Genomic DNA, 57,671 nt, shown 5'->3' with positions numbered 1-57,671 from the left:
TTTGCCCTGCCACATCTGGCGCTCAAATGCAGGAACTTCCCAACCGGCACGAAGGTTTTGAGGTATTGATTCAGTCATAATATTTTCTGCTTACTTAACTTTTAGAGTAATCAAGGCGACGCCCGCCATCACCATAAAAATCCCGGCAATGGTTGACCAGTAAATTGGCTCACGAAACACTAATACTGAGAGTAGCGCCACACAAGCAATGGCACCTGAGGTCAGCACCGGGTGAGCAACATTTAATGGCAGGAAGGCCAGTGCGGCGGCATAAAGAAGGAAAGCCATACCATAAAGAAAAATACCCAGCCACAATGGCCAGTTAGACAATACGGCCAAAGGCTCTGCCAGGCTCGGCAACTTGCGAGGCGGTGTCATCGCCATCTTTATCAGTACGCTTGCGGAAGCATTGGATGCGATTCCAAAAATAAGGATCAACCATTTCATACCGCGGCTCCTGCTGAGTCACGATAGTGTCGGGTCACAAATTCTAAGGCTTCATCAATGGCAGACAAAGGGGATTCGTTCTGTGTCATCAGCATTTCAATGGTGGCAACCCGTTGTGGCAGGGCATGATTGATGGCTGCGGCTACAGTCGTATGATCAACCGCGCTACGACCGAGTGGAATAAGGTTTGCCTCGCTCAGATGAATATGACCGATGATGTCAGCATCTCGCTGCATGATCTCGCTGATGCTTTCCTGATTGATCGCAATAGCGCCGGTATCCAGCTGCATTTTAATTCCGGGATGATTAACCTGACGCACCATGGCTGCGGCTTCAGCCGTTCCGGTCATGAAATTAGCGCCATAGCATTCAGGATTCGGCTCCAGGCAAATCACCACACCTTCGCGTTGAGCGATATCGCCCAGGCGACGGAAGAAATCGCTGGCGATGTCACAGGTGGCTTCATCGCTTAAACCCTGGCGATCGCGATTTTTGGGGGAGCCAAAAACCAGAGCAGGGATACCCAGCCCGGCTGCGATGCGGCTGACAGCCTGCAAATGGTTCAGCATCTTTGCCTGAACAGCGGTGTCAGCAAACAGATTCAGCCCCTGGGTACCGAAAAGCAGCGATTGCATACCTGCCAGTGTAATCCCCTGCTGTTCCCAGCGCTGTCGTACTATGGCGATATCATTATCGCTAGCCTGCAATGGATCGGGAAAATATTTACCGGGCGCAATATCGATAGCATCAACTTGCCAGCGATGTAACAGGCGGCAGACCGCCTCGTCATCGGCCGGGTCCCAGGCAATGTTTGAGATTGAAATTCTCATCCAGCTTTCCCGCCGTTTTCAGATTGTGCATAGGCACGAATAGCCATCAATGATTCACGACGATTGTATTGATAATCTGCATCGCTGGTGAACAGATGGCTATAACGGCTTTTCATACTGTAATTGCCCGGTTTAGCCTGCACATGATTAGTAAATTCGAAGCCAAAGCCGTGTTTTGCCACATCAGCCACACTTACCGGTGCCGCAGTCAAATGCAGCAGCTTTAGTTTATGCTGCAAGGCAATCTCGATGTCATACCACAGGTTGATCATGGGATAGAACTGGAACACCCCGCGGCTTTCGATTTGCGCGACGTTATTTTCATGCAAAAAATCATAAATGATATTTTTTTTCAGGCCCGGTCCAACGAGCCCTGGCAGACGCACAATCAGTGCATCAGGGAAGTGCTGGCTGACAAACTGCTCAAGATAGTAGCGATGTAAACCATACGCGTGTAACCCAGTCGTATCGATCGGGGTCGCCTCATCCACATTTACCGGATCTTTAAATACATCAACAGTGCTTATCAGAATAAACTGACGGCAGGTCACCGTTTTTAATTTTTCGATCAGCGCTTCGATTTTCTGTAAATCGTCAGCGGGATCTTTATTCGCCAGCCACTTTTGCGCCGGTGCGCCAGCACAAACGACGGTATCGAAAGTCTGGCCGACAATCTCATCAATGTTAGTGGAGCGATAGAGCGAGTCGAAATGACGCTGCTTCAACAGCGTGGTGCCAACAAAACCAGAAAATCCAATTAGTGCGTCCATGTTAACCTCTGAGTAAATTAATTGTCGCGGCCAGTCTGTACGTGATTGGCTTCCGGCGCCAGCGATGTATCCATGACATTTACCCGGTTGGTATTCACCATAATTTCGCTGTTACGCTCATAGACCACCGCATATTCAGCCTGGGCGCTACTTTCGTCCAGTAGTCGGCCTAAATATTCGCCAAAAAACGCCATCATCACGAATTGAACGATAAATAATGAGGTCATAAACAGTATAGTGGTCGTCCATCCTTCCGCGACATTGCCATTCAGCAGATGAATAAACACGCTATAACAGGCAAAAACAAAACCCGCCACACTCCCACACATTCCCAGCACGGACATCCAGCGCAACGGGCGAGAGGAGTTAAACACCATTAAACGTAATAAACGTCGCAGAGACTCAACCACGTTAGCGCCTTCAGACTCTTTAAACGGGGTATATTTCAACTCGCCCGCTGGATAGCCTGTTTTTTGAATGCGCAGGTAAAACTGATGGTGAAAACGACCAATTCGCGTCACAGCATTAACCGCCCGACGACTTAAACAACGTAAGCCGGTAGCATTACGGGGAATATCATAATCGATAGTGCGCAGCGCGACATTCATCAAACGACGGATAATACGGTAACGTAGTGTGCGTACATGGCTCGACACCCCAACCACCACATCAGTACCACTACGGCATTGATTCACAATTTCCGGCACGATATGGATCGGATCGGACAATGGATTCCACAGAACGACAAAATCCCCGATAGCACTTTCCAGACCCGCCGCCAGCGCAACATCGTAAAACACCGCGCTGGAAAGTTGAATAATACGCACGCAGGGAATGTGTTTCAGCACACGGTCTTCAACTTCAGCATGTGTTGTGTTTAATCCGGGGGCGATAACAACTAATTCATAATCGCTGTAGTTCTCATCTAACAGCGATCCAAGTTTTGATAATGGCTCATAAATGTTTTCCAGATGGTTTTGGATAACAATCACCACAGAGACAAATGATTCACTTTTTATCATTATTAATTCAGCTCAATCAGGCGCTCAATTTCATGCAACGCGTCATAAATATTGTCAATTTTGCCACCCATCACGCAGTGCAATCCTCTTAAACCGTGGTTGGCACGGAAAAGAATAGGACGGGAATCGTCGCTGTCACTACGGGGTAAAATTGTTTTTACCTCCCAGATTGAACGCTGGTACTGGCATTCGCTCAAACCGGGAACATAACGTTGTGCATCCCGCAGCATATGACCCCATGCCGACTGACGCGGGCTCTGATCATATTTAATGTGGGGATCTTCATAAGATTTACTGGCGACATCACTCCATTGGTTATGCGGGGTGTAGCGCACATGACTAAACGAATGCAGCTGTGCCGAAGGAAATGGCATGACCGAAAAAAACGGACCGCACATTAGCGTCAGACCCATTTTTTTAAATTCATCAGGAACATCGACCAGACACATTTCCGTCATTTCATGACGTAAAGGAATCAATGCCAGCCCTGAACCATCCAGAAGGTAATTGATACGTGAATAGGTGCAGTTAAACACATGATCGGCATAAACCGTTTCGGGCTGACCGGAGATTGAGGTGAATACCTCAAGCCCATCGCCATACTGCCGGACTTTTTCCACCGTCGCATCTGTAACAATGCGCACATTAGCCGCTGACAGTCGTTCAATCATGAGGTCGCGCAGCTTGTGGGAATCAAATGCATATTCGCGAGTGGTGAACACGGAATCAATCAGCGCCGGGTTCATCAGACGTTTGACTGAAGCTGGCGCTTCGTCACATTCAGCACCAATTCGCTGGCAGAAACGCAGGAATTGATCGCCAGTGACTTTGCTTAGTGACCCGGCCACCAGGTAATACTTAGCAAAATCATCATCTATACAGTCACGAAATTCATTAACGAAACGCGGAAAAGAGAGGCGCGATCGTAAAGCGGTAAGAATACTTCGAGGGTAATGATAGCCATTGTGTACACGCGCCTGATTAACATATGACGCGCGTGACATTAGCTGTTGGCTTTTCTCAAAAATAGTGACCTGACAACCCTTTAACGCTAGCTGTTCCGCCAGATATAAGCCGAAAAAGCCACCGCCAGCGATAACAATATTTTTCGCCGGGCCAGCCTTATTTTTTGAGGCCTGTTGCATATGTGATCCCCAAACCTGACAAACCATTCTTAGGCAATGTCTGATACTTTTTTTGTGTCAGGAATGATACTGACTTTGCAATTAAAAGGAAACGAAAAGGAAAAGTTAAGATTGCGTAAGATCAGGTTCCAGGAGGAAAAAGATGTTTCTCGTGCCACATACTGAAGATTAGGCGGTGAAAGGCAGATAAAGGCAGTGGAAAAAAGTGACTTAACCCAAAGACATAGTCATCGGATCACTCCAGTTATACTCAAAACCTCACTCTCACATATCACACTGCCGTCGATGATTTTTCCGACATTTCCCAGGGGGGTCGGCAACGAATGTCGGCGGTGTCAGGTCAAGCTGATTGCGGAATTGCTACGTGGTCAGGCGGAACGTTTTGATGCCTTCGCCAGATTGCCGCACCTGCCCTTTCCGGGCGGCAGACGCTTTAAAGTCCCCCTGACGGCAATGAGTGCTGCCTGGTATGCGTTAAGAGATCGGCTGGGGGTGTAAAAAAGGGAGCGAAAGCTCCCTCAGGATCATGTAACCCCACTCATCATGATGAAATGATATCCTGCATGAACAATCCCTTGCTTCAGTGGCAGGCAAGTGTAAGGATCTGCACCTCACTTGCTACAGAACATCGCCATTCTGAAACTCTTTGCAAGATACACATCGGTGGGTGTGATCAACACGTTAATCCACTGGATCACCTTCGCCATCTGCGTCGAACGGGGTCTCCATCAATCTTTGTCCAACTTCATTGCATTTCTCGTTGCTGTAACCTTCTCATTTTTCGCTAATGCCAAATGGACGTTCGGCTCAATGCGACCACCATTCGCTACATCATGTATGTGTTCTTCATGGGAATGGTCGCCATGATGATGATGTTGAAATAATCTTTGTCAATGATGGCAGCACCGACAATACCGAGACGTTACTTCAGCAAATTGAAGAGACCGTTCCCCCTCGTTAAACATATCTGCTTTACACGTAATTTTGGTAAAGAACCTGCATTATTTGCCGGACTTGAATCATCAACGGGTGACGTGGTTATTCCTATCGATGTGGATCTGCAGGATCCGATCGATGTCATACCTCGTCTGATCGCAAAGTGGCAAGAAGGAGCTGACGTTGTTCTGGCAAAACGAGTTGATCGTTCGTCCGATAGTCACCTGAAGCGCAAAAGTGCTGAATGCTTTTATAAATTGCACAACATGATCAGCAAGCCGCAGATTGAAGAGAATGTGGGTGACTTCCGCCTTATGTCTCGTGAAATCGTTGATAATATAAAACTGCTGCCTGAGAGGAATTTGTTCATGAAGGGCATTCTTTCATAGGTCGGTGGCCGTACTGCAGTCGTGGAAAATACCCGTGCCGAGCGGATTGCCGGTTTGACAAAGTTTAATGGCTGGAAGCTATGGAATCTGGCGCGTGAAGGGATTACCTCGTTCTCCACCTTCCCTTTACGTGTGTGGACATATATTGGCTTTTTCGTCGCCGGATTATCATTCGATGATTATCGACAAGCTGGTTTGGGGCAACCCTGTGGCGGGTTATCCATCAATCCTCGTGTCGATTTTGTTTCCTGGTGGCGTTCAGTTAATTGGTATCGGGGTACCTGGTGAGTACATCGGAAGAATTTATGTCGAGGCTAAGAAAAGACCGAGATATATTATGAGAAATAAAGATAACAACTCATGAAAATATGTTCACGTGTCACACGCTGAAAAATCGGCGGCGACACGTGAAGGAAGACCGTGAAATAAAGTGACTTAACCCAAAGGCATCGTCATGGGGTCACTCCAGCTATATTCGAAACCCAGCTCATCGCAAATCGCCCTGCCGTCGATGTTTTTTCCGACATTCCCCTGGGTCTCGGCCACAAATGTCGGCGGTGTCAGTCCAAGCTGACGTGCCACTGTGGGGTAAAACTCACTGCGTGTCGGATGTTTTGGCGCGCACAGGTTATAAACGCGCCCGCCTTTCGGCGTCTGCAACAGCAAGACGATGGCTTCCACTACATCATCCAGATGCACCAGATTCACCACATGTGAACCGTCACTTAAATCAGTTTTCCCGGCAAGGAAGCGTCCGGGGTGACGATTTGGCCCCACCAGCCCGGCGAGGCGCACGATATCCACGCTGGTGCCCGGCAAATCATGCAGCCAGTTCTCCAGCGCCACCAGCGTTTTACCGGCCACGGTTTCTGGCCGTAACGGGCTGCGTTCTTTCATCACCCCAGGACCGGGACCATACACCGATGTCGAACTGGTGAAGATAATCCGCGGGACTTTGTAAGCCAGTGCCGTGTCCACCACGTTTTGCACCGCCTGCATATAGTCTTCACCGCCCTGCACCGTACGGCTGGCGGGTAAGGTCACGACCAATGCATCCACCGACAGAAGCGTATTCAGATCGTCGGCTTCACACTCCAGTTCCGGCGTCAACACCAGCTGACACGCCTCAATACCGCAGCGGCGTGCCGCATCTACCCCATCCGGCGAGGTTTTGCTGCCCGTCACCTGCCAGCCGCGTGCCGTTAACGCCATCGCCAGCGGCATGCCCAGCCATCCCAGCCCTACAATCGCGACCTTTTTCATATCGACTCCTGGCTTCGCTGCTCAAAGACATTTCATCTTAGTGCTGTCGTCTGTGTCAGACCAGCGCTAACTGTTTCGGGGAATTCCGGAAACTGACGTTAAAAAATTCTTGCCAGCCGGCGTTATCTTCGTTAGGTTAATCAGCACGCAAATGAATACCCATTCAGCAACGGAATTTTTTATGACACGCGTTCAGTTCAACCACCATCATCACCATCATCCTGACTAGTCTTTCAGGCGATGTGTGCTGGAAGACGTTTAGGATCTTCCAGTGGTGTGAGCGCAAAGAGAGCCCCCGGAAGATCATCTTCCGGGGGTTTTTTTATGGGCTGACGCGACCCAACTGAGTTCAGACAGGATTGAATAAGAGGACAGGAACCATGTTAGATAACACCCGTTTACGCATAGCTATGCAGAAATCAGGCCGTTTAAGTGATGAATCACGCGAACTGCTGGCACGCTGCGGCATCAAAATTAACCTTCAGCAGCAGCGTTTGATTGCGTTTGCGGAGAACATGGCCATCGACATTCTGCGTGTGCGCGATGACGATATCCCGGGCCTGGTGATGGATGGTGTGGTGGATCTCGGTATCGTGGGCGAAAACGTGCTGGAAGAAGAGTTGCTGACGCGCCGCGCCCAGGGAGAAGACCCGCGTTACTTTACTCTGCGCCGCCTCGATTTCGGTGGCTGCCGCCTGTCGCTGGCGATGCCGGTTGATGCCGAGTACACCGGTCCGCAATGCCTCGATAAGTCGCGTATCGCGACCTCCTACCCTCACCTGCTGAAAAAGTACCTCGATAAACAAGGCGTCGCGTTCAAATCCTGTCTGCTGAATGGCTCTGTCGAAGTGGCACCGCGTGCCGGTCTGGCTGATGCGATCTGTGACCTGGTGTCTACCGGTGCCACGCTGGAAGCAAATGGCCTGCGCGAAGTTGAAGTGATTTATCGTTCCAAAGCGGTGCTGATTCAGCGCGATGGCGAACTGAGTGGAGCCAAGCAGGAGCTGGTCGATAAACTGATGACGCGTATTCAGGGTGTGATCAAAGCACGCGAATCTAAGTACATCATGCTGCACGCGCCAAGTGAGCGTCTGGAAGAAGTGATTGCCCTGCTGCCGGGCGCAGAACGTCCTACCGTGCTGCCGCTGGCTGGTGAAGTGAGCCGTGTGGCGATGCACATGGTGAGCAGCGAAACGCTGTTCTGGGAAACCATGGAAAAACTGAAATCCCTGGGTGCCAGCTCAATTCTGGTGCTGCCAATTGAAAAAATGCTGGAGTGACCGAATGAGCACCCTGATGACCCCCATTGAATGGCAGCAATGCAGCAGTGAACAGCAACAGGCGCTGTTGATGCGTCCGGCGATTTCCGCCTCCGATAGCATCAGCCAGGTCGTACGTGATGTGCTGGCGCAGGTAAGGGAAAACGGTGATGACGCATTGCGTGAATTCAGCGCGCGCTTCGATAAAACGCAGGTGGAGAACCTGCGTGTCACCGCAGAACAAATGCAGGCAGCCAGCGCGCGTCTCAGCGACACCCTGAAGCAGGCAATGGCCGTAGCAGTGGGCAATATCGAAACCTTTCACAACGCGCAGCAGTTGCCAGCAGTTGATGTGGAAACGCAACCCGGCGTGCGCTGTCAGCAAATCACGCGCCCGGTGCAATCGGTTGGCCTGTATATTCCAGGCGGTTCCGCACCGTTGTTCTCCACGGTATTAATGCTGGCAACCCCGGCGCGCATCGCCGGTTGTGGCCGCGTGGTGTTGTGTTCTCCACCGCCGATTGCCGATGAAATCCTGTATGCCGCGCAGCTGTGTGGCGTGAAAGAAGTGTTCCAGGTCGGCGGCGCACAAGCCATCGCCGCCCTCGCGTTCGGTACCGCCACCGTGCCGAAAGTGGACAAAATTTTTGGTCCTGGCAACGCATATGTTACCGAAGCCAAACGCCAGGTGAGCCAGCGTCTCGATGGCGCTGCCATTGATATGCCTGCCGGTCCGTCTGAGGTGCTGGTGATTGCCGATGCGGGCGCAACCCCGGCATTTGTCGCTTCCGATTTGTTGTCTCAGGCAGAACACGGCCCGGATTCCCAGGTCATTCTGCTGACGCCCTCGCTGGAACTGGCCAATGGTGTTGCTGCTGCGGTGGAAGAACAACTGGCACGCTTACCTCGTGCGGTCACGGCGCGCCAGGCACTGGCGAGCAGCCGCCTGATTGTGGCTCGCGACCTGGCACAGTGTATTGAAATCTCCAACCAGTACGGCCCGGAGCACCTGATTATTCAGACCCGCACTCCACGCGACCTGGTGGATAGTATCACCAGCGCGGGTTCGGTGTTCCTTGGTGACTGGTCGCCGGAATCAGCAGGCGACTATGCCTCTGGTACTAACCATGTGCTGCCGACCTATGGCTACACCGCCACCTGCTCCAGCCTTGGGCTGGCCGATTTCCAGAAGCGTATGACGGTGCAGGAACTGACACCGCAGGGCTTCCTTGGTCTGGCAGCCACCATCGAAACCCTGGCCGCCGCTGAGCAGCTGGAAGCCCACAAAAATGCCGTTACCCTGCGAGTTGCAGCCCTGAAGGAGCAAGCATGAGCCTGAATGTTGAAGATCTGGCCCGCGCCAATGTGCGCGCGCTGACGCCGTATCAATCAGCCCGTCGTCTGGGTGGCAATGGTGATGTGTGGCTGAATGCCAATGAATTTCCGCTGCCGGTGCCTTTCGAGCTCTCGCAGCAAACGCTGAACCGTTACCCGGAATGCCAGCCAAAGCTGGTTATCGGGCGCTATGCCGCGTATGCCGGTGTGACGCCGGAGCAGGTGCTGGTCAGCCGTGGCGCGGATGAAGGCATTGAACTGGTGATGCGCGCTTTCTGTGAACCGGGTAAAGACGCGATTCTGTTCTGCCCGCCGACCTATGGCATGTATAGCGTCAGCGCGGAAACCATCGGTATCGAATATCGTACTGTTGCGGCGCTGGATAACTGGCAGCTGAATCTGCCAGCGATTGCTGATCAGCTGGACGGGGTGAAAGTGGTGTATATGTGCAGCCCGAATAACCCCACCGGCAACCTGATCAATCCGGACGATATTCGCGCCCTGCTGGATATGACGGCCGGAAAAGCGCTGGTGGTTGCCGATGAAGCCTATATTGAATTCTGCCCACAGGCGACGCTGGCTGGCTGGCTGAAAGATTACCCGCACCTGGTGATCCTGCGCACCCTGTCTAAAGCCTTTGCGCTGGCTGGTCTGCGCTGCGGCTTTACCCTGGCGAACAAGCCGGTGATTGATCTGCTGCTGAAAGTGATTGCCCCCTACCCGCTCGCCACCCCGGTGGCCGACGTGGCCGCCCAGGCACTGAGCGACCAGGGGCTGGCACTGATGCGTGAACACGCACTGCAACTGAATGACAACCGCAGCTGGCTGCTGGAACAGCTGCCACAGATTGCCTGCGTCGAAGCGGTGTTTCCGAGCGAAACCAACTACATTCTGGCGCGCTTTACCGATTCTCCGAAAGTGTTTAAAGCCCTGTGGGATGAAGGCATTATCCTGCGTGACCAAAACAAAAACCCAGGCCTGGCGGGATGTCTGCGCATCTCCATTGGCACCCGTGAAGAATGCGAGCGTCTGATCGCCGCACTGCAAGCCTTACCCGTGGAGCAAGCATGAGCCAGAAGACCCTTTTTATCGACCGCGACGGCACCATCATCTCTGAACCCCCGGTGGATTTTCAGGTGGACCGCATGGAAAAACTGGCTTTTGAGCCGAACGTGATTCCTGCCCTGCTGGCGCTGCAAAGCGCTGGTTACCAGCTGGTGATGATCACCAATCAGGATGGCCTGGGTACCGAGAGCTTCCCGCAGGCCGATTTTGACGGGCCGCATAATCTGATGATGCAAATCCTGACATCGCAGGGAATCCGCTTTAGCGACATTCTGATTTGCCCGCACAAGCCGGAAGATAACTGCGACTGCCGCAAACCGAAAACCAAGATGGTGGAAGCCTGGCTGGCAGAGGGGGCCCTCGATATCGCCAACAGCTATGTGATCGGCGATCGCCACACCGACATTCAGCTGGCGCAGAATATGGGTATCCAGGGTTTGCGCTACGGAGCCGAAGGCGAAGACTGGAATGCTATCCAGCAGCGTCTGACCAAACGTGACCGCTACGCGCTGGTGAATCGCAACACCAAAGAAACGCAGATTAAAGTTGAAGTTTGGCTGGATCGCGAAGGTGGCAGCAAAATCAACACCGGTGTCGGCTTCTTTGACCACATGCTCGACCAGATTGCGGTGCACGGTGGCTTCCGTATGAATATCGATGTCAAAGGCGATTTGTATATCGACGATCACCACACGGTGGAAGATACCGGCCTGGCGCTGGGCGAAGCCTTGCTGAAGGCGCTGGGTGACAAACGCGGCATTGGCCGTTTCGGCTTTGTCCTGCCGATGGATGAATGCCTCGCGCGTTGTGCTCTGGACATCTCAGGCCGCCCGCACCTCGAATATAAAGCCGAATTCAGCTATCAGCGCGTGGGCGATCTCAGCACTGAGATGGTCGAACACTTCTTCGGTTCGCTCTCCTACGCCATGATGAGCACGCTGCACCTGAAAACCAAAGGCCGCAACGATCACCACCGTGTGGAAAGTCTGTTTAAAGCCTTTGGCCGCACGCTGCGCCAGGCGATCCGCGTGGACGGTAACACCCTGCCGAGCTCGAAAGGAGTGCTGTGATGAACGTGGTGATTCTCGACACCGGCTGCGCCAACCTGTCGTCGGTAAAGTGGGCAGTTGAACGCCTCGGCTATACCCCGGAAGTCAGCCGTGACCCTGACGTGGTACTGCGTGCCGATAAACTCTTTCTGCCTGGCGTTGGCACCGCGCAGGCGGCAATGAACCAGCTGGAAGAACGCGATCTCATCGAGCTGATTAAAGCCTGTACCCAGCCGGTACTGGGCATTTGCCTCGGTATGCAGCTGCTGGGACGCGGCAGCGATGAGAATGGCGGCATCACCACACTTGGCATTCTCGATCAGCCCGTGTCCCTGATGGATACCAAAGGCTTACCGCTGCCACATATGGGCTGGAACCAGATCACCTCGCAGGCCGGGAATCACCTGTTCCGCGGCATCGATGATGGTAGCTATTTCTATTTTGTGCACAGCTACGCCATGCCGGTAAATGCTAATACCATCGCCCAGTGCGAATATGGCCAGCCATTCACCGCGGCATTGCAGAAAGATAACTTCTTTGGTGTGCAGTTCCACCCAGAGCGTTCCGGCAAAGCAGGCGCACAGCTGCTGAAAAATTTCCTGGAGATGTGATGATTATTCCGGCTTTAGATTTAATCGACGGCAAAGTGGTGCGCCTGCATCAGGGGGACTACGGGCAGCAACGTGATTACGGTAGCGACCCGTTGCCACGCCTGCAGGACTACGAGCGTCAGGGCGCGCAGGTGCTCCACCTGGTGGATTTGACCGGCGCGAAAGACCCAGCCAAACGCCAGATCCCGCTGTTGCAAACTCTGCTGCGTGGCGTGAGCGTGCCGGTGCAGGTCGGTGGCGGTATCCGCAACCGTGAAGATGTTGCAGCGCTGCTTGCGGCGGGTGCCAGCCGTGTGGTGGTGGGTTCCACCGCGGTGAAGCAACCGGAAGAGGTAAAAAGTTGGTTCCGCGAATTTGGTGCCGATGCCATTGTGCTGGCGCTGGATGTGCGTATCGATGCCGATAATCGCAAAGAAGTGGCGATCAGCGGCTGGCAGGAAGCGGCTGGCGTCACACTGGAAGAAGTGATTGGCTGGTTCCAGCCGGTGGGGCTGAAACACGTACTGTGCACCGATATTTCGCGCGATGGCACTCTGAGCGGCTCCAATGTCGCCCTGTATCAGGAAGTGTCTGCGGCATTCCCGGACATCGCATTTCAGTCTTCCGGCGGTATCGGTTCGCTGGATGATATCGCTGCGCTGCGCGGCAGCGGTGCACAAGGCGTGATCGTCGGTCGTGCACTGCTGGAAGATAAATTTACGGTTTCGGAGGCTATTGCATGCTGGCAAAACGGATAATTCCCTGTCTTGATGTGCGTGATGGACAGGTGGTGAAAGGGGTTCAGTTCCGTAACCATGAAATCATCGGCGACATCGTACCGCTGGCGCAACGTTATGCGCAGGAAGGTGCTGATGAGCTGGTGTTCTACGATATCACCGCCTCTTCGGACGGACGCGTGGTGGACAAAAGCTGGGTGTCACGCGTGGCGGAAGTGATTGATATTCCGTTCTGCGTGGCTGGAGGGATCAAAAGTGCCGAAGATGCCGCGCGCATTTTGCAGTTTGGTGCCGATAAAATCTCCATCAACTCACCGGCGCTGGCCGACCCTTCACTGATTACCCGTCTGGCCGATCGCTTTGGCGTACAGTGTATTGTGGTCGGCATTGACACCTGGTTCGACGAGGCTACCGGCAAATATCACGTCAATCAGTATACTGGCGATGAGTCCCGTACCCGTGTGACCCAGTGGGAAACGCTGGACTGGGTGCAGGAAGTGCAGAAGCTGGGTGCTGGCGAAATCGTCCTGAATATGATGAACCAGGACGGCGTGCGTAACGGTTACGATTTGGTACAGCTGAAGAAAGTGCGGGATGTCTGTAAGGTGCCGTTGATTGCTTCCGGTGGCGCAGGCACCATGGCACACTTCCTCGAAGCCTTTGAACAGGCCAATGTCGATGGCGCGCTGGCGGCTTCGGTGTTTCATAAACAGATTATTAATATTGGTGAGCTGAAAAGCTTCCTGATTGACAACGGTGTGGAGATTCGCGCGTGTTAACTGCAGAACAACTGGCCAACCTGGATTGGGTCAAAACCGCGGGCATGATGCCTGCTATCGTCCAGCATACCGTCTCTGGCGAAGTGCTGATGCACGGTTATATGAATGAGGAAGCATTGCAGAAAACCCTCACGGACGGCAATGTCACCTTTTTCTCGCGCACCAAAAACCGTCTGTGGACCAAAGGCGAAACCTCGGGCCATTTCCTGAAAGTGGTCAGCATTACGCCGGACTGCGACAACGACACCTTACTGGTACTGGTCAACCCGATTGGCCCCACCTGCCATCTCGGCACATCGAGCTGCTTCTCCCCGGCAGCACCAGACTGGACTTTCCTGTATCAGCTGGAGCAACTGCTGGCCGAGCGTAAAAGCGCCGATCCGGCCAGTTCGTATACTGCGAAGCTGTATGCCAGCGGAACCAAGCGCATCGCACAGAAAGTGGGTGAAGAAGGCGTTGAAACCGCCCTCGCCGCCACCGTTAACGATCGCTTTGAACTGACCAATGAAGCGTCAGATTTGATCTACCATCTGCTGGTATTGTTGCAGGATCAGGACCTTGATCTGAGCGCCATCATCAATAACCTGCGTGCACGCCATAAATAACCGATTGTGCACTATGCTGCTCAAAATCGTCACTGTTGGCGAATTTTGAGCAGTATGCTTCTCAATATTCCCTTTAAGGACGCTGTACCATGACCACCCATGAAAAATTGCTGGCCCTGCTCGATCAACACCATGCGCGTTATAACGTGATGACGCATGAAGCCACCGGCAAATGTGAGGCTGTGGCGGCGATTCGCGGAACAGAAGTCGGCCAGGGCGCGAAAGCGCTGGTGTGTCATGTGAAAGGTAACGGCATCAAACAGCATGTCCTGGCGGTGCTGCCCGCCGATCAACAGGCGGATTTAAGCAAAGTGGCAGAAGCTGTAGGCGGACGACGCGCCTCACTCGCCAGCCCGGCCGAGGTCGATGCGCTAACGGGTTGCGTATTTGGTGCCATTCCCCCGTTCAGTTTCCATCCGGATTTGCTGCTGGTGGTTGATCCGCTGCTGTTCGAACGTTATGACGAGATCGCCTTCAATGCTGGCCTGCTGGAAAAATCCGTGGTGTTAAAAACCGCCGACTATCGTGCTATTTGCGGTGGGAATGTGGCGCGTTTAACGGCTTAAGTCGCACGCGCCACGGATATCAGAGGTGGTGAAGCTTTGGCCGTATGGCACACAATGCCAGGGCGCTGACAAACATCATCGATGTCGGTGAGTAGATCAGCACCGAGTCCGTCATTCCCATGATGAAAAGTGTCGCAACTGGCATGGATACCCCCATCAAGGCACTGCGTTTAAACCACACCCATAGAGCAACCGCGTAGAAAAAGACCAGCGCCGCCAGTCCGGCAATGCCCTGCAAAGTGGCAATTTCAAGAAATTCATTGTGCATGTTGTACTGCACGTTCTTGTAACCTTCGGTATTGCCGGGATGAACACGCGCAATAAAGGCTCTGGCTGTCACGGTACGCTCATCAGGAGATGAATAACCCAGATGCTGCGGCAGGAAATGCAGACCGCTGTCCCAGATAGCAACGCGCGCACCGAGCGACGTCGAGCTATCGGAATCGTAGTTCTCAAGATTATTGATGCCCTGGAGCCAGCGCTCACCCGTCAGTGCCGCCAGTGCAACCACAATAACTAACGCGATTAAGCGATTCCGTTTTGGCTGCAATATCTTTAATAAGCCGTAAAACCGGCTGATCTGGCACAACGTTATAAAGAAAAAGGCCAGTTGCGTGACCCGCGTTCCGGTGAGAAGCACCAGGCTCAGCGTGATAGCAATCAAAGCTATATCCAGTATCTGCCACCTGAGGCCCGCCTCTTTAACCGACAGCCACAGGTAAGTGCAATAAAGAAACATCACCATGTAGGAGGAGCTGGACGCCACATTTGCGGTAAGCCTGATACGATCGCCCGTTAGCAGATGCTCATGCACCCCCATCACCATCGCCACAGCGGCACCAACCCACAAAATCGCTTTACACCAGTTAATACTGACTTCAGCAATTTCCTTGTTATAGATGCTGAGCACTAAAACAATAAAAGCACCAAGTATCAACCGCTTACCACCAAGCTGATAGTTACTTATGGTGTTTATCGTGGTGAGAGTAAAATCACCATAGTGTTTATTGATATAGAACGCCCAGCTGATTTGGACCAAACCCAGGGCAAAAACCGCGATAAAAAGCAGCAAGGCGTACTTATTGAGCCTTTTACGATTGACCGGAGTGGCCAGGGTATAAACAACCAGAAACAGCGCCAGGTAGGAGGCAAAATAGAATATTTTTTGCGCATAGCCGTAAGTGGAAAGGCTGCTCGCCAGTGAACCGCATAATAAAAGTGCGATGAGCGTCACAATCATCGCAACCCATTTGGCAGGCGCGACGAAGGTAAGAGAGTTATTCAATGTGGGTGTCCTGAACAATGATACGTTCCAGTCTTTCCATGTAATTTGCCTCGTAAAATACCGCGAGGCTTTGTTTGATTTCCTGCGCATCGGGCAACGCCCTGCCATCCGCAATTCCCTGCAATATTTCAGCCAGTTGCCCAACCTGATTCACCGGATAAAGCAACCCATTGACGTCTGGGTAAATTATCTCCGATGGACCACTGATGCAATCGGAAGAGACGCAAAAAATGCCGCGCGCCATCGCCTCCAACAGTATCAGCGGAAAACCTTCATGATTCGAGGTCAGCACCAGGGTAGTCACTTCTTTAATATGCGTTTCAATATACTTCCAGGCGTTAGGTTGCCAGCCATGCCATTGCAGATTATCAGCAATCCCCAACTGCTGCGCATAGTCTTCACAACGCTCCCGATCGTAGCCATCGCCCACGATATCCAGGGTCCAGTTACCCTGTACCTGCTGCAATGCATCGAACAGATCTTTCAGCTGTTTCTGATCTTCAAAGTGCACCCGTCCAACATACAAAAAGCGCGTATGAGCAGGACGCGCGATCACCAATGGCACCGCTTTTACCGGGTTGAATACCACATGGATATTGTCAGGTTTAGCACCCAGCTCAATCAGCTGCGATTTGATTTCCGCGCTGATGGCCAGATGGGCATCAGCCATTAACAAATAATGGGGACGATAGCGATTTTTCGGCGGCAGGTGCATCCAGGAATACAGCGTCGCCTTACATCCTGAAAGATTCAGTGCTTTACGCGCCAGCATACAAGGGATGGTGTTGAGGGCAATAACCACGTCCGGTTTATGCTGACGAATAAAACGCGCCAGACGGAGAATATGTACAAATCGGGCAATTTTAGGATTACGGGTCACGCTGCTGCTCTGTCCCCAGACCAGCCCGTCTAACCAACTTTCTGAAGCGATTTCCAGCCGGGAGTCCAGCAGGAACAGGCCCGCACTGAACGCGTTATCACTATTGATTAAATTTATGACCTGCCGGGTGACGTTTTCCATTCCGCCATGACCATGCAGCGTTTCGCTTACGAAGAGAATTTTTTTATGGTTTGCGTCATGCATTTTTTATCTCATTGAAGTAGGTCACTAGCGCCGTAGCCCGAAATTCCGCGCATTTCTGACCGCTTTCTTCGCACTATCCCTGGTCATCACAATGAGCATAGATAAAGACTCACTGGAGAGGTGGCCTTTCTACCATTTTTGTACTACCCAGGCAACCTGCCTGACTCCAGGAATTAACTGGATTGATATATGTTAAATTCTGGCCGACACATTTTCTGCAAAATTATAACGATATTAAGGTCTTGCCTCATTTGATTTGCCGCGCACAGCAGAGTAATCTGCTGGGTTCCACATCACGACAAAAGAAGACCGATTTTATGGCAAGTACACGTTTTTCCGTCCGTTTGCGTCAGACGCTGGCGCTGGCAGTATTGGCAGGTTGCGCGTTTGGTGCTCAGGCAAAAATTGATCAGGTGCGTTTCGCCGTTGATCCGACCTACCCTCCTTTCGAATCTAAAACACCGCAGGGTAAACTGGTCGGTTTTGATATCGATCTGGGTAACGCTCTGTGTGAGCAAATGAAAACCAAATGTGTCTGGGTAGAAAGCGAATTCGACGGCATGATCCCAGCGCTGAAAGCACGCAAATTTGATGCCATTTTGTCTGATATGGGCGTGACTGAAGAACGCCTGAAACAGATCGATTTCACCATGCCGCTGTACGATACCAAAACACAGTTGATCGCGCGTAAAGGCTCTGGCCTACTGCCAACGGCTGAATCGCTGAAAGGCAAAACAGTGGGTGTAGAACAGGGTACCGTGCAGGAACGCTATGCACGTGCCAAATGGCAGCCCAATGGTGTAAACGTGGTGCCTTATGGCGATCAGGCTCAGGTTGAGAACGACCTGGTTTCTGGCCGTCTTGATGCGGTGTTTACCGATGCCGCACAGGCCGCCATCGGCTTCCTCAAACAACCGCAAGGCAAAGACTTTGAACTGGCTGGTCCAACGGTACAGGATCCCATCATCGGACCGGGAACGGCTATCGGCCTGCGTAAAGGTGATACCGAGCTGAAGACCGCGCTGGATGACGCCTTCAATGAAATCAAAAAGAACGGCACCTTCGACAAAATCCAGAAGAAATACTTCGCGACAGATATCTCCATTCAGCAGTAAACCCAGGGCGGCGTTTGCCGCCCTTCTTTTCAATCGCACTATAATAATTGCCATTCGGACAACTCTTGCCGGTGTGAGTCAGCCTGCACCGTGGCGAACAACAGGACATCATCAACGTCATGCAACAACAACATCATCCTCTGCTCAGCGCGTCGCTGGGAACACAGCGCGAAATCTATAGCTTCCACTTCAGTGGCGATGGACATAAACGTGTGTATATTCAGGCCGCACTACATGGTGATGAGCTACCCGGCATGGCGGTGGCATGGTATCTGAAGCAGAAGTTGCTGGCGCTGGAGTCTGCCGGACAACTCAAAGCCTCATTCACGCTGGTGCCCGTCGCCAATCCGTTGGCGCTGGGACAACACTGGCATGGTACACATCTGGGACGCTTTCATACCCTCTCAGGCCAGGATTTCAATCGCCGCTTCCCGGCACTGGGGGAAACACTGGTCGATGAACTGGCTGGAACGCTGACCCACAGCGAATATGAAAACAAGCGGCTGATTCGTGATGCTATCGACCGCCACTACCGCGACAAGATCGCCAAAACCGAGCTGGATGCACAACGTTTCACGCTGATGCGCATGGCCAGCCAGGCGGATTTAATGATCGACCTGCACTGTGACTGGGATGCTCTGCCACATTTGTACACCACACCTCACGCCTGGCCTGATATTGAGCCGCTGGCTCGCTGGCTAGGAAGTGAAGTCCAGCTTCTGGCGCAAATTTCCGGTGGTGAACCTTTTGATGAGGCCTGCTGCGAACCCTGGCAGACACTGGCCGAACGCTTTGGTGATGAATATCCCATGCCGCGTGGCTTGCTGCCGGTGACGCTGGAACTTCGTGGTGTAGTGGATGTTGCCGCCGATCAGGCGGAGAAAGATGCCGACGCCATTATCAATGCGTTGATTGAGAGTGATTATATTGCCGGAGAGGTGAAAGCATCCCCTGCCCTGATTAACCCCGCGACACCATTAGCCGGGTGTGAGTATATTTTTGCCCCGCATTCAGGCCTGATTCTTAATCGCTGTGCGCTCGGTGAAAAGATAAAAGCGGGTGAAGTGGTGGCAGAGATTGTTGATCCAATTACTGATCAGGTCACACCGTTGGTGGCGGAATTTGGTGGTGTGCTGTATGCACGTCATCTGATGAAGTTCGCGACAGCGGGCATGCTGGTGGTAAGACTTGCGGGGGAAAGTGCGGGTCGGGAAGGGGATTTGCTGGTGGGTTAAAAAATAAGGCTTCCCGAGGGAAGCCTTATTATGATCAGTCCAGCCACTCAGTGTGGAACACACCGTCTTTATCGATACGCTTGTAAGTATGCGCACCAAAGTAGTCACGCTGAGCCTGAATCAGGTTGGCAGGCAGAACTTCTGAACGATAGCTATCGTAGTAGGCAATCGCTGCAGAGAAAGTCGGAGTCGGGATACCGTTCTGTACCGCATAAGCGACGACATCACGCAGTGCCTGCTGATATTCGTCAGCAATGTTCTTGAAGTACGGAGCCAGCAGCAGGTTGGCAATGTTCGCGTTTTCCGCGTAAGCATCGGTGATTTTCTGCAGGAACTGAGCACGGATGATACAGCCCGCACGGAAGATTTTAGCAATCTCGCCGTACTGCAGATCCCAGTTGTATTGCTCAGATGCAGCGCGCAGCTGAGAGAAGCCCTGTGCGTAAGAAACGATTTTGCCCAGATACAACGCGCGACGTACTTTCTCAACGAATTCAGCTTTGTCGCCGGTGAAGGCTTTCGCCTGCGGACCGCTCAGCACTTTAGATGCCGCAACACGCTGTGTTTTCAGCGAAGACAGGTAGCGGGCAAATACTGATTCGGTGATCAGAGACAGCGGTTCGCCCAAATCCAGCGAGCTTTGGCTGGTCCATTTACCGGTGCCTTTGTTAGCCGCTTCATCCAGAATCACATCAACCAGATATTTTCCGTCTTCATCTTTCTTGGTGAAGATATCTTTGGTGATGTCAATCAGGTAGCTGCTGAGCTCGCCGTTGTTCCAGTCAGTGAAAGTTTTCGCCAGTTCTTCGTTGGTCAGACCCAGCGCACCCTTCAGCAGTGCATACGCTTCTGCGATCAGCTGCATGTCACCGTATTCGATGCCATTGTGCACCATTTTCACGTAGTGACCTGCGCCGTCCGGACCGATATAGGTCACACAGGCTTCGCCATCTTCGGCACGTGCAGCAATTTTGTCCAGAATCGGCGCAACCAGTTCATAAGCTTCTTTCTGGCCGCCAGGCATGATAGACGGCCCCTTCAGAGCGCCCTCTTCACCACCGGAAACGCCAGTACCAATGAAGTTAAAGCCCTGGTCAGACAGTTCTTTATTACGACGGATGGTATCTTTGTAGAAGGTGTTACCGCCATCGATCAGGATATCGCCCTTATCCAGATGCGGGGTCAGCGAAGCAATGGTTTTATCAGTCGCTTCACCAGCCTGTACCATCAGCAGGATACGACGGGGTTTTTCCAGTGAGTCAACAAACTCTTCAATGGTGTAGTAAGGCGCGAGTTTCTTGCCCTGATTCTCAGCAATGACTTCGTCAGTCTTTTCACGAGAACGGTTGAAGATAGATACAGTGTAGCCGCGGCTCTCAATGTTAAGCGCAAGGTTACGGCCCATTACCGCCATACCAACAACACCGATTTGTTGCTTGGACATTTCTTACTCCTGTCTGGATATAAAAGCTCTAACAGCTTTGGCCTTATCTAAGGGAAGTATCGATTACATTATCAATGACCGCACCATCATACATCACCAATGATGCTAAGTGCTCTCCCAAAAAACACGAATCGATAATTTCAAATCACTGATAAAAATGAGGTTTTAATTTGTACAATCTTGACCATCATGAGATTTTATCGTCCGTACAACCTCTTATTATCAGGATGACTTGTCAAACATTTCGTGCCTGAGGAAGCTCTGATAAACAACGCGTGTTCAACGCATCGCGGTCTGTATCCAGGAACCATCCCCACTTATTAAAGTAGCGAACAGCAGAAAAAACGTGGTACATCAGGAACTTGATATCACGATATGAGCGTCGCTGCGATTCATGCACCACGGTTGAACCAGGGCAATATTCAACCGGCAATGCCGATGTACAGACCCGACGGCTGAGATCAACATCTTCGAGATAGAGGAAAAAACGTTCATCGAAACCACCGGTCTTTTGCAGGGCCTGCCGGCTGATCAGCATAAAGCAACCTGACAATGAGGGTGCAAAAAAAGAGCAGCTGTAATCGGCCTGGCGAAGTTCGTAATCCTGATTCATTTTGTCAGCAAGTGACGAACCAAAGCGACGGACAAAAAGCTGCCATGGTGTAGGCAACAGCTTACAACCGTGCTGCAAACTACCATCGGGATAGACAACTTTTGGTATGGAAAGCCCTGTCTGCCGCTGCATGCTGAAGCTATAGAGCTTATCAACCTGCCCGGTAGTAAAAGAGATGTCTGGATTGCACACCAGAATGTAGTCGCAGTCCTGGTTGAACTTTTGGAATACCGCATTGTGACCGCTACCAAACCCACGATTGACCGCTAGCCTGATCACTTCAATTTTAGGGTGGCGTAAACCTTCCAGCCAGCTGCAATGACCACCGTTATCGACGATGCAAATCTTATCGATACTTTGCTCGGAAGATAACGATTCCAGCGTTTTTTCGATATCGGCCTGGCTATGGCGATATAAAACTAAGGAGGCAATAATTTTCACTCAAACACCAGTTGGTTACATACGGTTCAATAGTGTGTAAGACACAGTGGTTAGCGTACCAGCCAACTGTTGGTGATAGACACCAGACTGCCTGAGTAAACATAAACGCTGTATTAATGAGCTATCGCGGATCGCGAGAAAATCATTCAGTCTGCGTTGGTTCTCAGCAGTCATCTGCCCACCTATTAACCCCATCATGGCAATATTAGTATCATTCCAGGCAGCCTTTCGACCATGGTGTGCTTTCCGAAAATTAGCCATACGCGTCATAAGGCCCATGCCATTACCAATAACGTTGTTATCATGCTGACGATATAAAACGGTTGGTTTACGATCAAAGAAAACGCGGCCACCACAGGCTGTCACGACCAGGTACAATGCCCAGTCATGAATCACCATCTCGCCATCAGCTGCCTGTCTCAACAATTCACGTGCTTTATTATTGAACACCATGGTATTACCGCTGGCGATATTTTGCAGTAAAGCATTAGCGAATGAAGGAGGTTTAGCATAATCAGGAGAAAAGCCAATCTTTTCCCCTCCAGTGTTGATAAGTTCTGTCCGACTGCAATAGAGCGCAGGAACCTCTGGATCAACTGCATCAAGCCAGTTTACGGCCCGTTCTAACTTATCATTTATCCAGATATCGTCCTGATCAGAAAAAGCATAATAGGACGCATTAATATTTTCATTATTAATTAATGAAACAAAATTGCGACAAACGCCCTGCCGGGGACCTTCCAGCAGGTTAATAGACTGCGGCACAGACAGGGAAAAATCTTTAATGGCGCCTAAGCCCTGATCTGTGGATCCATCGTCTGAAGCCCATAAAGACCAGTTGCTGTACGTCTGTCGCTTATAGGAGTCCAGTTGCTGATTGATGAAATGGGCACCATTATAGGTGCCCAGCAGAATAGCAACAGAAGATGAAGACTTATTAGTCATAAGTTTTCACGGCTTTTTAAAGTAATCTGCGAATTTCATGGTTTGATTGCGTGAACTGGCCCATGAATCGAAATTCTCGATTTGTCCAAAAAGAGGATCATTGCGCCAGTTGTCATTTGTGACCAAATCAATCATCGGTTGGGCTAATTGCAGTGGTGAAAACCGCACGTTGATCTTCTTAGAGAAGGACAGATAATCTTGTGTAAAAGAGGCCAATCCATGATTAAGGCTTGAAATGATCTCATTGTGATTCTTCGCTTTGGCGCGACCAACGTCCGCAACCGCAATTACACGATTTCTGAGTGGATTATAGCCAATGATGGTTTCATGGGGAGCGGAGAAGAATAACTCGACCGCCATCCGATTTTCATAAATTTTATCAACAATCTGTGGGCTGACAGACTCGGTGTTGACCAACGCTTTCATAACATGTTTGCTTTCACGACGTCTTTTCTCGGGGGTATTTGCCAGGCAAAAGTAATACCCCACAACTTCAACATCCATGAAGCTCTTAACGATCTGTTCGAAGGCTTCCTGTGTTGTTCCACTCCAACCAACATCGACCATACCAATTTTATCGCCCGGTTTAATACCTAACTCACGTAGGTACATGAACAAACCACGGCGATTTAGCTGACAGACTTTGAGTATCTCTGTACGGTAAGCTGTGAGGAACTTACTCACCAACTCATAATTATCTGGGGCAATAATCGTGCTGGCAGGAATTCCTATTGATTGCATCACCTCATCATTCGGAGGTTCAACACCAATTCTTTCTAATAATTCTCCCGGGGAAAGCCCGTCAGAACCTGACATAAGAAAAGGGATGTGACTGATAAAATTTTGCTCAGTTATCAGTGCCAGGTTGAAAGCGATTCTTGAACCCATGAAATAGTCAAAAGATGGCAATTTATCTTTAAAGTACTCCTTCGCAAGCAGTTCAAGCGAATAACCATCACGCGAGACAAAGAGTAACTTAGTGATACCATCGGTAATGCACTGTAATTTTATCCACTTCAAAAAACCCCATGTCGCAGGAGCCTGGAACTTATAGCCCAACTCACTGAAAGTTCCGACAGGAATAATATCCTCAGAGCGGGTGCGATGTAACCCACTCACGATTGAACCAATTAGGGATTGCCCCCTACGCTTATTGGCTAAATGCTCGGGATTATAATGCCAGGTTAGGATACCTTTCTCACCCGGTCGAATAACATCAGCGGTTTGATTATCACCGATGTGCAATATTTCATCGGGTTTAACAGACAGTTCGCGGATTATGTTCTCAAAGATCTCCCCACTATCACGTTTGGTCGCATTCTGATCGGCTGAAATATAGAGAGGTACCTGTTTGATATTGTATTTCTCTAAGGCTTCGCTGAAAAAACCGGCATCAAAATACATATCGGAGGTAATGATCACCTTTTTACCCGCAGCGATCATTTCATTGAAGAAACTCATAATAACCGGGTTGGGCTCTACCAGGTCCAGCTCGAGAGAATATTCAGCCTCTTCTAATTCCAGACGAAGATGGCCGACTTCAGGAAAGTTATTATAAATATTTTTAAGATTAATCTCTTTACGACCTTCCTTAGTCATTTCGCGAAATGCTTCAGTCTGGGCTTTGCGGCGTAGCTTACGGAAATTGGCAAAATTATATTTAATACCAATAATATCAAATGTATCCTCAGGGTCATCAAAGGGTCTTAAGAAGAGCGTGTCAAAAAAATCAAAAGAGATTACCTTCGCATTTTTTGCGAGAAATCTCAGTGTGTAAAGGTCCTGCTCTCCCAGAGACTTATTTGATGTTATCATGTTATATATTTCCATTATTTCATGATCTCAAAATTATAACCATTAGGCGAAAGATTGCGATTAAAATAGGGGTCGAATTGATAGAATTCAGGGTGTTTGATATTTAACCGATTCAGTTCACCTTTGAGGCGTAAGGCTTTTTGCTCATCCATGTGATCAACACCACGTGATATTGATTCATGATGAATTAAGTTAACGCCCTGGCACATCACATTATAATAGCCTTTTGAACTCAGTGACATGCAAAGATCGACATCGTTGTATGCAATCGGAAATGATTCATCAAAGCCAGAAATTGCTTCGAATTTCTTCCGCTCCACCATCAGGCAGGCACCAGTCACAATCAACCAATTATATTCGATCTGATTACGCAGAAAATAACCTGGATAATCTTTATTCTGATGCAGGAAAGCATGGCTTGGGCCATTTTGCAGATTCAATACGCCAGCGTGTTGGATACTCTTGCCATCAGGATAGAGTAGCTTCGCACCAACAGCACCAACGTGTTCCAGTTGCGCATAACCGGCCATACGTTCCAGCCAATCTTCATGAAGAATCTCAGTATCGTCATTCAGGAATAGCAGAATGTCGCCAGCCGCATTAGAAACACCAAAGTTATTCAGCTCAGAGAAATTGAACGGAATATCATGTCGTAAGACAGTGATTTTCTCCTGTTCATTCAGTCTGGTTAATAACTCAAGCGTTCTCTCATCAACAGAACCATTATCAACAATGATTATTTCATAATTTTTGTAACGTGTTTTTTCTGTCAATGACTCCACACAGCGAGCCAGAACATTAACATTGTCGCGCGTCGGAATAATAATTGAAACCAACGGGTTATTAACAGGCTTATAATTTACCCTGAAATAGCCGTGATAGCCGGGTAATTCTTCAACTACCCCTTGTAGCTGACGGCGTTCAAGGGCCTGTTCACGTACGGCTTTTGAAGCTGCAAGGACGTAAGGCTTCGCAGTAATATCAGAGGCAATAGATGCAGGTATAATGCGCCAGTGATATAACACCTTCGCAATATGACTGATTTTATCGGTCATTTCCGAAACGCGTAATACGAAATCCCAATCCTGGCAACCATCAAACTCAGACCGCAAACCACCCAGTTGCTTCGCCAGTGCCGTCCTTACACAGGAAACATGACATGTATACATCGTACTCATCATGGTTTCTGGCGACCAATCAGGTTTGAAATGCGGCTGAGTATAATTTCCGTCTGGCGTTAATTTATCTTCATCGCTATAGATGAAGTCTGGATCTTCCCCATTAATGCATTTCACCAGCTCAAACAAACAGTCATGAGTCAGTTCATCGTCATGATCAAGAAAAACAATATAATCTCCGGTAGCGTTATCTATAGCAGCGTTAGTGGCTCCAGCAATACCCTGATTTTCTCTCAAATGAACGACTTTAATTCTTTCGTCAGATTCAGCGGCTTTTTTAAGCACCGGAACAATTTCAGGACGTGGACTGGCATCGTTAGCCAGAATCAACTCCCAGTTGCCATACCATTGCTCCCTGACCGACGATACCATCAGTTCAAAAAGTTCCAGTGGGGTATTGTAGATTGGAACGATTATCGAAAACTTAGGTTTCAGAGATAATCCAGCAACGATATCATCATAATAGAATGGCTTCTTCGCCGGGATATAGATGTATTCATCTGGCGTTACTGCCAGGCTATATCCAGATTTGCCGTTGTGGTTGATAAATGCGGGATGTGCGTAGGTAGCAAATGAGCCAGCCGTTTGCCCTGTGACAGCATTATATTCAGGATGATGTGTAAATCCACGCGGGTACAGCTTCATCGCAATAGTCAGCGCTTTATGGCGATATTTGAGCGGCAAACGATAGTAGCTTGCGCGCGCCAGACGCCTCGCACTCACCTTCAAGGTGCTAAGCGCTCCATTACGTGCACTATGCTGTTTGAAACTGTTGAACGCTAAACCAACTTTAACCTTCAAAGGCTGTAGCAATCTAAAAGCATACATAAAGACTCGCTTTACCGGCGCACGAAAGCGGACAGGTAAACGGCGTCCAATCACACGTAAAGGAGACGTCAGCCTCCAACTAAATGAATTGAGTATTTGCTGCATATCGGCATGATATTGCCCCAGCAAGCGTTGCTGATGGGTATGTTCTGCAGCATAGGATTGATTAACTCTTTCTAATTCATTTTTAGCATTTTCCAGCTCTGTAATGGTTTCACTGAGCGTGGCGATTTGACGATTTTTGTTATAAATATCCAGTGCTAATTCACCGGAGTAATCTTCTGATCTGGCCAATACCGCATTCAGTTGGTTAATCGCACTGGCCGCTTCAGCCTGAGCCGCTTCAAGTAAATTGATATTAATTAATTTCTTAGCACGAACTACTAAATTCAATGACTTAAGTGTTTCGTAAATTCGACTTTCATCATCATGCTGTACATGCCCAAGAAATTCAGCTTCCTTATGAAGATAAGTGTCATAAACTGTCTTATCAACGCTAAAGCCCATATCATTTATAATAATATAAGTCAGCTCGGAAATATTGACGGTAGGGCAAAGATCACTATGGCTTAATGATGTAATACGCAACAGCGAATGGAAAATACCACGGAAGGCAATATAGCCAAGCGTTGGCATGTTGCTGGTCCACTCAAGATCAAAAAAGTGATATTCACCGGATTTTGGTGAGATGACGTTGAATGGCAATGCATCCTGATAAGAATCAGGCAATATGATGTCTTTATCAAAAGTGACGGGTAGTTCCGCAATGTTTAGTAGTTGTTTTATCCATTCCTGCGCCCACGCTGAAACCTGAGAGAGTTCCCAATTTGGTCGATTCAATAAATGTGTTAATTCAAACCATAATGAATTACCTTGGTAAAAATCAGTGATACTTGTTGCGTCTTCATCACCTGGCACTACTTCAGCAGCATCTTTTTTACGCGTATGTACCCGCAATGCTCCATCATCATGTCGAATAAATTCGATGGTTTTACTAAATTCAGCTAAGCGAACATCAGAATAATGGATGGCAGCAACATCTTCTAAAAGTGTTTCCTGTTCATTTTTAGCCGAGATCATTAAAAATGAATTAGCAAGGTCCACAGCCAGTTTATTATTCCAGACGTTGCGAGTCCCCTGCTCTGCCGAAAAAACATGCTCAAAAGATAATTGTTGATCTTTATGAATACTTTCAACAGCAAGCTGACAGAGTTCAGGAGAATAGTCACGCCAGCCAACTGGCGTCACAATAGAAGTTGGAAGTTTATAGTCGGGAAGTGGCAGGAATTCCTGGGTATTGATGAATCCGGCTGTACACAGCTTCGCAATTAACTCCTGGCGACCAAAAGTTACCACACTTTTGTCAGTGTAAGAATTATTAATACCAAACATCGGCTGGTTTACATGATCTTCATGTGCACCAGAAAAATACTTGATACCAAGTTTATTCTCAATCGCAACAAAGAGTTTACCTTCATCACTCAGGCGGCTATAACACTCAGCCAGTAACTTATCTTCACCGTTAACGCCAACAAAAACGCGTGAGTACTCAAGCACACCAATCAGTAAAACAAAGTCAAACTCACCCAGGTCAGGCAATTTATCGGCTGGATTACAAATAATTTCCACATTATCCAGATCTCGACAACGGGCTCTGGCGATGCTTGCACGTCTGAAGCTGCCTTCAACGGATACTACCTGAGCACCTGATTCCCCAAGAAAGCGGCTAATTGCGCCACAGCCACACCCAATTTCAAGCACTCTCTTGCCATGGAATAAATGACTAAATGGACGTAATAGATTGGCACGACGCGGACTTAAATGATACGTCGATGGCCAATCAATCATTTTTTCCGCAAGTTCATCAGAGGTGACACTTAAATCTAAAGCATTAGACACTACATTTAATATGTAATTTTCTGCTTCGTCGCCGTCATTGTAGCCGAATTCTGCCATTTTCTCTGGAAACCATACACCGCTATCGTCCTTTTGGCGAAATCCAAATTGCTTTAATACTTCGTTGATATCATTTTTCAAAGTTAATTCTCGCATTCAGATCAACTAATCCTGTAAATCTTTTGACAGGTCCTGCTGTAATATGTATAGAATCATAACGACGATCGTGGGGAATGATTTCTCCAGCAGTGTTACTGCTGGCAATACCTACAGAAATGAAATAGTCACCCTCAGACAATTGATTATGCATTTTTAAAGAAACAATAATCTCACTGTCGGCCACACCTTCATCAAGAACTGGCACCGATTGCCACTCCGAATTGGTATTATAAATCGTTACACCTTCTTTGGTTTTAACCGCAAAGCCAAAAATAGGACGAAAAACGGTATGATTAAATCGGACTTTTAAAGCTAAAATACATTCTTTAGCCGGATCCAGGACGGTTGGGTAAGCTATGTCATTCTGTTCAAGATAGAAATCGATAATTTCTGCTGCTTTGTCACCCCAGCGGTACTCGGTAGGGTTATAATTCGCTCGTTCATGGTAAGCACCATTCAACAATGCGTTGAATTCACTTTCTTCTGACTTATTATTTATTTCTCTTGTCAGTCGATCGCGCTCGCCTTTAGCAGCTTCTTCTATCTGCTCATCAACTTTTTGTCTCTCATCATTACCGCCGTTTTTCTTACCAAAAAGAATATCGAGATATTGGTTAACGATATCTTTAGGTTTTCCGACCGCCTGGGCAATGCCGCTATCAAGTAATACCGCACTATCACAATGCGTGACTATCTGCTCAGTAGCATGAGAGACGAATAAAATAGATGTCCCGTTTTGTTTTAATTTTTTCAGGCGCGCAAAACATTTAGCCTGGAATTTTGCATCCCCAACTGCAAGGGCTTCATCGACAATAAGGATTTCCGGATCGATCTGGGCCTGTACTGCAAAGGCCAGACGCACCAGCATACCACTCGAATAGGAACGCACCGGAGAATCGATAAAACGTCCAATATCAGCAAAGGAGAGAATATCATCTAATTTATTTTCCGTTTCCTCCCTGGTCAGTCCCAGTAAGGAGGCATTTAGATAAACGTTTTCTCTACCGGTGAAATCACTATTAAAACCCGCGCCCAATTCAAGAAGCGCCGCGACTCGCCCATTCACATTGACCGTTCCGCTTGAAGGGCTTAACGTTCCCGCAATAATTTGTAGCAGTGTAGATTTTCCTGAACCATTGCGCCCTACAATCCCCATAGTTTGCCCTTTTGGCAGAACAAAAGAGATATCACGTAGTGCCCAAAAATCGTCGTGATAAACCCGGGCTTCCTTACCAAAAGCCCTGTCGATACGCGGGAAAATAAATTGTTTCAGCCGGCGTGCTGGGTTTTCATAAACCTGAAAGCATTTACTTACGCCATGAATCTCAATCGCATTTTCATTAAAGGACATCTGCAAAGCCTTTTCGAGTTTTCTGGAACCAGATAAAACAAATCCACATCAAGAAAATCGCACCAATCGAATAAATTGCCAAACCCTGAAAATCTGGAATTTTGCCCCAAATCAATACATTTCTTGCCTGTTCAATAATGAACGTCAGTGGATTGAGCATAATAACTGCTTGAAATTCTTTTGGTAGTGCGCTGACCGGATAAAATATTGGCGAGAGGAACATCAATATCATAGTGATAATAGCAATAGTTTGTCCAACATCTCGAATAAATACGCCAAGTGAAGAAAGAAACCAGGAAAACCCGAGTGCAACGATAATCAATGGAAAAAAAACTAACGGAATAAATACCACTGTCCAGTGAATGAAGCCGTTAAAAATCACGAACGCGATGAGTAACACCAGTAGACTGATTAAAGAGTGAAAAACAACACCGGCCAAACTGGTAATTGAAAGTGTCTCCAGCGGGAAGACTACTTTCTTAACATAGTTCACGTTCCCTATGATTAATGTTGGGGCACGCATTAATGTTTCAGCAAACAGTGTATGAACAATCAACCCAACAAAAAGTATAACAGCAAAATCTGTTTTTGACTCTCCAGCAGTACCCGTTCCCCATCGAGCCTTGAATACTACCGAGAAAACGAATGTATAAACTGTCAACATTAATATGGGGTTAATGAAAGACCAAAGCAACCCCATAACAGAACCTCGATATCTGCCTGTTATTTCTCGTTTAGTCATCTGAAATATCAGATTGCGATTCGCGCATACACTTTTCAGTAGTGCGAACATCGATGAAGATTTTATAGAATGCGGGTCCATTATAAATCCATTACTATCAGTACCAGACGTCTGTTAATCAAAAGGAAGCTTTACTCGTTCACTGATGTATTGAAAAAAGCTCAGCAAAGAAAACCTTGCCCGGACTTTTTTCTTATTACTCACAGCAGCTCAGAAAGTAATTTTCCACACTTATCTTTTTCTGAAAGAAGTGGTGATTCCATCGGCCACTCAATTCCGATTTCCGGATCGTTCCACAGTAAGCAACCTTCACTGCCTGGGTCATAATAGTTCGTACATTTATATTCAAAGTCAGCGAAGTCAGAGATCACCACAAAACCATGCGCCAGGCCCGGTGGAATCCAGAATTGTGTTTTATTCTCTTCAGAGAGATACACACCAACCCACTGCTTAAAGGTAGGTGATTCAGGGCGAATATCAACTGCTACATCAAATACTTCGCCTCTTACCACTCTCACCAGTTTTCCCTGCGGATTTTCACGCTGGAAATGTAATCCGCGCAAAACACCTTTAGAGGACCGCGAATGGTTATCCTGAACAAAATCACCCTCAATATTCAGAGCTGACAGGTAACGTTCTTTCTGAAAGGTTTCCAGGAAAAAGCCACGCTCATCGCCAAATACTTTCGGCTCAATAATTTTTACATCCGCAATTTTCGTGTCGATAATCTTCATACTAACTTACCTTCATACAGCGCCATCAGATATTGGCCATATTTGTTCTTCATCATAGGTTCGGCCAGAGATTTCAAACTTTCCCGGTCAATAAAGCCCATGCGATACGCAATCTCTTCCGGACAGGCAACCTTCAAGCCCTGGCGTGTTTCGATGGTTTGAATGAAGTTATTTGCTTCAATCAGGCTTTCATGAGTTCCGGTATCGAGCCAGGCGTGGCCGCGTCCCATAATTGAAACGGAAAGCTCACCTTTCTCCAGATAGAGATTGTTGATATCGGTGATTTCCAGCTCGCCACGCGGAGAGGGCTTGAGATTTTTAGCCATTTCAACCACGCTGTTGTCGTAAAAATACAGGCCGGTCACAGCATAATTACTTTTTGGCTCTTTGGGCTTCTCAACCAGTGAAATAGCTTTTCCTGTTTTATCGAACTCAACAACGCCATAGCGCTCTGGATCATGAACGTGATAGGCAAAAACGGTTGCACCCTGCTCTTTATTCGATGCCTCTTCCAACTGCTTATAAAGATCGTGGCCGTAAAAAATATTGTCGCCAAGAATCAAAGCACAGTTATCATCGCCCACAAACTCTTCACCAAGGATGAATGCCTGAGCGAGTCCGTCCGGACTTTCCTGAACTTTATATTGCAGGTTTAATCCCCACTGGGAACCATCGCCCAGCAGGCTTTCAAAACGCGGAGTATCCTGCGGTGTACTGATGATCAAAATATCCCGAATCCCCGCTAACATCAGGGTGCTCAACGGATAATAGATCATAGGTTTGTCATAGATAGGCAATAACTGCTTACTGACCGCCATTGTTACAGGATAAAGGCGTGTTCCTGATCCACCCGCGAGAATTATTCCTTTTTTACTTTTCACAACGTTTACCCTTCAATTTGTTAATCTGATGTCACAACATTCAGTTATATAATTCATCCAGCATACGAATCACCCCGAACTGCCAATCCGGCAAATTAAGTTCAAATGTGGCAGTGAACTTATCTGTACTGAGGCGGGAGTTAGATGGTCGCTTAGCGGGTGTTGGAAAGGCCGAGGTTTCAACTTTATTTACGGTTGCAACTTTCAGCGGCAAACCTTTTTTCCTGACATGTTCAATAACCGTTTCAGCATAGGCATGCCAGGTCGTAACACCTGAGGCAATAAGGTTATAAATTCCAGACTTTTCAGGTTGCGCGACTGTCATACGAATCGCATGAGCCGTGCAATCTGCAATTAATTCGGCACCTGTTGGCGCTCCGTACTGATCATCAATTACCGATAATGACTCGCGTTCCTGAGCAAGGCGGATCATGGTTTTCGCGAAGTTATTTCCTTTCGCGGCATAGACCCAACTGGTGCGGAAGATAAGATATTTTTCAGCGACGCTGATAATCGCGTCTTCACCTTCAAGCTTGGTCAGTCCGTAGGTATTTAGCGGTGCCGTGGCGTCCGTTTCCTTCCACGGTCTGGTACCGCTGCCATCAAAGACATAATCCGTTGAGTAGTGAACCACTAAGGCGTTAATTTCTTTCGCCGCTGCTGCCATCGCTTTGACGCTGGTAGCGTTGATCAGCCGGGCTTTATCAACTTCGCTCTCAGCTTTATCCACGGCGGTATAAGCCGTCGCGTTAACAATGACATCAGGTTTGAGCTTCAGGATACTATCGGCAATACCCACTGGGTTTTCGAAATCACCACAATAGTCCAGAGAGTGACGATCCAGTACCACTACCTTACCTAATGGTGCGAGCGCACGCTGCAGTTCCCAGCCGACCTGGCCGTTTCTGCCAAATAACAAAATATTCATTATTTGCGATTCTCATAGTTTTCTTTTAGCCAGTTCTGATAGGCACCACTTTTCACATGCTCAACCCATGTCTGGTTATCCAGGTACCATTCAACGGTTTTCCTTAATCCGCTTTCAAACGTTTCCTGAGGTGACCATCCCAGCTCTTTCTTGATCTTCTCAGCATCAATGGCATAACGACGATCATGACCCGGACGATCCTGGACATAAATAATCTGCTCTGCATAAGACGCAGCTTTCGGGCGCAGTTCATCCAGCAATTCACAAACCTTCAATACCACATCAAGGTTTTTCTTTTCGTTATGCCCGCCGATGTTATAGGTGGTGCCGGTAGCAGCTTTAGTCACCACGGTATAAAGCGCGCGGGCATGATCTTCAACATAGAGCCAGTCGCGGATCTGGTCACCTTTACCGTAAATCGGCAACGGCTTCCCTTCCAGCGCATTGCTGATAATCAACGGAATAAGTTTTTCCGGGAAATGGTAAGGACCATAGTTGTTGGAACAGTTGGTGACAATCACAGGCAGGCCGTAGGTACGTCCCCAGGCGCGAACTAAATGATCGCTGGCCGCTTTAGTCGATGAATAGGGGCTGCTTGGTGCATAAGGGGTGGTTTCAGTAAAAAGCGGTAAGTCGCCGGCCATTTCATCCGGGTGCGGAAGATCGCCATAAACTTCATCGGTAGAAATATGATGAAAACGGAATGCGTCTTTCTTTTCGGCAGGCAGCGAAGACCAGTATTGACGGCTCGCTTCCAGCAATGCGTAGGTACCCACAACATTAGTCTGGACAAATTCAGCAGGGCCAGTAATTGAACGGTCGACGTGGCTCTCAGCAGCCAGATGCATTACCGCATCGGGTTTAAATTCATTAAAAACTTCCTGCAACCCAGCACCATCACAAATATCAACTTTTCTAAAGTTATAGCGTGCGCTTTGGCTGACTGCGTCAAGAGATTCGAGATTGCCAGCATAGGTCAGTTTATCAACATTAATCACTTCATCATTGGTATTGTTGATAATGTGGCGAACCACCGCTGATCCGATAAACCCTGCACCACCCGTAATTAAGATTTTCATAACGTCTCGTTTATCCCGACTTACTCAGTAAGACTTACACCAAAATGAAATGGAAAATGCCTGTCTAACAGGCACGCTACCGCCCCTGGGTTACAGCTCCCACATAGCTGAGACGGCATCAAATTGCAGAAGCGGCATATCAAACTTATTTGCAGCTATCTTTCTGAATAATCACTCGTTTATCAAGGTAATTAATAAAGGGGGATTATCTTTAAACAGTTATTAATTCTATCACTCACTAAGATCAATGACGAATAAATTGCATTTCTCATCGGGGAGTTAGTGCAAATATTGACCGCTGTGTAGCGCGGAAGATGGTTACTGAGTCACAGAATCAACTCAATCAGATTTTGATGAAACAGGCGTAAGCCTGATTATATGAGAGGGATGGAAGAGATTGGCGGGTTGTAAACCCGCCGGGGAAGAGATTACTTAAACCCATTCGGGTTTTTTGACTGCCAGTTCCAGGTATCACGCATCATCTCATCGATGCCACGCGTCACACGCCAGTCCAGCTCGGTGTTCGCCAGCGATGCATCGGCCCAGAACGCAGGCAAATCACCATCACGACGCGGTTTAAATTCAAACGGGATCTGTTTTCCGGAAGCCTTCTCGAAGGCCTTAATCATTTCCAGCACCGAGAAACCTTTGCCGCCACCCAGATTGTAGGCTTTATAACCGGTGACCTTCGGCAGATGATCCAGCGCTTTGAGATGACCTTCAGCCAGGTCGACCACGTGGATGTAATCACGCTGGCAGGTGCCGTCTGGCGTATCGTAGTCATCGCCAAACACACCCAGTTTGTCCAGACGGCCAATCGCCACCTGAGCAATATACGGCAACAAATTGTTCGGGATACCAGCAGGATCTTCACCGATTTCACCCGACTCATGCGCGCCCACCGGGTTGAAGTAACGCAAAGCAATCGCATTAAAGTTGCTATCCGCTTTGGCGAAGTCACGCATGACCAGCTCAATCATCAGCTTGGAAGTGCCATACGGACTGGTGGTACCGCCAATCGGCGTGGTTTCCACATAAGGAACCGGGGCATCAGCGCCATATACGGTGGCAGAGGAACTGAAGATAAAGTTCCACACACCTGCACTGCGCATCTCTTCCAGCAACACCACCGTACCGGAGACGTTGTTGTCGTAGTATTCAAGCGGCATACGGGTGGATTCACCTACCGCTTTCAGTGCCGCAAAGTGGATAACCGCTGAAATATCATTTGCAGCGAACAGATCACGCAGGCAGGCGCGGTCACGGACGTCACCTTCAACAAATACTGCCTTTTTACCCGCCAGCTTTTCAACGCGATCAACAGCTTCGCGCGAAGCATTACAGAGGTTATCCAGCACCACAACGTCGTCACCGCGCTGAAGCAGCGCCAGCACCGTGTGAGAGCCGATGTACCCTGCTCCACCCGTTACCAAAATAGCCATGTTTACTCCTTTCAGCCGCGCAATGGCGCGGCACACGATGAGAAAAGCTTATTTTGCCAGGATTTTCTGAATGGCGGCGCGGAAATCACGGCCCTGGCTGTTATTACGCAGACCGTAGGAGACGAATGCCTGCATGTAACCCAGTTTACGGCCACAGTCGAAGCTGGTACCCGTCAGCAGGGTGGCATCAACCGGTTTTTTCTTGCCCAGCGCAGCGATAGCATCGGTCAGCTGAATACGGCCCCAGGCACCCGGCTCAGTGCGCTCCAGTTCCGCCCAGATATCAGCAGAAAGGACATAACGCCCTACCGCGGCCAGATCCGAATCCAGTGTGTTGACTTCTTCCGGCTTCTCAACAAAGTTGGTGATAGTGCCGACATCGCCAGGGTTATCCAGCGGTTGTTCAGTGGTGATCACCGAGTATTCAGAGAGGTCAGCTCCCGGCATATGTTTAGCCAGTACCTGGCTGCGTCCGGTTTCCTCAAAACGCGCTACCATGGCCGCCAGGTTATAACGCAGATGGTCGGCTGTCGAGTCATCCAGCAGCACATCCGGCAATACCACCACGAAGGGATTGTCGCCAATCATCGGACGCGCGCACAACACCGAGTGGCCGAGGCCCAGCGGATTGGCCTGACGGACGTTCATGATCGTCACGCCCGGTGGGCAAATTGATTGCACTTCGCTCAGCAGCTGACGTTTCACACGAGCTTCCAGCAGGGCTTCCAGCTCGTAAGTGGTATCGAAGTGGTTTTCCACCGCATTTTTGGAAGCATGGGTGACCAGCACAATCTCCTTGATGCCTGCAGCCACGCACTCATCAACGATATATTGGATCATCGGTTTATCAACGACAGGCAGCATTTCTTTTGGAATCGCTTTTGTCGCAGGGAGCATATGCATACCGAGACCCGCAACCGGGATTACAGCTTTAAGCTTGGTCATATTTATTCCATTTCATGAAGTGAATACGTGGGGTCGATTATGCAGGATCGGCCGGAACAGCAAGTATAATCTTTATCTGAAAAACCGGCACTAACTCTCTGTCATAACATGAAAAAACGCTTTTTTCGGCCCCAACCGTGACGCCAATTGGCGGGTAATTAGAATCGCTAACCCACTGTAAAACAGTGAGGGAGCCAGGAGAAAGTCAGAATTGATAAGACCAGCCATTTTCAGACTGATCATGTCGTCGCGGCGCACTTAATTACGCCGCGACCTTAGGTTGTCAAAGGTTACAACCAGCCTGCAAACCATTCTGGCATCACAAACAGGTTAAAGTGGTTTACCAGCAACATCAGGCCGACAAACACCACCGAGACCGAAACCCACTGGCGCGCATAAGGCATAAAGCGAATGCCGATAACGGGTTTGATAAAGAAAGGATGGGCAAAAGCGGAGATCAACACCTGTGAAATCGACAGTGTCAGCGCCACGTAGATGACGTTAGGCCAGATCAGCGTGGTCGCCAGCACCACCAGCACCACCAGGCTGGCAACGACATTCCAGTAGAACTCAACGTTGGTACGCCCGTTCGCCTGGGAAATCGCCCCGGTCAGCCCGCCCATCGGACGCAACATGCCAAACAACAGCATCAGTGGGATCAGATGGTAGACCTGCTCATGAGATGCACCATACAGCAGACGCACAATCACCGGGGACAGAATACCAATCGCCAGATACATGGTACTGCTGAACAGCATGATGACGAGCGTGCCTTTCAGGAACAGCTTCTTCAGCTGTTCCGGATCGTGCTGCTTCTCAGCAAAACGCGGTAGCGCCAGGCGGTTGATCACCGGCGAGACCAGCTTCAGCGGTTGCAGGATCAGCTCTTTCGCCAGCGAGTAGATCCCCAGCATATCGGCACCCATTACTTTCCCGACGATCAGGGCATCTGCCTGCGTGCGTAGCTGGTTAATGGTCTGCGACCCCAGCTGATAGATACCGTAACGCACGGCGGCGATAAACGTTGCCCGATCGAATTCCCAGGTTGGACGCCAGGATTTCTCGCCAAAGTAAATCATGCACAGAATGCGCGTGAAGGCATTAATAAACAGACCGAGGATAGCCGCCGCAACGGTCAGCGATGTGAAATACAACATTGCCACGGTGCAAAGAAAGGCAAACAGCTTGGTCACCATCTCAATCTTCGCCAGCAGCACCATGCGTTTGGTTTTGACAAAGTGCGCCTGATACTGTGAAAGATGCCCGAGAACCAGGAAGTTGAGGCTGGTCAGCATAATCAGCCCGGTCAACTCCGGCAGGTGATAAAACCATGCCACCGGCCAGGCAATCATCAACATAATCAAGCCGGTACAGAAGCTGAGCGAAACGTTCACCCAATAAATAGTGCTTTGCTCACGCCGGGTAATGTTCTGACGATGCACGATGTAGCTGCTCATCCCCATGTCCTGTAGTACCCCGGCCACCGCCAGAATGGCGTTGATAATCGCCAGTAAACCCAGCTCATGCGCTTCCAGCCTGCGTGCCAGTACGCTGAGTTGTAATACCTGCAACACTGCGGCGAAGCAGGTGCTGCCAAATAGCCAGACGGCTTGTGACTTTAATCCACTCACACCATGCGCTCCAGAATTTTTGCCAGCTCGCCATAGGCGATATGCTGATTGAACTCGGTTTCCACTTTGTGCCGTGCGGCAGCAACGACGGGTGCGATATCTACATCCCCACGCGACAGACGCAATAAGGTTTGCGCCAGCTCCCCGGGGTCATTTTCTGAAACCAGCCAGCCACTCACGTTGTTCTGAATCAGTTCAGGAATGCCGCTGTGGAAGGTGGAAACCACCGGCAGCCCTACTGCCATCGCTTCCATCAGCGCCACCGGAATCCCTTCCATATCGCCGTCCGCTGCAGTTTTGGAAGGCAGCAAGAAGATATCGGCTTCACTTAGTGCCTGACGAATCTCCTCCTGAGGCTTAAAGCCCGGCATGCTGACATAATCTTCCAGACCGGCGCGCGCAATATGTTCGCGCATCATGCCGTCCTGCTCACCATTACCAATGATGGTGAACTGGAACTGCCCACCTTCATTGCGCAGGATTTCACTGGCTTTCACCGCCACATCCAGACCTTTCTTTTCAGTGAGGCGTGCGACTGAAACAATGCGTAGCGGCGTATGGAAAGTTTCACGCGGCTGGAAATTAAATTTCTCCGGCTCAATGCCCATCCGCGTGACGTGTATCTTCTCTGCCGGGCAACCCATCTCAATCAACTTGTTTTCCCACAAATGGCTGATGGGCAGCATCAGCTCACTCTGGCGGAACAGATTGAGATAGTCCTGTTTATGTTCTTCCAGAATATGACGACGAGAGATGTCCGCGCCGTGGAAGACCGTGGCCTGTTTACCCCGCAGCACGCCAAGCTCGCGCAGCTTATTCGCCAGCGCACCTGCGTAGCCAAAGTGCACCAGAAATACGTCAGCGGTGAAGGTTTGCCTGGCATTGGCCACGATCGCGGGCAACAGCAGTTTGCTGGATTGTGCGCCATAACGGCGCACGTTGAGGGATTTAAGCAGTGAAGGTTTGCCAATTTTCGGCAGCATCAGTCCGATGCGTTGGGTGAGCTTATCGAGGTTCGATACCTTCTCTTCCGGCAGCAGATAGTGGGTTTTTGCTGCCAGATTGTAGTCATCAAACGCGGCATGGCGATTAATCAAGTCGCCCGGAAACACGGAGATCACCTCCACGTCATAACCGGCATCAATGAAATGCGTTACCTGATTGAGGACAAAGGTCTCAGAGGCAACCGGAAAACGCATGGTGAAAAAGGTCAGCTTCATCACTTCACCCTAAGACGTTGAGAATTTCTTCAGTGATTCGGTTGCCAATCTCACGCTCCTGCGCCACCGCTGCATCAACTTTCTGCTTCACATTGTCGTAGTCAGCCAGCACAGTCTGCACTTTATCGATGAGCGAGCCATCCATCAGGCTCTGCACATCGGTTGCCATTTGCGGCAGGCCAAGCTGGTTCATCACACCCAGTGACTTGTGTTCATAGTTGATAGCAACGGCAGGTGTGCCGAAATTCATGGAAATAATGGCGGAATGCAGGCGGGTGCCGATCGTCAGATGGCAGTGGCTTAACAAAATGCCGAGTTCGAGGTCGTTGAATTCGTCCATGATCACATGGTAATGCTCCGGATGATCAACGCTGTCACGCAGCGTCAGCGCCACCATGCGGTCATCTTTGGCATAGCTATCGATACCGGTGCAGGTTGAGAAGGCCACCACCTGATAGCCGTCGGCGATCATCGCATTGATCACCCGACCAAACGCCGCTTCGTATTCTTTTTGCGTAACGCCGAGACGTTTATCGAACGGGGCCAGCTCACGCACGGTAATCGCGATAGTTTTGCGTGAGCTGATAATCTCTTTCCAGTGCAACAGGTTATGGCTGGGATTTTCTACCTCACGCGCCTGCACCAGAAACGCGGTATCGACACCTTTCTTAACTTTGCTGGTGGTGACGCCATCCTGCTTCAGCCGCTCATAGCTGACCTCTTCACGCAGCACCAGGCTATCAACGCGGTCGAACACGAAGTTCGCCAGTGCATTGACGCGCGGGTTTTCAAAAGGTCCGACGGAATGCCCAATCATATACAGCGGCTTTTTCGCCATGAGCGCACACAGCGCATGGTCAAACTGGGTCACGCCATACAGATCGACGAAGAAAGATCCCCCGACCTGGATAATGGCATCATAAGGTTCAAGGCTTTTGGTGAATTCGGCCAGATGCGGCGGCACAGAGAATGATTTATATAATCCCCCCTTTCCCAGATGCGCCATCATAATATCCGGCATCAAACGGTTAGCCACTTTACGCTTTACGCTTCCCACTAACCCTTTAGCTGATTTGTTATTGTGCAGGAACAGAGAATCCTGCAGGATTTCCTGTTGCAGTAAGTACCCAGAGCTGGTTGGATAACGGCTGATGACGTCGATATCCAGATCACCACGCGCGGACTGAAGTGAATCAATCAGCCCGCGTAAAATCGCGCCATCCCCACGATTTCCACAGGTATGGTTACCCACCAATAAAATCTTCATAAAAACTCCAGATAAATTTTTGTAATTTTCTACAAGCCGCCATTTTCCTGGCCTGGCAAAAGTGAACTCTGTGTAAAAAGGACTGCAAGAGAGGCGAACGCCTGAAAAAAACTGCTCCATTTAATCCGGCCGCACTCCTGTTTGCGGCCGGTTTGCTGATGAACGTATTACGATTTCAGAGCGAAATACGGCAGTGCACAGGGCTCGCCATTAATCACCACCGAGATAAAACCTTTGGGTTCACGGGTATCAACCTGCTCCGGTTTCAGCATGCGTGAGGCCATCAACAGATCGCCCTGCTCATTGCCGCCAATACCGGCTTTACCGTTGTGCAGACTGAAACGCTGCGGTGCCTGCTGACTACCGCTGGCAGGCGTTCCCTGCGTCATGGTGGCATCGACGCGCGCACAGCGACCGGCGAGGAAGCGATCCTTCGCGGTACTTTTGATCAGCACAACAGTGGCGGGTGTCCAGCCGGCCAGTTTGACGAACACTTTGGTGTCCGTGTCAGTACGCGGTTCATAGCGCACATCCACCAGCGGTGAACTGCCTTCCGCAGACCAGCTGGCTTCCGCCTTGCTTTTCTTGCGCTGCAAGTGGATAACCGCCCGGCCACCGGTGCCTTTGCCGTCGATCGGGTTCATCAGCGGTTGGTTGTCCGTCCCATTACTGAATTGCGCCTGACCAAACACCTCAATTTCCCAGCTATCACCCACGGCAGGTGAATAAAAATTCCCCAGCTCAAACCAGGTTTCCTGATTGGTGTTGTTCGACAGGCGAAAACGTGAAGTGATGTAGTTGTAATTCAGGCTGCCGTCGATGGCGACGCCATAGGATTCAACGCGCGTCGAACCCATCTCCCAGATATTCAGCCAGCGCTCGCCCTCCAGCGAGTTATCGATCCAGCTACCGGCCTGCAGATTGGTCTGGCGCATATTCAGCCGTGAGTTACGGGCAATCAGCGGGTTCTTACAATCTTCCAGGCTCAGTGCATCAATGATCCATTGGCCATTGGAGATATCGCCGGGATTTTCGGTGTGCTCAATCCAGCCGTTATGAATGATCGACTGGCTGCAACGTGGCAGATTCAGCACCATCCCGCCTTTACAGTGCTGGGCATTGAAGTTGGAAAGTTCAATGGCGGTGCTGTGATCCCAGTTACCCGCTTTCTGCCCGGACCAGCTGGCTTTAATCACATCGCCTGTACAGCCGTTGGCGTACCACTGGTCGATTTTGCAATCCAGCGTATCCAGCAAACTTAACGAAACACCGCCCACCTGGTTAAAGCGCAAACAAGCCCCACGGAAGAACTGGCCTCCCGGGCAGGTATTACGGAATAACCCCTGCTTATTCGGACGCTTGTCGCTGTTACCGTTAAAAATCAGGTTAGAAATTTCGGTCCAGCGGGCATTTACCTGAAACAGGAATTCGGAACGCCCATCCGAAACCAGCGTAGTGGCCGGGAAATAGCCAAAGTTCACCATCGCACCAGAAATACGGAAGAAGCGCTGTTGCTGGTCACCGAAATCACAACCGGAAACAAAGAACGTCCCCGCCGGGAACTGCACGCAAATCGGCTGATTAGCATCCTGCGACCATTGATACATCGCCTTGATGGCAGGTGCGGCATCGGTTTTGCCGTCAGCGATCGCGCCGAAATCGAACAGCGTCAGACGGTTGAAATCTTCCACCACGCGACGCCAGGTAAAACCGTTACCGCTGAACATCACGCCGCTATCGTCTTTGCCATCACCAAAGGCACCGACAAATTCGCCACCGCCCACTTCCAGACCTTCATGCCAGCTTTTCAGCTTGATTTTGGCACCGGCAAACAGCGGACGGGTTTTACGCAATTCCTCTACCGAGGGGATTTCCCCGATCAGCTGGTAACCATTGGGTTGCGCCAGGCGCTGACTGAAGTTGCTTTGATTGGGACGACTGACGTCATCAATGGAAAACAACGTATTGCCGCTGTTGTCTTCAACGGCCATCGAGTGAGCAGGATCAGCGATTAACGCCGCATTATCGTGGATAAATTGCGCAAAATTGCCCTTATTCAACGCAATCGGCTGACTGATTTGCGATATTTTGCCGCTGGCATCACGCAGATAAACCGGGATTTGGTTACCCGCTTTGCTGGCATCGCTACCGGCCTTACCAATCCACAATTTGCCCTCAAAGTTCTGCCAGAATTGCGGCGGCATGGTGTAAACATTTTCCGGCGTGAGAATCGGGACATCTCCCTGCGGTACGCTGGAAGGGTCGACCGCCTTCAATGCTGGCTGGCCATTTTTTGCGGCATAGCTGGAAAATGCACTCACCGAGAGCGCAGCAACAATGGAGGAGGCTGCGGTTTGTAAGACTTCTCTTCTTTTCATGCATCAAATCCCGTGGTCATGGGGCCGCCAGGCGGCCATAAGTGTGTCCCCGAGGTAGCCGTAGGCTTCATGCGGCGCTAAATCAGCGCCAGCCAGCTTTGTTTGATCTCTTTGCCGTCAAACTTCAGCGCCGTTTCTTTGGTTTTCTCGCTCATGCGGTAGAACAACGCATCGTCACTGGCGAGTTGGTCCATACGTGCCAGGAAAGTGGTTTTGTCATTCATGGGTACCAGGAAGCCATCTTCGCCATGATTGATAATTTCCTGCGGTCCGGTCGGGCAGTCATACGCCACCACCGGCAGCGACCAGGATTTGGCTTCCAGCAGCACCAGCGGTAATCCTTCATAACGCGAGGTCATCAGCGCCATGTCGCTGCCACGGTAGTAATCATTGATGTTGCTGACTCTGCCGACGAAATTGACGCTGCCCGTGATCCCCAGCTGTGCAGCCTGATCGTGTAATTGCTGGCGTACCTCACCGTCTCCGGCGACAACCAACGTCCAGTCAGGGTGGGTTTTGCTGAAATCAGCCCAGATATCCAGCAGCAGGTCGAAACCTTTCTGATGTTCGAGGCGGCCAATGGCCAGCGCCTGACGGGTACGCGTGTGACGCGCAAAAGATTTGTACACCACCGGATTGGGAATCTGCTGGCTGGGAATATTCCAGCGGCTGAAGACCTGATGGTCTTTATCGGTCAGCACGATCACCTGGTCATAGAAGCGCAGCAGCAGCCATTTCAGCAATTTGATCGGTTTACTAAAGGAGTTGATGGCGATGTGCTCGCAGGCATAGGCTTTGAAGCGCTTTTTCTTCATGGACATCAAGTTCCAGAAGGCAAACATCACGCTGAGACGCCCCATGCTGATGAGGAAAACGCTGTCGAACCCTTCCTGCTGGATGCGGGCCACCGCGCTTTTAATCGGATTACTGTGTCCGGCAAAGCTGACAATCTCTTTGGCATGGGTAAAGGGGTAAAACGGCTTTCCGCTACCTTCCAGCGAATAAACGGTCACCTCATGCTGTTCGCCGAGACACTCCGACATAAAGTTGCAGATGTTTTCCGTACCCGCGTACGAATAAGCATCCTTAATCACCAGTACAATCTTTTTCATGAAACGCTTTCCACCTCAAACGCGCAAATGATGCCGGTATCAACGATGCTTCAGGGTGAAAAGCACACCGTTCACCATATACCAGCCGTAATAGTAATAGATTTTTAAGGGATTGTTTTTATAGATAATTCTTAATAATTCGAGGTGCCATTTTGCCGCTTTATTTTTGTTACGAGACAGCGAATCACCCAACTCGTAATAGTTCACCAGCGTCTTCTGGATCACCCGGGCTTGCCGGTAACGGAGAAACAGCTCGTAGAGGAACAGGAAATCTTCATGGCCTTTACGCTGAAAGAAGATGCCCTGCGGAGGACGGCGAAAACAAACTGAAGAGAAGCAGACGCGATACTGCTTCTTCACGAAGTTTTGCTGTTGCAGATAGGGTTTGCTGTAGATGATATCGTGGTCAGCGCTTTTGGTTTTGTAGTGGTAATGGGTAATAACAAAATCGTCACCGGCAGCAATAGCAGCGGCCTGTTCAGCCAGCTTTTCCGCATGCCATTCATCATCGCTATCAAGGAAAGCGATGATCTCTTGCTGTGCAGCACGCAGCCCGACATTACGGGTCTCTGCCGCACCCTGGTTCATCTCATTGTTGAGAATAGTGATACGCGCGTCCTGGCAATGTTCACGTACTAAAGCCAGCGAATCGTCGGTCGATTTATCGTTGATCAGATAGAGATGCCAGTCGCTATAGCTCTGATCGAGAATCGACTGCACCGCACGCAATACCGTCTGGCGCGCGTTATACATCGGCATCACAATGCCGATGGTGCCTACATGATTTTTCATCTGAATACCCGTAAGAGGAGATGACAGGAAGTACAAAAAATTGCCCCGGTCTGGGAGCAAGTGAAATCAAAAGAACCACCAATCAGGAAACAGCCCTGCTGCCAAAGAAACGGGATTTCACCTTGTTCATCAGACGGCTCATGAAGTAAGCCTGGTTATCTTTGTTAGTCAGGAAGAAGTAACGCGCGAAGCTGACGCTCGCCAGTAGCGAGTTGCCATCCATTTTGTACCGCAGCGGCAGTTTGAACGCTTTGTAGGTGTGGATATCGCGCGCCGTCAGATAGGGTTTCATGGTATCGAGCCAGAAGAAGGAGTATTTCACCGACTCCCCTTTATGCTTCGAGCCAAATTTGGTCACCAGATGGTAGGTCGCCAGCGGTTTATCAATCATGACGAATTGATAGCCCATGCGATCGGCGCGAATGCAGAAGTCATAGTCCTGGTGGCGAATATAGCGCGTATCGAATTTGATCTGTTCGGCATCGGCACGCTTCAGCACGATGGTACTGGTCTGGATGAAGCCATAACAACCAAACAGATATTCAGCCACGGTTTCGTTGTTACCGGGTGGCTGCATCGGCATCACTTTCAGGAAGCTACCGTCCTGGTGAATATTCACCTGACTAAAGATGACATAACGCGACTTGCCCTGTGCCTCAAGATTAGCGATGGTGCGCGAGACTTCCAGCAGCTTGTCCGGATGCCATTCATCGTCGGCATCAAGAAAACTGATGAAATCACCGCTGGCGAGTTCAATCCCTTTATTGCGCGCCCCTGCCCCATTGAGTTTTACCTCAGAGAGCTCCAGCCTGATGTCCAGGTCCTGATAGCGATCGCTGCGCACCACCTGCGCCAGTTCAGCCGCATCGGCTGATTTGTCATCCACAATGATGACTTCAAAATTGCGATAACTCTGCGCATTGACGCAATCCAGCGTCGTCACAATCGACTTCGACGCGTTATAAGCGGGAATTACAATTGAGAAGTGGATATCCTGCATTGCCAGCACCTCTTAAACAGCTGTTCCAGATTCAACGGTATACTCCGCCACCTGATGATGGGAATCGGCTTTTTTCCTAAAAAATCATGCCGTTATATCCATTTCTCATTAAGCAGTTGCCTACCATTACGGAATTACCTAAGCGTGTGCTGTGTGTATAAGTGTTTAAAAATCAGTGCAAAACGCACGATAAAAACGGGGCGGATAAACCGCCCCGAAAGAGTGTCTGTCTCTTAGCTTTTGGTTTCTTTGCCGTATTCGTAGTTGTAGTAGTCGTAGCCATAACCGTAGACATTCGACGCTTTACGCACCACGGCGTTGAGGATGACGCCTTTGATCTCAATACCGTTCTGCGCAAAGCGACGGTAACTGACATCCAGCTCTTTGGTGGTGTTGGTCTCAAAACGCGCCACCATCAGCGAGGTTCCGGCCAGCTTACCGATAATGGAAGCGTCGGTTACGGCCAGGATCGGCGGCGTATCGATCAACACCAGGTCATAGTTTTTACCCGCCCACTCCAGCAACTCACCCATGCGACGATGCATCAGCAGCTCTGAGGGGTTAGGTGGCACCTGACCACGTGGCAGGAAATCAAATCCGTACGCGCCTTTCTGAATCATACCCGGAGAGAACTCACTCTTGCCGGATAACACGTTAGACAGGCCAACTTTGTTTTCCGCACCCAGCAGTTCGTGGGTATAGCCGCGACGCATATCACCATCGATGAACAACACGCGTTGACCCGCTTTCGACACCAGCGTTGCCAGGTTGGCACAGATAAAGGTTTTACCAATACCCGGGCTGGCACCGGTGATCATCAGAATGTTGTTCTTCGCTTCCATCATCGCGAAGTGCAAGCTGGTACGCAGGCTACGAATCGCTTCGATGGAGAGGTCAGTCGGGTTGCCCAGCGCCAGCAGCGTATTGTGCGGGTCACTTTTCTCTTTGTGCCCACGCCGCGCCAGTGCTTCGGTATCCTTCTTACGCTGCCAGTCAGACAACGGCACGCTGGCATAAACGTTCATACCCAGTTCTTCCAACTGCTCCGGGTTTTCAATACCGTGATGGAACACCGCTTTCAGCAGAATAATGCCGACGGACAGCACCAGACCCAGAATCAGGCTGGCGGCAATGATCAGCAATTTCTTCGGTGCGACAGGCGAGCCAGCGGTTTCTGCCTGGTCAATGATGCGCACATCCCCGACGGTACTGGCTTTACTGATACCCAGCTCCTGCTGACGATTCAGCAGTTGCATGTAGATTTCCTGCCCTGCCTGCACATCACGGGTCAAACGCAGGATCTCCTGCTGGGTCTGCGGCATCTGTGCAATTTTCTTGTTCAGATTGGCCTGCTCGTCTTCCAGCGTTTTGCGTTTTTCCAGCAGCGCACGGTAAGTCGGGTGATCTTTGGTGTACAGCTGCGACACTTCAGCTTCACGGAAGGTCAGCTCATTCAACTGGCTCTGCACACTAACGGAAGAATCCAGCGCTGATTTCGCCTCCAGTGACATATCTACCGATTCGTTTTCACGACGATAGGCGTTCAGTTTGTCTTCGGCTTCATTCAGGTTATCGCGTACCATCGGCAGCTGATTGCGCAGGAAATCAAGGCTCTTCGCTGCCTGTTCCGATTTGCGCTCAACGTTCTGCAACAGATAGTTGTTAACGATCTGATTCAGCACGCGGCTGGCCTGATCCGGATCTTCGTCCTGATATTCCAGACCCAGCACGCCAGTGTCTTTCGCTTTATCAGCAACCGTCAGACTGCCCAGCACCGCTTTGATCGCCTGCAGATCGCTCAGCTTGGTGACATCAAAGCTGGTGCCGGCATCCGCCTGAATACCGCTTACCAGCATGGTGACTTCACCGTGCTGTTCCAGCTGGCCCACGCGGCCTTTAAACAACTCGTCCCCATTGCTGGTCACGGTGTAGGTCTGCGGCCCGGTTACTTCCAGCTGCACGGTACGTTTGTCGATTGAACGCGGGATTTCCAGACGCGTAATAGCAATCTGCGCCGGTTTGTTGCCCATCAAACGCGACAGACCTTTACCGATGATCGGGAAATAGTTCTGCTGCACCACGGTATCCAGACCAAGATCGTCCACCGTTTTACCGATGACCATGCGCGATTCAAGAATCTGAATCTCGGTATCGGAAGCCGGTGTTGACGGCAGGATATCCTGCAGATCGTTCAGCACCGAGTTGGTGTTCTTCTGCTCGACCTGCACCATGGCATCGGCGCTATAGATCGGCGTGGCAAACAGTGTGTAGAGGGTTCCCACCAACATGAAGAAGGCGGTAACGGCAACAATGACCCACCGATGGTCAATGAGTTGTCCCACAAGATGCGCCAGATCCCATCCATTCGAATCCTCTTTCGGCGCTGTCATAACCTTGTTTTTTATATTCATGGATAATCCCAACTATCGGCTTAGTACGTTGACCCATTTCTGGGTAGCGTGTTCCAGTAACCCGTAAACCTCTTCAAAGGCCTCACGGCTTTTTTTGTACGGATCCGCTATTTCCTGTTGGTTGAGCCAGTGCCCAAGCAGCATGGTTTTCCCGCGTGCGGCTGGATCGATCCGATTTACCTGCTCAACATGACGCTTTTCCATCACCAGAATCAGGTCATAGTCACGGCACATTTCGGCCGTTAACTGCTGAGCCTGGTGACCTGCCAGTGACACGCCATGTCTGGCAGCCACATCACTGGCAGTTTGATCTGCCGGGGAGCCACGCAGAGCACCCAGCCCCGCAGACGCTACCCGGGTTTCAGGTAAAGCGCGTTTGAACAAACGCTCCCCGGTCGGGGAGCGGCAAATGTTGCCGACACAGACGACTAACACGGAGCTAATCATGGTTAAACCTTAGTTATCCCATGTATGGAAACGCAGAGCTGCGGAGCTTGCATCGTCGATACCTACGATGGTTGGCAGCAGCGCGGAAATAACACGGTTCCAGCGGGTGAGCGGAGTGGAGGTGACATACACGATGTCGTACGGCTCCAGTTGGAATTCAGTACCCATCACCATTGATGCAGCATCTTTGGTATTCAACTGATAGATGTTGGCGATCTTGGTACGGTTGCTGCCACGAATAGGACGAATGACGAACACGCCGGTGGCATCTGCCGTGGTCTGATCCATGCCCTGAGCATTGCCCAGCGCTTCAGCCAGCGTCATGCCGCTGCGGTCCATTTTCAGCGTGGTTTGCTGCTTCACTTCACCCATAACGAAGACCTTCAGATCGTCGTTACGTGGGACGTAAAGAATATCGCCCGGATACAGCAAGTGGTTCTGGCTCAGGTCACCGTTTTGCATCAGCGCCTGCAGCGAAATGCGCTGTTCGCGGCCACCGTGCGTCAGCACCACGTTACGCCAGTCGGCATCCGCCGTCAGACCCCCTGCGGCGTTGACCGCGTCCAGTACCGTAAGCGGTACGTTGGTAATCGCCTGCTGGCCTGAAGTCGTCACCGAACCGCTGATATAGGTTTTTTGTGAACGGAAGGCAGCGACGTTCACATCCACCTGCGGACTTTCGATGTACTGCGCCAGACGGCGCGCGATTTCGGCACGGATCTCAGTCACGGTTCTACCCGCAACCCGCACTTTGCCGATATAGGGATAGAAGATCGTACCATCAGCCTGCACCCAGTTACCGGTGTCGCTGGCACTGCGGTACTGGCCCGCAGGGGTGGTCAATTCCGGGTGATCCCACACGGTGACGTTCAGTACATCACCAATGCCGACACGATATTCATAGCTCTGAATTTCGTTCTGCAACGCCGGGTTGGCTTGCGCCACCAGCGGTTTCGGGCGCATCTGCTCAACCAGACGCGGTGTTAAAGGAAAGACGTTAACGTATTTGTCGATGTCAAAATTGCTGTCCTGCTGCTCAATGACATCTTTTCCGCTAGTGGAAAGGCGCTGACCTGGCTCGATCGTGCACCCGGAGAGAATAGTGGCCGATACCAGTAACGGTATCATTTTAATTTTCATTGTAATCATCTGGATCTTCGCTATCAGTTAATGATTGATAGAGGCGAAAACGCCGCTGTGTAAGCGTCTTACAAAAATAAAGCCGACGGGTTAAACACCGAAACTGTGGGTCATTATCATTGGCTCCCTGGGTTTTATGTTGTCGCCGTGCCCTCGCTGTCTATCAATAAGCTCCGTCGCGTTTCAGCACTACGCCAATCGTCTTAAACAGAATCGCGATGTCATTCCACAGCGACCAGTTTTTGACATACCACGAATCGAAATAGACGCGCGTTTCATAGTCAACGTCGTTACGACCGCTGACCTGCCACAATCCCGTCATGCCTGGTTTCGCCATCAGGTAATAATCGACGTCACCGGCATAACGGCAGAGTTCATCTTCGATAACCGGACGCGGTCCCACCAGGCTCATATCGCCACGGACCACGTTCCACAGTTGCGGTAACTCATCCAGACTGGTTTTACGGATAAAGTGACCGACTTTCGTAATGCGGGGATCGTTCTTCAGTTTGAAATCTTTGTCCCACTCGGCGCGCGCCACCGGATCGGTACGCAGTACCTCTTCCAGCACCTCTTTTGAGTTGATCACCATCGAGCGGAATTTGAGACATTTGAACTTGCGCCCATTCATACCGACGCGTTCATGGCCGTATATCGGGTTGCCACCGTCACGTCCCACCAGGAATCCCAGCACCAGTAATGCCGGTGACAGCGCAATGATGATGCTGAGCGCGCCAACAACATCGAAGACACGTTTCAGGCAACGCGAAGTCCGCTTCGCCAGGTTGTTATTAACCCGCAGGATCATCACTTCGTGGCTGAAGATATACGCCATATCGGTGCCATAGAGCGGCACACCACGCAGCGTTGGGATAACGGAAACTGAGCGACAGTTGTGCATAGCGAGCGTCTTCAGCCAGTTATCACGATGCTGGCTCTGCTCAAACTCCACCGCGACGATAAATTGCGTCTCAACGTTGGTGAGCTGCCACAATTCCTGCTCATTACGCAGCACCGGAACACCGGCAATGCTGGTCTGTGGGCAACTGCCATCCACATCGAAAAAAGCGATCACATCAAATCCCATCACTTCTTCGCTTTGCAGTGCCTGCCAGGCTTCTTCGGCATTCTTGTTACTGCCGATGATAATGGTCTGCTTTTTCCACAGGCCAAAATGGTTCAGGACGCGTTTTGACAGGGCACGACCCAGTGGAATTAGGATTAATGCCAGAAGCCAGGTCAGTACCCAGACAAAACGCGACATCTGCCACTGTGACAGTGCGGTAATTGACAAATCGATGACAGAGAAAATAAGAATGGTACGAAAGATCTCTTTTAGCTCGAACCAGAAAGGCTTGCGATAGGTGAAATGTCGCAGGCGAATCCAGAACCAGCCAACACAAATAATCGACAGACAGATGTGTGTGGCGATTTTTAAATCGAGGTCTTTTTCAGAAATATCTGCCAGTGGGGAGTTCGTGAGCGAATTAATCAGCGCCAGAGCAATAAACAACGCCGCGTTGAAACAAATTAAATCCGAGCACGCCAGTAAAATTTTAGTGAGGAGACTTTTATAGGTAAATTCGTTATCGCGCATAATTAACTCTTTATTTTATTTCCCTAATCCTTAATGCCACAAGACTGCGTAATAAATGAGCGATATAAAAAACTGTCACGAAAGCAGCAATCTGGGGGGTATATCTTCGGCGTTGATGCCAGTTCTTTTGCAGTCACACCCAGAAAATTATGATAAATACCAACAGATTAGTCCGAGTTCCTGCTGATACCCCTGCAAAGTAACCCCCCAGGAGAGAAAAGCACTTCGGACACGCTACCGCCCTTGGCTGTCGCTGCCAATACCGCTTTACTCACCCTATTTCCTGTCTGTGAACGACCTTAAAAGCCATGACAATAACTGGCCTTAACCTGGGCACGATCACAATTCTCAACATTAAGAAGCTAAACAGCGCGCTATTAACAACATAAGCGCAGACATTTACTAACACGTTGCTATACTAGTTATTACTGGCTTGTTTACAAGTAGACCCCGTGTTCCCTGCTCTATTTTAGGAAAAAGACTACCAGTCATTAGTATTGATGCCATCCCTTTCAGGCCATTCCCACGCAAAAATCAGAATAATTCGATACTCACCTTCTGCGCATTTCGCATTAAAAATGCACATCGACGCATGAAGAAAAAAATTAATAGTGGTGATATCAGGCGCATGTTGTTTATCCATACATTCAACTTATCTGTAAAAAATAGCATTTAGGAATATTCCTTATTATCATGAGCACCCTATGTAATACGGTGATCAGGCGCTATTTGTTCCCTGGCTGAGGATTAACTATGATAAGACTAAGCTCATTCTCAGACATTCAGGTGATGAAAGCATGTTGGCGTGGATCACTGATCCCTCGCTCTGGGCCGGATTAGTCACGCTAATCGTTCTTGAGCTGGTGCTGGGCATTGATAACCTGGTTTTCATTGCCATTCTGGTGGAAAAATTACCTTCGTCGGTACGCGATCGCGCCCGTGTGATTGGTCTGCTGCTGGCGCTGGTATCGCGTCTGCTGCTGCTGGCCTCGCTTTCCTGGTTGGTTACCCTGACCCAACCCCTCTTTACCTTCTGGCAACATAGCTTCAGTGCGCGCGATCTGCTGCTGTTCGCGGGCGGTGTATTTCTGCTGTTTAAAGCCACAACCGAATTAAATGACAGGCTGGAAGGCAGCGACGAAGACGACGGTCAAACTAATAATGGTGCTAAATTCTGGCCCGTCGTGGCGCAAATCGTGGTGCTGGATGCCATCTTCTCGCTTGATGCGGTGATCACCGCAGTGGGTATGGTGAATGAATTGCCGGTGATGATGACGGCAGTCACCATCGCCATACTGCTGATGTTGCTGGCCAGTAAACCCCTCACGCGTTTCGTCAATGGCCATCCCACCATTGTCATTCTCTGCCTGAGTTTCCTGCTGATGATTGGCTTCAGCCTGGTGGCAGAAGGCCTTGGCTTTATCATCCCCAAGGGATACCTGTACGCCGCCATCGGCTTCTCAATCCTGATTGAAATATTCAACCAGCTGGCGATATTTAACCGCCGCCGTTTTCTTTCTGCTGGCCGTCCGCTGCGTCAGCGCACTGCTGAAGCGGTGCTGCGTATTTTACGTGGTGAAGCGCAACGTGCGGAGCTGGACGCCGACACCGCATCGCTCCTCGCGGATAGCGAGGAAGGCGCGCTGTTTAATCGCCAGGAACGGCGCATGATTGCGCGCGTACTGGGGCTGGGACAGCGACAAATCAGCAGCATCATGACCTCACGCCATGACGTTGAACATATCGATTTGAGTGAAGACCCGGCAGAAATTATGGCGAAACTCGATCGCAATCAGCACACCCGCATCCTGATTACCGAAAAGGGCAATGAGCCACTGGGCGTGGTGCATGTCATTGATCTGATGCATCAGGCTTTGCATGTTAAATCACTCGATTTACGTTCGCTGATTCGTCAGCCGCTGGTGTTCCCCGAACGCCTAACTTTGCTGCAGGCGCTGGAACAGTTTCGCCAGGCACGCACCCATTTTGCCTTTGTGGTCGATGAGTTTGGCTCGGTGGAAGGGGTGGTCACGCTTAGCGATGTGATGGAAACCATTGCGGGCAATCTGCCTAATGAAGGAGAAGAGATTGATGCCCGCTATGACATTCAACCCAGCTCCGACGGCGGATGGATTGCTAACGGCCATATGCCGCTGGAAGATTTAGCGGTGTATGTACACCTGCCACTGGATGAGAAACGTAACTATCACACGCTGGCTGGTTTACTGATGGATAGCCTGCAACACGTGCCACAAGAAGGGGAAGTTTTACAGGTGGGAGATTACCTGCTGCGGACGTTGCAGGTAGAAAATCACCGCGTGCAGAAGGTGGAGATTGTGCCGCTGGCATCGGAGGTTGTGCAGAACCCGTAGCGGCGCAATAAATCGCGCCGCTACAACATCATCAGGGTTTGGCTTTGGACGGCTGTTGTTTATCCAGCCACTGATCCAGGCGGCTCTTCGCTTCACTCTGCAATTGCTGGCGCAAAACCTGATCCACCGGCAGCGAATATTGCAAATTGTCCCACTGACCGTACATACGCAGCGGAATAGTCTGCTCATTCATCACCGCAGCCAGCTTATCGTCGCCTTTCCAGCCACGCAGCATCATATTAATGGTGACATCCAGCTGACGAGTGGCGAGGTTAATATTGCCCTGGCTCTGCACGGCCAGATGGCTACTGCCACCCTGCAAATCCGGCAGGACGATGTTGCCATGATTCAGACTGATGCGACCGCTCAACTGCTGGATATTCTGGTCGTCGCTGGCGTCGTTGGTGACGCGATTGCTGATACGATCGACAGCACGGCGCACCATCTGCTGCAAATTGATCTGCGCCAGTTGCAGGTTGTTGGCGGTTAATTCCGCACTCCCCTGCCAGTTCTGTTTGGCATCATCGATACTCAGGCCGCTGCCACTCAAATCACCCTGCAGTGACACCGTTCCCTGTAACGCTTCCGGCAGTTCAAATGCCTTCAGTAGCGGCGCAATCGCCACCTGTGACAGTTCCGGTTGCAGCGTCACCTCAGTGACCGGATGACGAATATCTACCGTTCCCGGTATCGAGAACTGCCCGTCGCCCAGCTTGCCCTGCAATTGGCTGAGGGTCATCAGGCCCTCCTGATTGCTGGCGGCCAGTTGCAGATTGCTTAACGTCAATCCACGCCACACCGCTTTGTCCGCGTTGAGGTTCAGTGACAGGTCCATCATATTCAGCGGCGAATCGCTGTTGTCACGCTCACGCGGCTCGGCGATCACCGGGGTGCGTATCACGCTGACATGTTGCGGGGTACCGCTATCACTGACCGGGGCACTGGCCATCAGATTATCGAGATTCAGCGTCGAGGCATGCAGCTTCAGCGCGAGCTGCTGCGGCAGAGAAATACGTCCTTGCGCGCTGCCGTCAAGCGAACTGTCATTGGCACTCAGTTGCATTTTATTCAAGGCAAACTGCTGGCGGTCATTATTCCATTCACCTTCGCCACTCAGCGTGCCTTTGATTCCCTGGGTCGGCAAATTGGCGCCATCCAGCGTGTAATCCAGCGCATCAATCTGACCAGTCAAACGATGGGGATATTGCGCAGCATCAAGCTGTCCCTTGAGGCTGACCACAAGGTTGCGCTGATTGCGGGAAATACGGGTGCTGAGATCAATGCTGGCTTGCTTGCTGGCATCCTGACTCAGGTTGAGGTTCAGCGCGCGGAAGTTGTATTCGTCACCGCCCTGCTGCTGCCAAATCAGTAGGCTATCGGCAAGGCGCAACTTACCAATATCAAATGACCAGCCATTGTTACTGGCAACCGGTTCGGCATCACGCGGCCCTACCGGTGCTCCCGTCGGCTTTTTCGCATCACTATCAGGCGTGACGCGGATGATGGCATTTTTCAGCATCACCTGGCTGACGCTCAGTTGATGAGAGAGTAACGGCCACAGGTTAACGTCGAGACGCATATTTTCCGCGATGACCACTGGCTGACTGGCCCCGGGCGCAGTCAGGCTCATCCTGCCAGCCAGAATGCTCAGCTGCGGCCAGACGTGCCAGCGCAGATCGCCACTGACCTGGAGCCGATAACCACTGCGTTGTTCCACCTGTTGTACCATGTAGGTACGAAAGTCGTTGGGATTCACCAGCAACACCAGTGCTGTCATTCCCGCTACGACCACCACTAACAGGATGGCCAGCGTGGTTATCACTCTTCTCATTACATCCTCAATATCCGGCGATCAATCTTTGTCGATACGGCTGGCATCAGCACCCTGCTGGCCACGATATTTAGCATCTTCACGACGGTTGTACGGACGCGCCGCCGGACCGGAGAGCGGCTCAAAACTCAGGGCACCAATCAGCATGCCGGGACGCAGTGCCAGCGGCAGCTTACCGGAATTATAAAATTCCAGCACGATGCGCCCCTGCCAGCCCGGGTCGATACGGTGTGCCGTCACATGCACCATCAACCCCAGACGGGCCAGTGATGAACGACCATCCAGCCAGCCGACCAGATCATCCGGCAACGTCACTGATTCCAGCGTCACCGCCAGCGCCAGCTCGCCCGGATGCAGGAAGAACGCTTCCCCTTCCGGCAGCACAATTTCATCGCTCATCACCCGATCCAGTGCAGCACTCACCTCATCCTTTGGACCACTGAGGTCAATAAATGCCGCGGTGTGGCCGCGAAAAGTGCGGAACTGATTGCCGAGGCGCACATCGACCGTGGCACCATTAATACGCTCAACTGGCGGACGTGGCGAGATCGCCAGCTTACCGCTGTCCAGCCAGGTCTCTATATCGCGATCGCATAATCTCATCGCTGTGACTCCATGATTTAAGTGTAGCGAAAGGCTGCCGCTGATGTGACAACCTGAGCGCGTCACGTCCATCCGGACGCGGTTTATTCGAAGAACTGGTTAATTTTTGCCTTGAGGATATCAATGGCAATGCGGTTTTTCCCACCGCGCGGCACAATAATGTCGGCGTACTGCTTGGAGGGTTCGATAAACTGCAGGAACATCGGACGAACCGTCTTCTGATACTGGCTCATCACTGAATCCATCGAACGGCCGCGTTCGTTAACATCACGTTTCATGCGACGCATCAGGCAGATATCCAGCGGGGTATCGACGAAAATGGAGAAATTCATTTCCTGACGCAGACGCGCATCAGTGAGCAGCAAGATCCCTTCGAGGATAATCACCTTTTTCGGCTTCAGGTGGATACACTCAGTGGTACGGGTGTGCTCAACATAGCTGTAAACCGGCAGTTCGATGTCATGCCCCGCCTTCAGCGCCTGAAGATGTTGCAGCAGCAGGTCATGATCCATCGCACTCGGATGGTCATAATTGGTTTTGACCCTCTCTTCCATGGTGAGGTGGCTTTGATCTTTGTAGTAGGCATCTTCCGGGATTACCCCGATATGCTCGTCACCGACCTGGTCACGGATTTCACGATAGAGCGTGCTGGCAATAAGACTTTTTCCGGATGCGGATGCACCTGCAATGCCAACGATCACGCACTGATGGGACTTGTCAGTCATACTTTTTTAAGACCTGATAACTGGAGCCTGTTGAAGTCGGAACTTCGACGGGCCGATAATGAGAGGGTTTGGTTGGCGGCAATTATAGGTATTTCACCGGTTTGATGCCAGAGAAATGCGGGCCGTGGCTTTTCAGATTATCCCCTTTTGCAGCAAGCCGCTTAATCGATACACTGTTCTTCTGCCAATATTGCGTGCAATGTTGTGCCTGACCGTGT

Annotated in this window: 49 protein-coding genes, 3 pseudogenes and 1 other annotated feature (1 of these 53 only partly in view); of the genes and pseudogenes, 16 read left to right on the top strand and 36 right to left on the bottom strand. The window is 50.3% G+C overall.

All coding sequences use genetic code 11. The features are described from left to right. The 6 genes in view from RCF31_RS00490 to RCF31_RS00465 are tightly spaced (at most 17 nt apart) and all read right to left on the bottom strand, a layout consistent with a single transcriptional unit that may run on beyond the window. Positions 1 to 78 carry the 5' end (the start) of a glycosyltransferase family 2 protein gene (locus RCF31_RS00490; protein WP_416412117.1) on the bottom strand. It extends 726 nt beyond the left edge of the window, so 78 of the gene's 804 nt are visible here — the first part of the coding sequence; its start codon is at positions 76 to 78; its stop codon lies beyond the left edge, outside the window. A gap of 12 nt (positions 79 to 90) precedes the next feature. Beyond that, entirely contained in the window at positions 91 to 447 is a 357-nt protein-coding gene (locus RCF31_RS00485; protein WP_299449309.1) for an EamA family transporter, read from the bottom strand. Beyond that, on the bottom strand, positions 444 to 1,277 hold the full coding sequence (locus RCF31_RS00480) for a sugar phosphate isomerase/epimerase family protein (protein ID WP_416412116.1): 834 nt from the start codon (positions 1,275 to 1,277) through the stop codon (positions 444 to 446). Before RCF31_RS00480 ends, RCF31_RS00485 begins: the two co-directional genes overlap by 4 nt. After that, positions 1,274 to 2,047: a pyridine nucleotide transhydrogenase gene (locus RCF31_RS00475; RefSeq protein ID WP_416412115.1), complete on the bottom strand. Its 774-nt coding sequence runs from the start codon at positions 2,045 to 2,047 to the stop codon at positions 1,274 to 1,276. Before RCF31_RS00475 ends, RCF31_RS00480 begins: the two co-directional genes overlap by 4 nt. 17 nt (positions 2,048 to 2,064) lie before the next feature. Continuing rightward, complete coding sequence (locus tag RCF31_RS00470) at positions 2,065 to 3,069, bottom strand: glycosyl transferase family 2 (RefSeq protein WP_299449302.1); 1,005 nt, start codon at positions 3,067 to 3,069, stop codon at positions 2,065 to 2,067. A gap of 2 nt (positions 3,070 to 3,071) precedes the next feature. Beyond that, a complete protein-coding gene (locus tag RCF31_RS00465; protein ID WP_416412114.1) occupies positions 3,072 to 4,214 on the bottom strand; it encodes an NAD(P)/FAD-dependent oxidoreductase in 1,143 nt (380 codons plus the stop codon). 342 nt (positions 4,215 to 4,556) lie between these two features. On the opposite strand from RCF31_RS00465, the pseudogene RCF31_RS00460 reads away from it, so the two are divergent. The 3 pseudogenes from RCF31_RS00460 to RCF31_RS00450 all read left to right on the top strand — a co-directional run. Next, positions 4,557 to 4,712 (top strand): annotated as a pseudogene (locus RCF31_RS00460) (FAD-binding oxidoreductase); the annotation flags it as partial. A gap of 135 nt (positions 4,713 to 4,847) precedes the next feature. Continuing rightward, positions 4,848 to 5,077: pseudogene (locus tag RCF31_RS00455) on the top strand (GtrA family protein); the annotation flags it as partial. 8 nt (positions 5,078 to 5,085) lie between these two features. Next, a pseudogene (locus tag RCF31_RS00450) lies at positions 5,086 to 5,903 on the top strand (glycosyltransferase family 2 protein); the annotation flags it as partial. A gap of 71 nt (positions 5,904 to 5,974) precedes the next feature. Here RCF31_RS00450 and RCF31_RS00445 read toward each other — a convergent pair. Further along, the gene (locus tag RCF31_RS00445) at positions 5,975 to 6,802 is read right to left on the bottom strand and encodes an SDR family oxidoreductase (RefSeq protein WP_416412113.1); all 828 of its coding nucleotides are present in this window, start codon (positions 6,800 to 6,802) and stop codon (positions 5,975 to 5,977) included. A gap of 181 nt (positions 6,803 to 6,983) precedes the next feature. Between RCF31_RS00445 and hisL the strand changes: the two genes are divergently transcribed. The 10 genes from hisL (at position 6,984) to RCF31_RS00395 (ending at position 14,787) form a co-directional block, all read left to right on the top strand. After that, complete coding sequence (gene hisL, locus RCF31_RS00440; RefSeq protein ID WP_100396937.1) at positions 6,984 to 7,031, top strand: his operon leader peptide; 48 nt, start codon at positions 6,984 to 6,986, stop codon at positions 7,029 to 7,031. Beyond that, positions 7,007 to 7,128, top strand: a sequence feature (His leader region). (Overlaps the previous gene by 25 nt.) Positions 7,129 to 7,182: 54 nt before the next feature. Beyond that, on the top strand, positions 7,183 to 8,082 hold the full coding sequence (gene hisG, locus RCF31_RS00435; RefSeq protein WP_084875970.1) for an ATP phosphoribosyltransferase: 900 nt from the start codon (positions 7,183 to 7,185) through the stop codon (positions 8,080 to 8,082). A gap of 4 nt (positions 8,083 to 8,086) precedes the next feature. Beyond that, a complete protein-coding gene (hisD, locus tag RCF31_RS00430) occupies positions 8,087 to 9,394 on the top strand; it encodes a histidinol dehydrogenase (RefSeq protein ID WP_416412112.1) in 1,308 nt (435 codons plus the stop codon). Further along, positions 9,391 to 10,467 carry a histidinol-phosphate transaminase gene (gene hisC / locus RCF31_RS00425; RefSeq protein WP_416412111.1) on the top strand — a complete coding sequence of 359 codons (1,077 nt, stop codon included), beginning with the start codon at positions 9,391 to 9,393 and terminating at the stop codon, positions 10,465 to 10,467. The genes hisD and hisC overlap by 4 nt, the downstream gene beginning before the upstream one ends. After that, on the top strand, positions 10,464 to 11,531 hold the full coding sequence (hisB, locus tag RCF31_RS00420) for a bifunctional histidinol-phosphatase/imidazoleglycerol-phosphate dehydratase HisB (protein WP_084875973.1): 1,068 nt from the start codon (positions 10,464 to 10,466) through the stop codon (positions 11,529 to 11,531). The genes hisC and hisB overlap by 4 nt, the downstream gene beginning before the upstream one ends. Further along, on the top strand, positions 11,531 to 12,121 hold the full coding sequence (gene hisH / locus RCF31_RS00415; RefSeq protein WP_416412110.1) for an imidazole glycerol phosphate synthase subunit HisH: 591 nt from the start codon (positions 11,531 to 11,533) through the stop codon (positions 12,119 to 12,121). The genes hisB and hisH overlap by 1 nt, the downstream gene beginning before the upstream one ends. After that, positions 12,121 to 12,858, top strand: a complete 738-nt coding sequence (hisA, locus tag RCF31_RS00410; RefSeq protein ID WP_208715761.1) for a 1-(5-phosphoribosyl)-5-[(5-phosphoribosylamino)methylideneamino]imidazole-4-carboxamide isomerase — start codon at positions 12,121 to 12,123, stop codon at positions 12,856 to 12,858. The genes hisH and hisA overlap by 1 nt, the downstream gene beginning before the upstream one ends. Continuing rightward, positions 12,840 to 13,616: an imidazole glycerol phosphate synthase subunit HisF gene (gene hisF, locus RCF31_RS00405; RefSeq protein ID WP_208715762.1), complete on the top strand. Its 777-nt coding sequence runs from the start codon at positions 12,840 to 12,842 to the stop codon at positions 13,614 to 13,616. The genes hisA and hisF overlap by 19 nt, the downstream gene beginning before the upstream one ends. Then, positions 13,610 to 14,221: a bifunctional phosphoribosyl-AMP cyclohydrolase/phosphoribosyl-ATP diphosphatase HisIE gene (gene hisIE / locus RCF31_RS00400; protein ID WP_416412109.1), complete on the top strand. Its 612-nt coding sequence runs from the start codon at positions 13,610 to 13,612 to the stop codon at positions 14,219 to 14,221. Before hisF ends, hisIE begins: the two co-directional genes overlap by 7 nt. A gap of 89 nt (positions 14,222 to 14,310) precedes the next feature. Then, a complete protein-coding gene (locus RCF31_RS00395) occupies positions 14,311 to 14,787 on the top strand; it encodes a YbaK/EbsC family protein (RefSeq protein ID WP_084875980.1) in 477 nt (158 codons plus the stop codon). A gap of 19 nt (positions 14,788 to 14,806) precedes the next feature. On the opposite strand, the gene RCF31_RS00390 is transcribed toward RCF31_RS00395, so the two are convergent. Beyond that, positions 14,807 to 16,072, bottom strand: coding sequence for an O-antigen ligase family protein (locus RCF31_RS00390; RefSeq protein ID WP_416412108.1), 1,266 nt, complete (start codon positions 16,070 to 16,072; stop codon positions 14,807 to 14,809). After that, complete coding sequence (locus RCF31_RS00385) at positions 16,065 to 17,156, bottom strand: glycosyltransferase (RefSeq protein ID WP_416412107.1); 1,092 nt, start codon at positions 17,154 to 17,156, stop codon at positions 16,065 to 16,067. The genes RCF31_RS00390 and RCF31_RS00385 overlap by 8 nt, the downstream gene beginning before the upstream one ends. Positions 17,157 to 17,473: 317 nt before the next feature. On the opposite strand from RCF31_RS00385, the gene RCF31_RS00380 reads away from it, so the two are divergent. Next, on the top strand, positions 17,474 to 18,271 hold the full coding sequence (locus tag RCF31_RS00380; RefSeq protein ID WP_313683152.1) for an ABC transporter substrate-binding protein: 798 nt from the start codon (positions 17,474 to 17,476) through the stop codon (positions 18,269 to 18,271). A gap of 119 nt (positions 18,272 to 18,390) precedes the next feature. Then, a complete protein-coding gene (locus RCF31_RS00375) occupies positions 18,391 to 19,506 on the top strand; it encodes a succinylglutamate desuccinylase/aspartoacylase family protein (RefSeq protein WP_299445625.1) in 1,116 nt (371 codons plus the stop codon). 34 nt (positions 19,507 to 19,540) lie between these two features. Here the strand turns inward: RCF31_RS00375 and gndA are convergent, their stop codons facing one another. From gndA to wbaP, 24 genes are all read right to left on the bottom strand, one after another. Next, positions 19,541 to 20,950, bottom strand: coding sequence for an NADP-dependent phosphogluconate dehydrogenase (gene gndA / locus RCF31_RS00370; protein WP_208715769.1), 1,410 nt, complete (start codon positions 20,948 to 20,950; stop codon positions 19,541 to 19,543). A 235-nt stretch (positions 20,951 to 21,185) separates the two neighbouring features. Next, entirely contained in the window at positions 21,186 to 22,004 is an 819-nt protein-coding gene (locus tag RCF31_RS00365; RefSeq protein ID WP_416412106.1) for a glycosyltransferase, read from the bottom strand. 15 nt (positions 22,005 to 22,019) lie between these two features. Further along, positions 22,020 to 22,949 (bottom strand): glycosyltransferase family 2 protein, encoded by a 930-nt coding sequence (locus tag RCF31_RS00360; RefSeq protein ID WP_416412105.1) that lies wholly within the window; start codon positions 22,947 to 22,949, stop codon positions 22,020 to 22,022. Positions 22,950 to 22,955: 6 nt separating this feature from the next. Beyond that, on the bottom strand, positions 22,956 to 24,764 hold the full coding sequence (locus tag RCF31_RS00355; protein WP_416412104.1) for an HAD family hydrolase: 1,809 nt from the start codon (positions 24,762 to 24,764) through the stop codon (positions 22,956 to 22,958). A gap of 14 nt (positions 24,765 to 24,778) precedes the next feature. Next, entirely contained in the window at positions 24,779 to 28,822 is a 4,044-nt protein-coding gene (locus tag RCF31_RS00350) for a glycosyltransferase (protein ID WP_416412103.1), read from the bottom strand. Next, positions 28,797 to 30,176 carry an ABC transporter ATP-binding protein gene (locus RCF31_RS00345; RefSeq protein WP_416412102.1) on the bottom strand — a complete coding sequence of 460 codons (1,380 nt, stop codon included), beginning with the start codon at positions 30,174 to 30,176 and terminating at the stop codon, positions 28,797 to 28,799. The genes RCF31_RS00350 and RCF31_RS00345 overlap by 26 nt, the downstream gene beginning before the upstream one ends. Beyond that, positions 30,166 to 31,002, bottom strand: a complete 837-nt coding sequence (locus RCF31_RS00340) for an ABC transporter permease (RefSeq protein WP_416413188.1) — start codon at positions 31,000 to 31,002, stop codon at positions 30,166 to 30,168. Before RCF31_RS00340 ends, RCF31_RS00345 begins: the two co-directional genes overlap by 11 nt. 116 nt (positions 31,003 to 31,118) lie before the next feature. Beyond that, positions 31,119 to 31,652 carry a dTDP-4-dehydrorhamnose 3,5-epimerase gene (gene rfbC / locus RCF31_RS00335; protein WP_416412101.1) on the bottom strand — a complete coding sequence of 178 codons (534 nt, stop codon included), beginning with the start codon at positions 31,650 to 31,652 and terminating at the stop codon, positions 31,119 to 31,121. Then, entirely contained in the window at positions 31,649 to 32,533 is an 885-nt protein-coding gene (gene rfbA, locus RCF31_RS00330) for a glucose-1-phosphate thymidylyltransferase RfbA (RefSeq protein WP_299445610.1), read from the bottom strand. Before rfbA ends, rfbC begins: the two co-directional genes overlap by 4 nt. A gap of 40 nt (positions 32,534 to 32,573) precedes the next feature. Continuing rightward, the gene (gene rfbD, locus RCF31_RS00325) at positions 32,574 to 33,461 is read right to left on the bottom strand and encodes a dTDP-4-dehydrorhamnose reductase (RefSeq protein WP_299445608.1); all 888 of its coding nucleotides are present in this window, start codon (positions 33,459 to 33,461) and stop codon (positions 32,574 to 32,576) included. Beyond that, complete coding sequence (gene rfbB, locus RCF31_RS00320; RefSeq protein ID WP_416412100.1) at positions 33,461 to 34,540, bottom strand: dTDP-glucose 4,6-dehydratase; 1,080 nt, start codon at positions 34,538 to 34,540, stop codon at positions 33,461 to 33,463. The genes rfbD and rfbB overlap by 1 nt, the downstream gene beginning before the upstream one ends. 428 nt (positions 34,541 to 34,968) lie before the next feature. Next, positions 34,969 to 35,982 carry a UDP-glucose 4-epimerase GalE gene (gene galE, locus RCF31_RS00315; RefSeq protein ID WP_084875993.1) on the bottom strand — a complete coding sequence of 338 codons (1,014 nt, stop codon included), beginning with the start codon at positions 35,980 to 35,982 and terminating at the stop codon, positions 34,969 to 34,971. A 48-nt stretch (positions 35,983 to 36,030) separates the two neighbouring features. Beyond that, positions 36,031 to 36,927, bottom strand: a complete 897-nt coding sequence (gene galF / locus RCF31_RS00310; RefSeq protein WP_084875994.1) for a UTP--glucose-1-phosphate uridylyltransferase GalF — start codon at positions 36,925 to 36,927, stop codon at positions 36,031 to 36,033. Positions 36,928 to 37,217: 290 nt separating this feature from the next. After that, the gene (locus tag RCF31_RS00305) at positions 37,218 to 38,558 is read right to left on the bottom strand and encodes an MOP flippase family protein (RefSeq protein WP_416412099.1); all 1,341 of its coding nucleotides are present in this window, start codon (positions 38,556 to 38,558) and stop codon (positions 37,218 to 37,220) included. Next, positions 38,555 to 39,778, bottom strand: a complete 1,224-nt coding sequence (locus RCF31_RS00300; RefSeq protein WP_416412098.1) for a glycosyltransferase — start codon at positions 39,776 to 39,778, stop codon at positions 38,555 to 38,557. The genes RCF31_RS00305 and RCF31_RS00300 overlap by 4 nt, the downstream gene beginning before the upstream one ends. Positions 39,779 to 39,782: 4 nt before the next feature. Further along, positions 39,783 to 41,045, bottom strand: coding sequence for a colanic acid biosynthesis pyruvyl transferase WcaK (gene wcaK / locus RCF31_RS00295; RefSeq protein WP_416412097.1), 1,263 nt, complete (start codon positions 41,043 to 41,045; stop codon positions 39,783 to 39,785). Between the two features lie 167 nt (positions 41,046 to 41,212). Then, positions 41,213 to 43,423 (bottom strand): phage tailspike protein, encoded by a 2,211-nt coding sequence (locus tag RCF31_RS00290; RefSeq protein WP_416412096.1) that lies wholly within the window; start codon positions 43,421 to 43,423, stop codon positions 41,213 to 41,215. Between the two features lie 77 nt (positions 43,424 to 43,500). Continuing rightward, positions 43,501 to 44,535 (bottom strand): glycosyltransferase, encoded by a 1,035-nt coding sequence (locus RCF31_RS00285; RefSeq protein ID WP_416412095.1) that lies wholly within the window; start codon positions 44,533 to 44,535, stop codon positions 43,501 to 43,503. A 39-nt stretch (positions 44,536 to 44,574) separates the two neighbouring features. Then, entirely contained in the window at positions 44,575 to 45,327 is a 753-nt protein-coding gene (locus RCF31_RS00280; RefSeq protein WP_084876000.1) for a glycosyltransferase family 2 protein, read from the bottom strand. An 82-nt stretch (positions 45,328 to 45,409) separates the two neighbouring features. After that, on the bottom strand, positions 45,410 to 46,327 hold the full coding sequence (locus RCF31_RS00275) for a glycosyltransferase family 2 protein (RefSeq protein ID WP_084876001.1): 918 nt from the start codon (positions 46,325 to 46,327) through the stop codon (positions 45,410 to 45,412). Between the two features lie 233 nt (positions 46,328 to 46,560). Further along, positions 46,561 to 48,738 carry a tyrosine-protein kinase Wzc gene (wzc, locus tag RCF31_RS00270; RefSeq protein WP_416412094.1) on the bottom strand — a complete coding sequence of 726 codons (2,178 nt, stop codon included), beginning with the start codon at positions 48,736 to 48,738 and terminating at the stop codon, positions 46,561 to 46,563. A gap of 12 nt (positions 48,739 to 48,750) precedes the next feature. Further along, positions 48,751 to 49,185 (bottom strand): protein tyrosine phosphatase, encoded by a 435-nt coding sequence (locus tag RCF31_RS00265; RefSeq protein WP_299445586.1) that lies wholly within the window; start codon positions 49,183 to 49,185, stop codon positions 48,751 to 48,753. Positions 49,186 to 49,194: 9 nt separating this feature from the next. After that, positions 49,195 to 50,334 carry a polysaccharide export protein gene (locus tag RCF31_RS00260; protein WP_208715789.1) on the bottom strand — a complete coding sequence of 380 codons (1,140 nt, stop codon included), beginning with the start codon at positions 50,332 to 50,334 and terminating at the stop codon, positions 49,195 to 49,197. A gap of 154 nt (positions 50,335 to 50,488) precedes the next feature. Beyond that, positions 50,489 to 51,922 carry an undecaprenyl-phosphate galactose phosphotransferase WbaP gene (gene wbaP, locus RCF31_RS00255; protein ID WP_416412093.1) on the bottom strand — a complete coding sequence of 478 codons (1,434 nt, stop codon included), beginning with the start codon at positions 51,920 to 51,922 and terminating at the stop codon, positions 50,489 to 50,491. Between the two features lie 797 nt (positions 51,923 to 52,719). On the opposite strand from wbaP, the gene RCF31_RS00250 reads away from it, so the two are divergent. Beyond that, positions 52,720 to 54,294 (top strand): TerC family protein, encoded by a 1,575-nt coding sequence (locus tag RCF31_RS00250; RefSeq protein ID WP_416412092.1) that lies wholly within the window; start codon positions 52,720 to 52,722, stop codon positions 54,292 to 54,294. 31 nt (positions 54,295 to 54,325) lie between these two features. Here the strand turns inward: RCF31_RS00250 and asmA are convergent, their stop codons facing one another. From asmA to udk, 3 genes are all read right to left on the bottom strand, one after another. Further along, positions 54,326 to 56,125: an outer membrane assembly protein AsmA gene (gene asmA / locus RCF31_RS00245; protein WP_416412091.1), complete on the bottom strand. Its 1,800-nt coding sequence runs from the start codon at positions 56,123 to 56,125 to the stop codon at positions 54,326 to 54,328. Between the two features lie 21 nt (positions 56,126 to 56,146). Beyond that, complete coding sequence (gene dcd / locus RCF31_RS00240; protein ID WP_416412090.1) at positions 56,147 to 56,728, bottom strand: dCTP deaminase; 582 nt, start codon at positions 56,726 to 56,728, stop codon at positions 56,147 to 56,149. Between the two features lie 83 nt (positions 56,729 to 56,811). Next, complete coding sequence (gene udk / locus RCF31_RS00235; RefSeq protein ID WP_416412089.1) at positions 56,812 to 57,453, bottom strand: uridine kinase; 642 nt, start codon at positions 57,451 to 57,453, stop codon at positions 56,812 to 56,814. Positions 57,454 to 57,671 lie beyond the last annotated feature (218 nt).

Source organism: Pantoea sp. App145 (assembly GCF_047947045.1).
Lineage (GTDB): Bacteria > Pseudomonadota > Gammaproteobacteria > Enterobacterales > Enterobacteriaceae > Pantoea.
The sequence above is the reverse complement of the archived record's forward strand: the minus strand, read 5'-3'. Positions and strand labels throughout refer to the sequence as shown.

Bases quoted from the DNA above. Each gene is read 5' to 3' on its own strand.
- RCF31_RS00485 (WP_299449309.1), bottom strand. From the start codon at position 447: ATGAAATGGTTGATCCTTATTTTTGGAATCGCATCCAATGCTTCCGCA.
- RCF31_RS00480 (WP_416412116.1), bottom strand. From the start codon at position 1,277: ATGAGAATTTCAATCTCAAACATTGCCTGGGACCCGGCCGATGACGAG.
- RCF31_RS00475 (WP_416412115.1), bottom strand. From the start codon at position 2,047: ATGGACGCACTAATTGGATTTTCTGGTTTTGTTGGCACCACGCTGTTG.
- RCF31_RS00470 (WP_299449302.1), bottom strand. From the start codon at position 3,069: ATGATAAAAAGTGAATCATTTGTCTCTGTGGTGATTGTTATCCAAAAC.
- RCF31_RS00465 (WP_416412114.1), bottom strand. From the start codon at position 4,214: ATGCAACAGGCCTCAAAAAATAAGGCTGGCCCGGCGAAAAATATTGTT.
- RCF31_RS00445 (WP_416412113.1), bottom strand. From the start codon at position 6,802: ATGAAAAAGGTCGCGATTGTAGGGCTGGGATGGCTGGGCATGCCGCTG.
- hisG (WP_084875970.1), top strand. From the start codon at position 7,183: ATGTTAGATAACACCCGTTTACGCATAGCTATGCAGAAATCAGGCCGT.
- hisD (WP_416412112.1), top strand. From the start codon at position 8,087: ATGAGCACCCTGATGACCCCCATTGAATGGCAGCAATGCAGCAGTGAA.
- hisC (WP_416412111.1), top strand. From the start codon at position 9,391: ATGAGCCTGAATGTTGAAGATCTGGCCCGCGCCAATGTGCGCGCGCTG.
- hisB (WP_084875973.1), top strand. From the start codon at position 10,464: ATGAGCCAGAAGACCCTTTTTATCGACCGCGACGGCACCATCATCTCT.
- hisH (WP_416412110.1), top strand. From the start codon at position 11,531: ATGAACGTGGTGATTCTCGACACCGGCTGCGCCAACCTGTCGTCGGTA.
- hisA (WP_208715761.1), top strand. From the start codon at position 12,121: ATGATTATTCCGGCTTTAGATTTAATCGACGGCAAAGTGGTGCGCCTG.
- hisF (WP_208715762.1), top strand. From the start codon at position 12,840: ATGCTGGCAAAACGGATAATTCCCTGTCTTGATGTGCGTGATGGACAG.
- RCF31_RS00395 (WP_084875980.1), top strand. From the start codon at position 14,311: ATGACCACCCATGAAAAATTGCTGGCCCTGCTCGATCAACACCATGCG.
- RCF31_RS00385 (WP_416412107.1), bottom strand. From the start codon at position 17,156: ATGCATGACGCAAACCATAAAAAAATTCTCTTCGTAAGCGAAACGCTG.
- RCF31_RS00380 (WP_313683152.1), top strand. From the start codon at position 17,474: ATGGCAAGTACACGTTTTTCCGTCCGTTTGCGTCAGACGCTGGCGCTG.
- RCF31_RS00375 (WP_299445625.1), top strand. From the start codon at position 18,391: ATGCAACAACAACATCATCCTCTGCTCAGCGCGTCGCTGGGAACACAG.
- gndA (WP_208715769.1), bottom strand. From the start codon at position 20,950: ATGTCCAAGCAACAAATCGGTGTTGTTGGTATGGCGGTAATGGGCCGT.
- RCF31_RS00360 (WP_416412105.1), bottom strand. From the start codon at position 22,949: ATGACTAATAAGTCTTCATCTTCTGTTGCTATTCTGCTGGGCACCTAT.
- RCF31_RS00355 (WP_416412104.1), bottom strand. From the start codon at position 24,764: ATGATAACATCAAATAAGTCTCTGGGAGAGCAGGACCTTTACACACTG.
- RCF31_RS00350 (WP_416412103.1), bottom strand. From the start codon at position 28,822: ATGCGAGAATTAACTTTGAAAAATGATATCAACGAAGTATTAAAGCAA.
- RCF31_RS00345 (WP_416412102.1), bottom strand. From the start codon at position 30,176: ATGTCCTTTAATGAAAATGCGATTGAGATTCATGGCGTAAGTAAATGC.
- rfbC (WP_416412101.1), bottom strand. From the start codon at position 31,652: ATGAAGATTATCGACACGAAAATTGCGGATGTAAAAATTATTGAGCCG.
- rfbD (WP_299445608.1), bottom strand. From the start codon at position 33,461: ATGAATATTTTGTTATTTGGCAGAAACGGCCAGGTCGGCTGGGAACTG.
- rfbB (WP_416412100.1), bottom strand. From the start codon at position 34,540: ATGAAAATCTTAATTACGGGTGGTGCAGGGTTTATCGGATCAGCGGTG.
- galE (WP_084875993.1), bottom strand. From the start codon at position 35,982: ATGGCTATTTTGGTAACGGGTGGAGCAGGGTACATCGGCTCTCACACG.
- galF (WP_084875994.1), bottom strand. From the start codon at position 36,927: ATGACCAAGCTTAAAGCTGTAATCCCGGTTGCGGGTCTCGGTATGCAT.
- RCF31_RS00300 (WP_416412098.1), bottom strand. From the start codon at position 39,778: ATGAAGCTGACCTTTTTCACCATGCGTTTTCCGGTTGCCTCTGAGACC.
- wcaK (WP_416412097.1), bottom strand. From the start codon at position 41,045: ATGAAGATTTTATTGGTGGGTAACCATACCTGTGGAAATCGTGGGGAT.
- RCF31_RS00290 (WP_416412096.1), bottom strand. From the start codon at position 43,423: ATGAAAAGAAGAGAAGTCTTACAAACCGCAGCCTCCTCCATTGTTGCT.
- RCF31_RS00285 (WP_416412095.1), bottom strand. From the start codon at position 44,535: ATGAAAAAGATTGTACTGGTGATTAAGGATGCTTATTCGTACGCGGGT.
- RCF31_RS00280 (WP_084876000.1), bottom strand. From the start codon at position 45,327: ATGAAAAATCATGTAGGCACCATCGGCATTGTGATGCCGATGTATAAC.
- RCF31_RS00275 (WP_084876001.1), bottom strand. From the start codon at position 46,327: ATGCAGGATATCCACTTCTCAATTGTAATTCCCGCTTATAACGCGTCG.
- wzc (WP_416412094.1), bottom strand. From the start codon at position 48,738: ATGAATATAAAAAACAAGGTTATGACAGCGCCGAAAGAGGATTCGAAT.
- RCF31_RS00265 (WP_299445586.1), bottom strand. From the start codon at position 49,185: ATGATTAGCTCCGTGTTAGTCGTCTGTGTCGGCAACATTTGCCGCTCC.
- RCF31_RS00260 (WP_208715789.1), bottom strand. From the start codon at position 50,334: ATGATTACAATGAAAATTAAAATGATACCGTTACTGGTATCGGCCACT.
- wbaP (WP_416412093.1), bottom strand. From the start codon at position 51,922: ATGCGCGATAACGAATTTACCTATAAAAGTCTCCTCACTAAAATTTTA.
- RCF31_RS00250 (WP_416412092.1), top strand. From the start codon at position 52,720: ATGTTGGCGTGGATCACTGATCCCTCGCTCTGGGCCGGATTAGTCACG.
- asmA (WP_416412091.1), bottom strand. From the start codon at position 56,125: ATGAGAAGAGTGATAACCACGCTGGCCATCCTGTTAGTGGTGGTCGTA.
- dcd (WP_416412090.1), bottom strand. From the start codon at position 56,728: ATGAGATTATGCGATCGCGATATAGAGACCTGGCTGGACAGCGGTAAG.
- udk (WP_416412089.1), bottom strand. From the start codon at position 57,453: ATGACTGACAAGTCCCATCAGTGCGTGATCGTTGGCATTGCAGGTGCA.